The sequence below is a fragment of the Bifidobacterium reuteri DSM 23975 genome, assembly GCF_000741695.1.
GTDB lineage: Bacteria > Actinomycetota > Actinomycetes > Actinomycetales > Bifidobacteriaceae > Bifidobacterium > Bifidobacterium reuteri.
Genome location: NZ_JGZK01000013.1, coordinates 57,672 through 115,342, shown reverse-complemented (window position 1 = coordinate 115,342; position 57,671 = coordinate 57,672). Strand labels below are relative to the sequence as shown.

The window sequence follows — 57,671 nt, the reverse complement described above, 5'->3', positions numbered from 1 at the left end:
AATCACATTGGCCAGTCCCAGCGCCAACGGCCAGTGCAGCAGCATGCTGCCCAGCCAGACGAAATGGTCAGGCGAGGTCATCCAGTTGGCGTTTCCGTCGTAGTCGAGGATGAACACGCCTGATCCCATGATCAGCAGTGCCAGCAGCACAGCCAAGGAGACCATGCCTATCCAATGCGCACGGTTCCAGGTGAACCGTCGTTGCGATGTCGTGTTCATCTCAGGTTCCTTTCACGACGTTGTGCGGATTATCGGGATGATTCCATAATAGATTTGCTGAAAATCGTGGGATGATGGTTGTCATAGCGGCTATGACAACGCGAGGACGGAGCGGTTTCGCGCGGGCATCATAGATGGGACCGAGGAAGGGGATGACGGCATGGGGAACGGCATGGGAATCGTCGCCGATACGGGGGAGGAGAAGGCATCGGCACCCATCCGCATCGGGCTCGTGGACAATGACCCGTACGCGGTGAAGGTCCTGCAGACGATGATCGAACGCATGGCCTCCGACTTCCGAGTGGTCTGGACCTGTGATCTGGGCGCCGTGGCAATCAGCCGCTGTCTGAATCCGGCGAAACGGCCGGACGTGCTTGTCACCGACATGTCGATGGGCGATGTGTCCGGCACCGAGGTATGTCGGGCCATCCGCGCCAAAACACCGGAGGTCGGCCTGGTCGGTGTCACCTCGTACTCGCTTGCTTCGTTCCGTGACGAGGCCGTGCGTTGCGGGGCGCAGGCGCTGGTGGCCAAGACCGACCTTTCCGGCATCGCGCGTGGCATCCGTTGCGCGGCGCGGGGCATGCCGATGGATGGGGATGCAGAAGGGAACGGAGTCGGGCGCGGGGGAGCCGGATTCATGGACGCCATCAGTGCCCATATGCTGTTGGAGGATGCGGCTACGCCGTCCGCGGGGCGCTGTCCGCCAAGGAACGGGAGACCCTGCGCCTGTACGCAGAGGGGCTCACCACCAGGGAGATTGCGGTGCGCCTCGGCGTGAGCGCCGCGACCGTGGCCACTTTCGAACGCAGGGCGTGCGCCAAACTTGGCGCACGAAGCCGTGCGCACGCCATTTCCATATGTGTCAGACGGCACGAAATCTAGTGTCCTGCGTCTGGTCTGCGAAGGAGGAGCGGACAATGATTCGTGGATTATGGCGTCGCATCGCCGAAGCCGACGCGCGCGTGGGCAACGCGTGGCTGCTGACCGCCACGCTGCTCGTCGCCTTGGTCTGCGCGGTCGAAACGATGCGCTCGATCATGATCGACGGTTTGCCGGCAGCAGCGGGAGCACCGGCGTTCCTGCTTGTCGCGGCGACGGTGCTGATGTCCTTCCGCCCGGTCGAGGGCTGCCTGCTGACGACGATGCTGGTCGTGGTGATGACGTTCGGGGCATTGTGGGTACCGTCCGGCGCGCTGCTTGCGGTGATGCTGGCGATCGGCATTGCGGGATATGTCTTCGTATGGTTCGGTGCTCTCATATTGGCCGTGACCGTGATGGGCTGGGTGATCGGGCCGATCGGGGATGTGGCCGCTTCCGGACATTTTGGTGCCATCGCGCAGACCGTCGGTACGGTTCAGGCAGGGGCTGGTCGGCAGGTGATTCTCGGCGTCGTCACCATCGACGGGCCCATGCCGGTGATCGTGCTCGCCGTCGGCTGCCTGCTGGCCGGCGTGGCCGCGCGTTGGAACCATGAACGCGGCATGGCCCAAGCCGAATTGGAGCATCGCCGGCGTCGCGAGCGCGCGGCCCGGGACATCCACGACTACGTATCCAACGATCTGGCGTATCTGATTCTGCGGCTCGACAAGGATATTGCGGATGATTATAGCCCGTCCGTCGAGGAGCTGCAGGAATTGCGCAAGGTGGCCGTCGGCGCGTTGAATCGGACCCATCAGGTCATTGACGTGATGGAGGGGCGTGGGGATCCCGGCGGCGTAATCGGCGATGGTGGTGCATTTGACGGTGACGTTGACGACGAAGCTGGCGACGGTGCCATCGCCACCAATACGTCCGGCCCAAGGAGCCGGAGGATCGGCGTCGGCAATGTCACTTCCGGGGACCGGCTGGACCGGGGGCGAGCACGACGGAATAAGGATGGCGTTCCATCGGGCGTTTCCAGGTCGGTGCTCGACCCGTCCAGAGGAATGTCGGGACGGGTCGAGCAAATGGAGCAAATGGAGCAAACGGTCGTGCGGCGGGTGAGCAGCATTGCACGGAACGGCGACCGCCGGCTTGCGGAACTGGGATTCGACGGACGGACCATCATATCCACGGCCGATGTCGGACCGGTGACCGATATTAATGAGATCGATGCCGACAGCGGCGTCGCTGACGATTACGCCGATTACGCCGATTACGGCGGACTGCTTTCGGGATTATTGGAGGAAGTGTACGGCAACATCGCCAAACACGCCGATCCGGCGGGCGGATACGTGGTGACGGTCCGATTCGGTTCGGACGCCGTCCATGTCGCGTGTACTGACAGGCCGCGCGTACAGGAACCGGAGGAGCGTACCGATATCGCCACGGGCGGCACCGGGCTGGCCCGGTACGGAACGTTGCTGGAAGAGCGAAAAGGCGTCCTGCGCATTACTGCACAGGACGCCGAATGGACGCTATCCGTGGTGGTGCCGTATTAGTTCTCAGCCAACCGACTTTTGGGCGGTCTCCACGCCGAAGAATCCGACGATGAGCATCGAGGCGATGGCGATCACGCTGATGGAAACGAAAATGGATGTGGCGCCGAGGGTGACGAGCATCCAGCCGACCACCATAGGCATCAATACGTTGAGCAGCTTGGCGATGGCGTTGGCCACGCCCACGCAGCGGAAACGCACCTTGGTGGCGAACAGTTCAGGAGCATACACGGCCACCACGGAAGCCATGAGCACGTACAGGCACATCATGAGCAAGAAGCCCACGATGATCGCGCCCGTGGTGGAGGACTGGAAAGCGTAGAGCATACCGAACACGCCCGTGAACAGGAAGGCCGGCACGATTGTGCGCTTGCGGCCGATGCGGTCAATCAAGAGCGAGCCGATGAGGCAGCCTACCGGGGCGCCGAGCATCATCAGCGTGGACGTGGTCAGCGAGGAGGAAAGGTTGATGCCGCGCTTGACCAGAATCGTCGGCACCCAGGAGGTGAAGGCGTAGGAGCACACGTTGGTGGCGCTCACTGCCACGATGGCCACGAGCAGGCAGATGCCCAGCGAACGGCCGCCCGCGTTGCGTGTGGAGTCGGTGTTGGTCTTCGCGGCAGCAGCCTCCGGCTCCGAGCCGTTTGCCTCAAGCTGCTTGACGATGGCATCCGCCTCGTCATAGCGGCCATGCACGGCCAGCCAGCGCGGGGATTCGGGGATGTCGCGACGCAGCCACCAGATCACGGCAGCCACTACGCCGATGCCGACGAACAGCGGACGCCAGCTCCAGCGGGGGATGATGAAGGCACACAGCAGCATGGCGATCGGCACGCCGCAGTTGGCCACGAGCGAGACGATCGCACACCAATGGCCACGGCGGTTCATCGGCGCGAACTCATTGACCATGGCGAAGCCGGTCACGATCTCGGCGCCGAGGCCAAGGCCTGCGCCAAGGCGGCACAGCGAAAGGATGGCCATGTTCGGGGCGAACGCGCCCAGGAATGTGAAGCCGCCGAAGAGCAGCAGGTTGATCTGGTAGGCCACGCGACGACCCTTCAGGTCGCCGACGAAACCGGCGAGCAGCGAGCCGACCAGCAGGCCCAGGAAGCCTGCGGACATGAACGTGGAGTTCTGCGCCACGGTGGACCAGTGGGTGGACAGCGCACTGGAAGCCACGGCGCTGCCGATGTAGACGTCGATGCTGTCCATCAGCATTCCGGCCGCCACCAGTGCGACGATGCGATGGAACATCGGGGTTTCGTGGGCGCGATCCATGCGCGAGATGATTTCCTCTACCTTGGCCTGATCCACGGCACTGCGCCCCTGCGCAGTATCAGTCATCGTGGAATCGCCTGGAATCTGCTGTTCGGCAGCAGTCATGATGAATATCCTCTTCTGCATCCTGCCCGAATACGCCGTCATCAATTACAAACTGTGGCTATTGTCTGCGGCATGCAGACAATCGACGTCTTCGGGCGAACTCTTGATGCATGCCGTGCATGTTCCCCCTCCCATTGTGTGGGATGGACGACAGCCGTCGCTGCATCTTGAATCCATCGATGATGAGCGGTCGTTGTGAGACCACCCATGTGCGATAGGCAGTACTATAGGAGCGCCCGGCCGATTCTCCTCTGTGATGTCACAATGTGAACGACTACAGGGCCGAATGCTGACCGATGCGTCACCCAATAGCGTCCGGGATACTGCTTCAGGGCAAACAAAAACGGCGGCCCTTCATGAGCCGCCGCCAAGGGTGATGCTATGGATGACTGCGGGATGTCATCGCGTTATCATTGCTGTTGCTTGGACAGGATCTCGTCCACCAACCGAGGTTTTTCGGTGAGCTGCCCGGTAAAGCCGGGGCGGATGTCCATGTGCAGTATCAGGGAAGTGCGATAGCCTTGTTCGGCGAGCTTCTTGGCCGCCTCTCCGGCGACTTTCAGCACATCGTCGAGATTGCCCTCCACATTGGTGAACAGGGCATTGGTCTCCTGAGGCAGGCCGGACTCACGGATCACCTCAATCGCTTGGGAAACGTAGGGGGAGACCTCGGAGCCCACACCGGCCGCGGAGACTTGGATTGCCGCGACCGTATTCAGATACGGCTTTCCGGTGGCCGGGTCGATCGGTACTTCCTGCTTCACGGCGTTGCGGTCAACAACCATATTTGTCCTTTCTTGATGAGAAAGGCTTCTTCCGACATCTCTCATCCCTGATCGAGACGCCGGAAGAAGCCTTTCCGGAGATTCAGCGGTACTTCCAGAAGTGGTCCATCGGCCCGGAGCCATGACCCAGATCCAACTGGGCTTTCAGTGCGCCGGTCAGGTACTTCTTGGCGTGCTTGATGGCCTTGGGCAAAGGCTCGCCCTGCGCCAGATAGGCGGCGATGGCGGAGCTCAGCGTGCAGCCGGTGCCATGGGTGTTCGGATTGTCGATGCGCATGCCATCGAACCAGGTCACGGTGCCGTCCGTCTCGGCGAGCACGTCATTGGCGTCCTCGGTGCCATGGCCGCCTTTGACGAGCGCCGCGCAGCCGTACTGTTCGCTGATACGGCGGGCTGCGGTCTCCATATCCTCCTGATCGTGGATCAGGGTGTCGGTCAGGGCTTCTGCCTCGGGGATGTTCGGTGTGACCACAGTGGCCATGCCGAACAGGCGGCTGGTCAGAGCGGCGATGGCGTCATCGCTGATGAGCTTGGCGCCGGAAGTGGCGACCATCACCGGGTCGAGCACGATATTGGTCGCATGATGCGCGGTCAGACGATCTGCGATGACATTGATGATGTCCGCGGAGGAGACCATGCCGATTTTGACTGCGACGGGCGGGATATCCTCGAACACCATGTCAATCTGGTCGGCCAGAATCTCCGGCTTGGTGTCCTGGATGGAACGCACGCGGGTGGTGTTCTGCGCGGTGAGCGCGGTGATGGCGCTCATGCCGAACACTCCGCAGGCCAGCATGGTCTTGAGGTCGGCCTGCATACCGGCGCCGCCGGACGAGTCCGATCCCGAAATCGCAAGTACTGCCGGCAAAGTGGTGCTCATGTCGTCTCCTTATATGATCTTCGGTTATCTCACGAGCGTAGTGAGGCGGCTGTACGTTCGTGACGCTGCCGCAGGGCGCGGCGTGCTTGGGCGGAGCGCCTTTCAGATGTCCTTGGGGATGAGGCGGTCTCGCCAATAGTATTCGTCGTCATGCTCGTTGATCGGGCGGGCGACCCGGCAGGGGGTGCCGAAGGCGACTGAATCGGCGGGGATGTCGCGGGTCACCAGACTGCAGGCGCCGATGACCGAGTTGTCGCCGATGGTGACGCCCGGCAGCACGGTCACGTTCGCGCCGATCCACACATTGCGGCCGATATGGATGGGCTCGGAGAACTGCGCGACCCGTTCGCGCAGGTCGGGCCTGACTGGATGGCCGGTGGTGACGAGCGTGACGTTCGGGCCGATCATCGTATGATCGCCGATGAAGATTTCGCCGTCGTCCACCAAGGTGAGGTTGAAGTTCGCGTAGGTGTGGCTGCCCCAGTGGGTGCTCAGGCCCCAGTTGGCGTTGAAGGTCGGTTCGATCCACACGTCCTCGCCCATTTCGGCGAAGAACGTGCGCAACAGTCGCTCACGCCGTGGGTCGCTCGCCTTGAGCGCATTGATGTCGTGCAGCATGTCCCGCTGCTCCTGCTGGGCGGTGGACATGAGTTTCTCGTCCCAGAAATAGATTCCGGGTGAATGCATGATGTCGAGTGCCTCTTGCGATATGGCCATGTGCTCTCCTTTGCGCGCCGCCAATGTGTCAATGTGCCAATGTGAATGATGCAGCCGACGTGCATTGCGCCGACTGCATCATTCACACTACATCACACCGGCAATTCCATCATTGCGCGGGCTGGTAGAGCTTGGAGCCGCCTTCCTGGAACTTGCGGCTCATCTCGGCCATGCCGGCCTGGATGTCCTCGGCGCTCGCCGTGCCGGCAGGGGTGGCCGATGCGGCCGGCGTGGTCAGAGCGCCACGAGCCTCCTGGGCGGACGGGATCTTGCCGGCGAGGGTGTCCTGAACCAGCTTCTCCTGCGCCGCCGCGCCGCCGAACTGCTTGCGGATGTTCTGCGAGATGGCCATCGAGCAGAACTTCGGGCCGCACATCGAGCAGAAGTGCGCCATCTTGGCGGGCTCGGCGGGCAGCGTATCGTCGTGGAAGGCGATTGCGGTGTCCGGGTCGTAGCTCAGGTTGAACTGGTCGAGCCAGCGGAACTCGAAACGGGCCTTGGAGATGGCGAGATCGCGGTCCTGCGCGTGCGGGTGGTGCTTGGCGATGTCGGCCGCGTGGCAGGCGATCTTGTAGGCGATCACGCCCTGCTTCACATCGTCCTTGTTCGGCAGGCCGAGGTGCTCCTTCGGGGTCACGTAGCACAGCATGGCGGTGCCGTAGCGTCCGATTTCCGTGGCGCCGATGGCGGAGGTGATGTGGTCGTAGCCCGGCGCGGTGTCGGTGGTGAGCGGTCCCAAGGTGTAGAACGGTGCGTTCTTGCAGATCGCCTTCTCCATCTCGATGTTCATGCGCACGGTGTCGAACGGGATGTGGCCCGGTCCCTCGATCATCACCTGAACGTCCTTGTCCCACGCGCGCTGGGTGAGCTCGCCCAGCGTCATGAGTTCAGCGATCTGCGCGGCGTCGTTCGCGTCCGCGAGCGAGCCGGGGCGCAGGCCGTCGCCGAGGGAGAACGCCACGTCGTACTTGGCGAAGATGTCGCACAGCTCGTCGAAGTGGGTGTACAGGAAGCTCTCCTGATGATGCTGTAGGCACCATTCGGCCATGATCGAGCCGCCGCGCGAAACGATGCCGGTCACGCGGTTGGCGGTCAGCGGCACGAAGCGCAGTAGCACACCGGCATGGATGGTCATATAGTCCACGCCCTGCTCGCACTGCTCGATGACGGTGTCGCGGAACAGCTCCCAGCTGAGCTTGGAGGCATCGTCCTCGACCTTCTCGAGGGCCTGGTACATCGGCACGGTGCCGATCGGCACGGGGGAGTTGCGAAGGATCCACTCGCGGGTGGTGTGGATGTCGTTGCCGGTGGAGAGGTCCATCACGGTGTCGGCGCCCCACTTGGTGGCCCAGGTGAGCTTCTCCACCTCCTCGTCGATGGACGAGGTGACGGCCGAGTTGCCCATGTTGGCGTTGAGCTTGGTGAGGAAGGCGGATCCGATGATCATCGGCTCGGCTTCCGGGTGGTTGATGTTGCATGGCATGACCGCACGGCCGGCCGCCAGCTCGGAACGCACGAGCTCCACATTGCAGTTCTCGCGCTCGGCCACATACTTCATTTCAGGGGTTATGATGCCGTGGCGGGCATACCACATCTGGGTCACCGGGTGGTCCTTGGCGCGCATCGGCTGGTGCGTGCGGCCACGCCATTCCTTCGTGGCGCGGCCACGCTTGATGGCGCGCTTGCCGTCGTCCTCGAGGTTGCGGCGGCGGCCCTCGTATTCCTCGACGTCGCCGCGGTCCTTGATCCAGTCGAGGCGCAGGGGCTTCAGGCCCTCCTTCGGGTCGCACTTGGGGCCTTCGGTGTTGTAGTCGATGAACGGCGGGTTCGGGCCAACGCCGGGGGTGTCGGACAGCTTGATCTCGGTGTACGGCACCTCGAGGTCGTAAGAGCCGAACTGGTTTTCGAAATGCACCGGCTTGGTCTTGCGGATGTGCGCCTTGTCGCGCTGCTTGGAGCCGCGGGCGGCGATGTCCACGCGCTGCTGCTTGGCGAGCTTCTGCGCGGCCTTGGCCTCCTTGGCGTTGGTGAACTTCTTCTCGGTGGCCTCGGCACCTGCCGGGGCGGTGCCCTCCTGCGCGGCCTGCGTGTCGGCGGCCGGGGTGTGAGTCACGATGCGCTTGGCGTAGCCGTGCCTCTTCTCGCCGCGCACGGCCTTCCAACCCTCGACCATCGCGCGGGTGGCGGCCTCCGGGTCATCGGCGCCGGCGATGGCGGAGACGGCGAACCAGCCGGCGGCCTTGGTACCCGCCAGCATGGCCATGTCGGCCGCGGTCACACCGCCACCCACGACCACTGGGAAGTCGCAGGCCGCGCAGATGGTGTTGATCTGCTTGTCGTCAAGCGTCTTGCCGGAACCGTCGTTGCCGCCGACCGAAGCCTCGGGCTTGGTCTTGGAGACGTGCAGCGGGCCGGCGCCGATGTAGTCGATGCAGCCATCGGGCAGCTCGTTGATGAGCTTGACGAGGTTTTCGGTCTCGGCGGAAAGACCCACGATCGCCTCGTCGCCGAGCAGGGCGCGGGCCTCGCGCGGCTCCATGTCGGTCTGGCCGATGTGCACGCCGTCCACCTTGATGCCCTTGCGGCGGGCCTGCCAGACCACATCAGCGCGGTCGTCGATTACGAAGGCCACGGAGTCGGACTTGTTGTTGTCCTCGATGATCTGCGCGATGTCCTGGGCCATGGCGGTCAGTTCTGAGGCGTCCGCCTTCTTGGCGCGCAGTTGGATGAAGGTCGCGCCGCCGCGCAGGGCCTGATCGACCACGTCGGTGAGCGGGCGGCCCTTGCAATCCTCAGGGCCGACTACGAAGTACGCGGACAGGTCGAACGAGTCGCGCATGGAGGCGTATGGGTATTCGTTGTTCATTTGGTGTTCCTTGGTGTTGGGTTAATTAAGGAAGTCTTGTTGTGTATCCGGGGAAGAATGGCGTTTCTCGGCTCCCTCTGATGAGGAAGTCTTGGGCGTTCCGCGATCTCACGTTTCTCGGCTCCCTCTGATGAGGGAGCTGTCTCGCGTAGCGAGACTGAGGGAGAGACAATAGGTACGAGACCACACGGTTCATTGCGCCACAATCGCCGATGCCGCCACCTGCTCGGGCGTGAGATTCCACAGCGCATCCAGCAGATGCACTTGGAACGAGCCCGGTCCGTCGGCCTTGGCCTCGGCGATCTCGCCAGCACGGTTGTACAGCAGGGTTGCCGCAAGGGCTGCGGTCAACGGCTCGGCGACGGCCAGATACGTGGCGGTCACACCGCCCAACGAGCAGCCGGCGCCGGTGATCTTGGACATCAGCGCGCTGCCTCCCGGCAAGCGGTAGACATGCTCGCCGTCGGTCACGAGGTCCACCGCGCCCGAGACGGCCACGGCCGCCTTGCCGGCGGGAGCCGAGGCGGCGAGGAACCGGGCCAGTCGCTTCGCCGGTTCGACGGCGGCGTCCACCTCATCCACCGATTCGACGCCGGCGGGACGGGTTTCCGGATTGTTGCCGTTGGCCTGATTCAGCCCCCACATGTCGGCCAGCGCGATGATTTCGGAGGCGTTGCCGCGCACGATGGTCGGCGGCGTGGCGCGGAAGGCGCGCAGGATTTCGGTGCGCGTCCGTCCGATGCCCGCCGCCACCGGGTCCAGTACCCACGGGTGGGCGGACTTGTGGAAGGCGCGCGCGATCTGCGGCAGCGCATCAGCATAGAAGGGCAGCAACGTGCCCACGTTGATGTAATCGGCACCGGAGATGGAGGCCGTGTCGATGACATCGTCCGGCAGGAAGCTCATGGCCGCCGTGCCGCCGGCTGCGAGCTGCGCGTTGGCCACCAGATTGATGGTCACGAAGTTCGTGAACGACTGCGCCAGCGGCGTCTTGGCCTTCACATCCCGTACTGCCTGCGCGATGTCGTGGCGCAGCGAGGCGAACTCGTCGTCATGGTCGTGTACATGTGCATCATTTACTACACCATGTGCGCCGGTGCAACATGATGGGTGCGAATCATCGCTCATATCACTGCTCCCTACGATGGTCTTAACCAACAGGTTCTAAGGGTCAGGCCGTGGCCATTCTCAACCCGTGTCGCCACGGGTTCCCCTGCATTACGTTGCCGACGTTATGCTCCAACATGGACATATTTGTTACAAAATCGCACAGAAACGGCGAATCTGCCGCTTCAGGTCTGGCGAGTCGCAGCTCGGCATGGTATAAATCCGCGATCTCTTTGACGATGGACAGACCCAATCCGTTGCCGGGGCAGTTTTCCAATCGTGAGGCCGCGCCCCGGTGGAAGGGGACGAGCAAGTCGTTCAAGTCGCTGGAATCGGAGAGCAGGCCGGCATCGGGGAAATCACCGGGCTCGCTGGATTCACCGGATTCGCCGGAATCATGCGCGGCGTTGTCGCCGGTGATCCCATCGCTGACGGTCGTATCGCCGATGGTCTCGCCATCGGCACCCGTTTCTGTGCTGTTCTCCACCAACAGCTCCGCGTAGCCGTCCCCCGTGCTGCTGTCCGCAGTATCGCCACTCACCGTGCCGTCGTCCACTACGCCGCTCACCGTACGCACGATGACGGTGATATCCCCACATTCCACGTTATGCACCACCGCATTGCGCACGAGATTGCCGACCAGCAGCGTGAGCATCGTCTCGTCTGCCCGCACCCGCACCGACCGGTCGATGTCGGTGCGCACATTCAATCCACGAGCCTCGATCGCATCCCACGAGACGTCCAGCGCGTGTTCCGCCGCATCCCCGAGCGACGTTTCCGGCGGCTCCGCGTCGCCGTGATGCAACGCCATGTTCTGCACGCGCGACAGCGCCAACAGCCCCTCCACCAGATCGGCGGCGTTCCGGTCGGCGTCGAGCGCACGCCGCACCGCGGGCGCCACATCATCGGGGAAGCGGCCCTGACTCAGCGGCGCGTCCAGACTGGTCTCGATCACCGCGATCGGTGTGCGCAGCTCGTGCGACGCGTTCGCGATGAACTGCCGTTGCATGGCCGCCGCGCGCTCGATACGTTCCAGCATGGTGTTCACGTCCCCAGCCAGGTCGGTCACCTCGTCGGACCCCGCCAGCGTCACGCGCCCACCCGGTTCGGCAGGGTCGAGCCGCTGCATCTGCGCCCCCAGCGACGAGATGCGTCCGGCCAGCCGCCGCGAGATGAGCCACGCCATGATCATGGCCAGTATGGCGAACGCGGCGAACAGCGCCAGCGAGAACCACATGGCGCTCTGCATCAGGGGCTTGCGCATGTCCGCATCGCTGATCTCCATGATCGAGCCGGGCGTCATCGGCCCGCAGCCTACCGCGTGATCGGTGTAATAGCAGCCGGTGGTCGATACATAGAGCTCGCCGTTCTCGGGTGCAGGCAGCGTGGAGCCTTGTGCCACCTGATACAGCCGGTAGGATGACCGGTCGTAGATGCGACTGAAGAACATGGCCTGCAACGCCAGCGCGATTCCTAGGAACACCGCTACCAGCAGACCGATGGCCAGCGCGATCTTGCCTCGGAAGGTGCGGGGAACCAACCGCATACGCAGGCGGTGGCGCTCGCGATGCTCGTGACCGTGATGTTCGCTCATGGCAGCCGGTACCCTTTCCCGCGGGCCGATTCGATGGCCCCGCGTCCGCCGGCGTGCTCGATTTTCTGCCGCAGCGTGTAGATGACGGTTTTCGCTGCGCCCGTGCTGGCCGAACCGTTCGGCCAGACGGCGGCGATGAGCTCGTCGAGACCGACCCATCCGCCGTCCGCCTCGTCCAGATGCCACAGCACCGCGAATTCCTTGGCCGTCAGGTTCAGCGGGGTCTCATGCCAGTACGCGAGCCGACGTTCGCAATCGATCATGAGCGGGGAGGGTCCGGTTCCGGAGTCCGGACCGGGGCCGCCGCCGAAAGGCCCGCGATGGCGCGAATCGTGCCGCAGCAACGCGCGGATGCGGGCCGACAGCTCCCGGAAGGCGAACGGTTTGGTCAGATAGTCGTCCGCGCCGAGGTCCAGCCCCTCCACGCGGTCCTCGAGGCTGCTGGAGGCGGTGACCATGAGCACGCTCACGTCGATGCCCATCGAACGGATCGTCGTCATCACCGTGTCGCCGGACATGACGGGCAGATCGCGGTCGAGCAGCACCACGTCGATGTCCTCCCGGTGCGCGGCGAGCAACTCCAGCGCCTCGACGCCGGTCCCTGCCGTCCAAGTGCGGTACCCCTCATGCCGCAGCGCGTCGTCGAGCGAGGCGACCATGCCAGTGTTGTCCTCGACGATCAGTATCCCCGCCATCTCCCGCAGCCTCACGATCCGGTCATTCCCCGTGCCGGGTTCCCGCACTGATTGCCCCGATTGCCGATATGCCGACCTCTACCAGATGTACTCCACGGGGTCGTCGGTGCTGCTTGATGACCAGCCCTGCGCCGCCTTGCAGCCGTGCACGCGCGAGTCGTTGAAGTCGTAGCCGAGCTTGTCCTTTGCATCCGTAAAGCCCTCAGTCTGGAGCAGGGTCTGCCCGTCATTGAAGTCTTTGACCGTATAGCTCGCGGGCACCACACCCTCGCGTTTCATGCAGTCGACGACCGCCTCCTCCACATTCGCATAGAGATTCGGGTTGCCCTGCTGCTGCCCGTACAGCCTTTGCACATGATCGAATCGCAGATAGCAATCGGTGTAGGCGTCCTTCCATGCCTCCTCCTGGGCGTCGGTGCCCGGCATGTGGCTCATGATGTCCATCATGCCGTTCGGGAACCGTTCGAGCTTCGGCTCCTTGAATCCGCGGTCGATCATACAGGTCTTGTAGTCCGACCAGACCTTCTCATACGCGGCGGTGGAGACTCGCCCCTCCTTCTTGGCCTGCTCGAGGATGGGACGCTCGTAGTCGTCCACGTACGGATCGTTGAGCACCTCGTCGATGTATGCGGGCAGTGAACTTGCCAGACGTCCGTTCTCGTCCGCCTCATACAAGGTGGACGCCGGGCCCTGCTGTGCGGACGTATCACCGGTTCCGGCGGCGTTCGACGTCCCTGGCTTTCCGTCGCCGGAGATTCCCGGGACCGCGCATCCCGCGAGTCCCAAGGCCAGCGCCATCGTCAGCATCACGGTCGCGGCGATGCGCGGCCTTCCGTTCAACCATGCCATCGAAACCCCCTTGTTTGCGGGCGATTCGCGCCCCGCCAATCCAATCCGTATGTCCCATTCTAGGAAGCCGGTGTCTGACTTTCGCCTGACTTTGCGAGCATGCCGGTGGGACCATGGCAGTACCCGAAATGGCAGAGACGACGGGCGGGACGGCGAACCGGAAGGGGCTTCATCATGGCGAGACAAACGAGCCGAAACGACGGTGGCGGCAGTGGACTTGGCGGCGGCAGGCGGCGTGGGCGCGTCTCTGTCACTTGGCTGCTGCTAGCGGTCATCCTGACCGCGGCAATCAGCGTGGGAGCCTGCGCGTTCCTGCGGCCCGACCGGCATCCGGCGGTGCTGGCCCGCGCCGGCGAGATCACCAGCGCGCCCGTCGCCGCCCAGCAGTACGACGCGAAACGGCAGATCACCGTGGTTCCCACGGTATCCGCGCCGCGCAAGGTGCTCATCAACACCTCCGGCACGGTGACCGCTGACTATTCCGCCGGAGGCTTGCATTCCGGTGCGGCGGCGCTCGAGGTTGACGGCAGGCCCATCGTGGCGCTCGCCACCGCAAGTCCGCTCTACCGCGATCTCGCGCCCGGCGACGTGGGCGAGGACGTGCGTGCGCTCAACGCCGAACTGACGCGGCTCGGCTACAACGCCAATCCCGAATCCGACCAGTATTCCAGCCTCACCTACTGGGCGGTTGTCGCCCTGTTCGGCAACCTCGCCGTCCGTTCGGACGGCGCGTTGCCGCTCGCGGACGTGATCTGGCTGCCGCAGGACGGAGCCACGGCCTCCTCATGGCAGGCGGCGACCGGCGCGATGGTGGCCGCAGCATCGCCGATCGCCGAAATCCCCGGCGCCATCACCTCGCTTACCGTGAAGAACGGTACACCCAACGCCGCCGACCAGACGATCACCGTGTTCGGTGAGCAGGGTGTGCTCAAGGCCGGTGCCACGGTGATCGACGACCCTGAATTCTGCGCGCGCGTCACGGCTTCGCGGGATTTCCAGTGGGCGCAGCAGGGCGGCGATCTCAGTCAGGGTGTGGATGCCACGGTGGCGCTCGCCACGCCCGTGGACGTGCTGCGCGTGCCGGCCGCTGCCGTGTTCGGCGTCAAAGGGGACCGCGGATGCATCGCATCCGATGGCAGGACGATGCCGGTGACCATCATCGGTGCGGACCTCGGCGTGAGCTCATACAGCTGGGCGATGAGGGGACCGCGGCGGGCCGGCAGACGGGGGATGCCGCCGATGGGCAGACGGCCGAAGGCGAATCCGCGGGTGGTGTGGCGGTGCCGGAAAACGCTGAAACGCCGTCCCACGTCTCCCTCGGCAGTGCAATCGCAGGTGCGACATGTTCCTGATTCGTGGAAGTCGGCGTGGAAATTCGGCGACCGCGAAGTCGGCATCCACGGCTGGAGCGACATCTGTCGGGGCCGCATCCGTTGGGTTCACACCTGTTGGAACAGCAGCCGGGACTGCTGACGGCGGGTCGATGACCGGGACCGAGATGCTCGCCCCCGCCGCCGTACCGATGCGGGTGGTGGGGGAGGATCTCGCGCACCGATTCCCCGGCACCGACGTGCTGTTCGAACACCTGTCGTTCACGCTCGAGGCGGGGCGGACCGTGGCCATCTGCGGGCCATCCGGCTGCGGCAAATCCACGCTGCTGTCGATACTCGCGGGTTGGGAGAAGCCGTGGGCGGGCACTGTGGACCGCGGCGGCGTTCGACGGGTGGGCTGGGTGTTTCAGAATCCGTATGGCGTGGCCGAACGCACCGCACTCGATCATGTGGTCTTCCCACTGCTCGCACAGGGGTTGCGTCGCGCCGACGCGGAACCGCAGGCCTTGGAGGCGATGGGCCTGTTCGAGCTCGAATACGCCGCCGACCGTTCGTTCGCGGCACTTTCCGGCGGTGAGGCGCAGCGGCTCATGCTCGCCAGAGCCGTCTGCTCGAAGCCCGACATGCTGCTTGTGGACGAGCCGACCGCGCAGTTGGATACGCGCACCGCGCATAGCGTCAGTCATGTGCTCGGCAACCTCGCCGGCCACGGCATGATTGTGGTCGTTGCCACTCATGACCGCGACACGCGCGATGCCTGTCAACAGGTCATCGACCTCGCTGACTACGCGCCGGCCGATCCGGCGCCGGACGGTTCCGCGCTGAAAGGAGAGCGGCCATGAGACTGTCATCCATCATCTCCGAGGCGGTCTGCAACATCGCCTCCGGCGCCTCACGCACCATCCTCTGGTTCCTCGCGCTGGCCGTGGCGGGCACACTGTTCGGCGGTTTTGAGGCACTGACCATCATCGGGCAGGAGAACACCGCAGCGGCACGCATCGAGTCCGCCGCCGACGTGACCACCATCGTCAGCCCCGTCTTCGCCATCGACGGGGCCGCCTGCGACCGTCTCACCGAGGCCCAAGGAGGGCCCAGCGCATCCGGCGCCATGCGCGAGGGCGAGCAGATCACACCTCGTTCGACCCCTGGCCGCAGCATCGGCTCCTATGAGGTCACCGCCGGCATGATTCGGCTGCTCGCGTTGTCATCGGTGTCATCGGCATCAGCGGCGGCCAACGCCGGCCATGGCTCACTGTCCAGTTCCTCTCCCGCCTCTTCAGGCCAGACGTCCTCCTCCGCGAATCAGCCAGCCGCCGACGCGAGCGGCATATGGGTTTCCACTGCGCTCGCCCACGATTTCGGCTGGGCCAAGGGAAGCCTGCTGGAGACCGATCATGGTGACATCCCCGTCGCCGGCGTCTTCCACTGGCCCAACGACGGGCGCGACACCCGCTTCGTGTACGCGCTCATCGTGCCGGTATCCAGCAGCGCCAAGCCATTCGCCGAATGCTGGGCGAAGCAGTGGCCGCAGACCGAAGTGCTCGACCTGCTGCTCAACGAGACCGCCATATCCGGCGTGGCTGACGCCAATACACTGCCCGGCGTCACCCAGCTCAACAAAAGCCACGACCGACGATACAGCGCCGCCAGCCTCTATGAGACGCGCATGACCCGCGTACTGCCCGTCGCGGCGCTCGCCGTCGGCGTCGTCATCGGTATCGCCGCCGTGCGCCGCCGCCGACTCGAATACGCCGGCGCGCTGCACTGCGGGCAGCGCAAAGAGGCTCAACTGCTGACCGCGTTGTGCGAGATGCTGATCACGTCCGGGGCCGCCACCGCTGTGACCCTGCCTCTGCTCGCCGCGCTGTGTTGGCGACTCTCCCCGTCCGACCCCGCGGCGGTGTTCCTCGCGGCGGTGCGTTCTCCTGCGACCATGCTCTCCGGCGCCCTCGTTGCCACCGCGCTGGCCGTGCTCGCCGTCCGCGAATCCTGCCTCTTCCGCCTGTTCAAGGCACGGTAGCATACCGCCGAATGTGGCGCGTGCCAGGTCTCGACCCGACTCCGCCGGTCCTTACTCGAAACATCCCACCGAATCCGGCGAGGGACGAGTACCATGAAGACGTTTGCATGAGCCGTACGTTTTCGGGAGGAACACCATGACCGACCAGTCCGCCGCCGCAGTCGACGTCGCACATCTCAAGGATTATTCGCGTGCGTTCAACGCCGACCGCGCCAACCTCGTGGCCGCCAACGCCGCAGTCTCCACCGGCGTGCTCGCCGCCGCCACTGACTACCGGGGCCTGAGGAGCCTGCCGCGCGACTTCTCCATCGAGCTCAAGCAGGGTTCGATTACCAATCAGGAACGTTCCGGTCGCTGCTGGATGTTCGCCTCGCTCAATACGCTGCGCTACGAACTCATGCACCGTTGGAACCTTGAGGACTTCGAATTCTCCGAGACCTACCTGTTCTTCTGGGATGCCATCGAGAAGTCGAACACTTATCTCGAGCATGTGCTGGATACGCTGGACGAACCCACCGACTCCCGCATCTTCGAGGTCATCAACGACGGGCCGTCCGACGATGGCGGCTGGTGGCAGATGTTCGCCGCGCTGGTGAACAAGTACGGCCTCGTACCGAAGTCCGCCTATCCGGAATCCGCGAACTCCCGCGATTCGGACGCCTTCAAGCAGTACCTCAACACCAAGCTGCGCGAATTCGCCGCCGGCCTGCGTCGCAGCCATGAGGCTGGCGCGTCGACGGAGACCCTGCGCGAAACCAAGCGCGAGGACATGGCCACCGTCTACCGCATCTGCGCAATCGCGCTTGGCGAGCCGCCCGCCACATTCGACTTCCTGGCCCGGGTCAAGGACGACGATGACAAGGATGATGCCAAGAACGATGGCGCCAAGGCCGCCAACGATGCCAAGGGCGACGGCAAAGACTATGGCAGCAAGGCGGCTGACACCAAGGCCAAGCCGGAATCCGGCAAGGATGAGCGCCGGCAGATCCGTGAGACCGGCATCACCCCGCTCGAGTTCTACCGTAAGTACGTGCCGGTGGACGTCAATGACTTCGTCACCATCTCCAACGCCCCGATGAAGCGCACGCCATTCGGCAAGCGCTACCGCATCCTCTACACGGCGAATGTCATCGAGGCGGGCGATATGGAATTCGTCAACGTGCCGCTCGACGTGTTCAAGAAGGCGGCCATCGACCAGCTCAGCGCCGGCCATCCCATCTGGTTCGCCTGCGACTGCATGCAGTTCTCTTTGAGGGGCGAAGGCGTCTTCGATTGCGACACCGTGCGCGTGGACCAGCTCTTTGGCACCGAATTCACGTTCGACAAGGCCGACGGCCTCGAATACGGCGACAGTCCAAGCAACCACGCCATGACCTTCACCGGCGTGAACCTCGACGCCGACGGTCGTCCTGACCGTTGGAAGATCGAGAACAGCTGGGGCAAGGACAACGGCAAGGATGGCTACTACGTGGCCTCGGACGCGTGGTTCGACCAGTACGTCACCGAGCTCATCATCCGCAAGGATATGCTCGACCAAGCCACCCTCGACCTCACCAAGGCCGAACCCGTCGAACTCGAGCCCTGGCAGCCTCTGACCCGCCGCTGCCGCTGATTGGTGCGATTCGGCTACTATCTCAGGGTGAAGACCGACATGCTTTCGACTTGGCATGTGGCTACCCTCTCTAGGGCTGCACCAAGTGATTGTAGGGAAGTATCTCCAAGACGAATGATGGGCGATCTGCCTGCATCAAACTGCTGTTGTAGGGGAGTGCCGCTATTCTGAAGCGGTTGTAATCAAGTCCCCAAACCGTTCAAACCAGAAGGTGCATTGTGGCTCAATCCAAACTCGATGAAGTCGTATCCCTCGCGAAGCGTCGCGGCTTCGTGTTCCCCGCCGGCGAGATCTACGGCGGCACTCGTTCCGCTTGGGATTACGGTCCGCTCGGCGTCGCGCTGAAGGACAATATCAAGCGCGAATGGTGGCGTTCGATGGTCGTCACCCGTCCTGACGTGGTCGGTGTCGACACCTCCATCATCCTGCCTCCCGAGGTGTGGGTGGCCTCCGGTCATGTGAGCGTGTTCAACGACCCGCTCGTCGAGTGCCTCAGCTGCCACAAGCGCAACCGCGCTGACAAACTCGAGGAGTCCTACGCGGAGAAGCACGGCGACAAGCTGCCGGAGAACGGCATGAAGGACATCGTCTGCCCGAACTGCGGCACCCGTGGCGAATGGACCGAACCGCGCGACTTCAACATGATGCTGCGCACGCACCTCGGCCCTGTCGAGGACGAGAACTCGCTGCACTACCTGCGTCCGGAGACCGCCCAGGGCATCTTCGTGGACTTCAAGAACGTGATGACCTCGTCACGCTCCAAGCCGCCGTTCGGCATCGCCAACATGGGCAAGTCCTTCCGTAACGAGATCACGCCCGGCAACTTCATCTTCCGCACCCGTGAGTTCGAGCAGATGGAGATGGAGTTCTTCGTCAAGCCCGGCACCGACGAGGAATGGCATCAGTACTGGATCGACGCCCGCACCCAGTGGTATCTGGATCTCGGCGTCAAGCCCGAGAACCTGCGCCACTACGAACACCCGAAGGAGAAGCTGGCCCATTACTCCAAGAGGACCGTGGACATCGAATACAAGTTCGGCTTCCAGGGTTCCGATTGGGGCGAGCTCGAAGGTGTCGCCAACCGCACCGACTTCGACCTTTCCGCGCATGCCAAGCACTCCGGCGAGGACCTGAGCTACTTCAACCAGGCCACCGGTGAGAAGTACATCCCGTACGTCATCGAGCCGGCCGCCGGCCTGACCCGCTCCCTCATGTGCTTCCTCGTGGACGCCTACGATGTGGACGAGGCCCCGAACACCAAGGGTGGCGTAGACAAGCGCACCGTGCTGCGACTCGACCCGCGCCTGTCCCCGATCAAGGCCGCCGTGCTGCCGCTCTCCAAGAAGCCCGAACTGCAGGAGGTGGCCCAGAACCTGGCCGCCGATCTGCGCTTCAACGAATGGATGATCGATTACGACGAGTCCGGCGCCATCGGCCGTCGCTACCGTCGTCAGGACGAGATCGGCACCCCGCTGTGCATCACCGTGGACTTCGATACCCTCGAGGACCACGCCGTGACCATCCGCGAACGCGACACCATGGCCCAGGAACGCGTCTCCCTGGACAAGGTCGCGGACTATGTGGCCGCGCGCATCAGCGAAAAGCGCACGCGTGTGCCGCTCAAGCCCGTCGAAATGGGTGGAGAGCCTTGGCCGGCATCCGGCATCCAGGAAGCCGGCGGCCTGTACTGAGCCAGGCCTGTATTGTATAGTGGCTCCCCTCGATAAAAGGGGAGCCCCTGTTGTTTGTACGAGGAAACACATGGCAGACTCCAAATCTGAGACCGTGCTTACCGAGCGTCACGAGACCGACAACCTCGACCCGCGTACGGATGCCTCGGCACGACCGGATTCTCCGGTGCATATATCACCGGTACAGCTGGGAAACATCACCGTGCCCACGCCGGTCGTGCTTTCGCCGATGGCTGGCGTCACCAATTGGCCCTTCCGTGTCATCTGCGAGGAATACGGTCCGGATGGGCTGTATGTGGCCGAGATGATCACTGCGCGCGCTTTGGTGGCCCGCAACCCCAAGGCGCTGCGTCTGTGCCATTTCGCACCCACCGAGAAGATTCGCTCGTTGCAGCTGTATGGTGTGAATCCCTCCATCACCGAGCAGGCCGCCAGAATCGTGGTCGATGAAGGCATGGCGGATCACGTCGACCTGAATTTCGGGTGTCCGGTGCCCAAGGTCACCAGGCGTGGAGGCGGCTCGGCGCTGCCGTGGAAGACGGATATCTTCACCGAGCTCGTCTCCCGTGTGGTCTCGGTATGCGAGCCTGCCGGCATACCGGTTACCGCCAAAATCCGCGTAGGCATCGACCATGAGCATGAGACCTTCCTGCAGGCAGGCCATATCGCTCAGGAAGAGGGCTGCAAAGCGGTGACGTTGCATGCCCGCACCACCGCCGAATACTATGGCGGTCATTCGGATTGGTCGCGCATTGGCGAGCTCAAAGAACATCTCGATATCCCCGTATTCGGCAATGGTGATATCTGGGGCGCGGATGATGCTCTGGAAATGGTCCGTGAAACCGGTTGCGATGGCGTGGCCATCGGCCGCGGATGCCAGGGGCGGCCGTGGCTGTTCGCCAATATCAAGAACGCCTTCCAAGGAAATCCGGAGCGTATAGATCCAAATCTCGGGGAAGTCTGTCGGGTGATTCACCGCCATGCCGAACTGCTGATCCAGTTCTATGATGGCGACGAAATGATGGCGGTGCATGACCTACGTAAACATATCGCCTGGTATCTCAAGGGATTCCCGGTCGGCGGATCCACGCGAAAGGCGTTTATGGAATGCGAATCCCTCGCCGATGTGGATCGGGAGATCTCCCGACTCGATCCGGCGATTGAATACCCCCCGAGGGTATTGGACAAGCCGAGAGGCCGAGTGCGTTTCGCCAAGAAGGTTCATCTGCCATATGGCTGGCTGGAATCACGTACCACCACCCATGAGGAGCGTGAAAACCTTTTCGGCGACGATCCCATGGATGCAAGCTATTGACGGCTGTTGATACAGAAAAAATAATGCACAACACGCACTTTTCCATGTGCGAATTCCCTCCACGAGTAGAGTCGGTGCGCTACTCTTGGGTGTAACCGTGAAGTGACAGGAGCCAAACGTGAGCGAGATCGCCCAGACTGAGTTCAACGACAAGACCAATATCAAGGTCGTCGGCGTAGGCGGAGCCGGCGGCAATGCCGTTAACCGTATGATCGCCGAAGGATTGCAGAACGTTGAATTCGTAGCGATAAACACCGATGCGAAGGATCTGCTGCGATCCGACGCCGATGTCAAGATCTCCCTGTCCGACAAGTCCAGCCGTGGTCTGGGTGCCGGTGCCGATCCGGAGCGTGGCGCGAAGGCCGCCCAGGATCACCAGTCTGATATCGAGGAATCCCTCAAGGGCGCCGATATGGTGTTCGTCACCTGCGGTGAGGGCGGCGGCACTGGTACCGGTGCAAGCCCCATTGTGGCTCGTGCGGCTCATCAGCAGGGTGCGTTGACCATCGCGGTGGTCACCCGCCCGTTCAGTTTCGAAGGTCCGCAGCGTTCCGCGTCCGCCGACTACGGCATTGAGAATCTTCGCAAGGAAGTCGATGCCCTCATCGTCATCCCCAACGATCGTCTGCTTGAATTGTCCGATCGTTCCATCGGCATCATCGAGGCGTTCAAGACCGCCGATACCGCATTGCTTGCGGGTGTGCAGGGCATCACGGACCTGATTTCCATGAACTCCTACATTCACGTCGACTTCTCCGATGTGAACTCCATCCTGCGCGGTGCGGGCACAGCATTGTTCGGCATCGGTTCGGCGCGGGGCGAGGATCGTGCCACCCAGGCCGCCGAAATCGCCATCAGCTCACCGCTCCTTGAGGAGAGCATTGAGGGTGCTCATGGCGCGCTGATCAACATCGCCGGTCCGACCGACCTGAAGTTGCAGGAGGCCTCGGCCGCCACCGAGCTGGTGCGCAAGGCCATCCATCCCGAGGCCCAGATCATTTGGGGTCTGGCCCTGGACGACGCCTACGGCGACGAAGTGCGCGTCACGGTGATCGCCGCAGGATTCGATCATGTATCCACTCAGGACGACGCCGATCAGGCGGCTGTGGCTCCGGTGGTGCCGGCCCAGTCCACCCGTCCTGCGCCCTCTTCGGCTGCTTCGCAGGCTCCTGCCCAGCAGGCGGCATCCGCCCAGCAGACCACACGGCCGGCGTTCGCGCCTGCCACCGGCGACTCCGCTTCGCTGCCTTTTGATGATCCGACCTCGGAACATCCGACCATCTCCCTGAACGATCCTGCGGGTGACCTCGACATCCCGGACTTCCTGCGCTGAAAGGACTGATCCATGGCTGGGTTCATGAAGAATGCGATGTCCTATCTGGGCATGAGCGACGTTGCCGATGACGATGACGATTTCGTCGAGGAGGAAGAGCAGAAGCCTCAGCCGAAGCCGACGTTCGATTCCGACCATACGGTGACGCCAATGACCCAAGCGGCACCCACGGCAAGTCAGCCTTCATCGAAGACCACGCCTTTCCAAGGCAGCGGAAGGGTGAATCGAATCACTACGATTCACCCCAAGTCCTATGAGGATGCACAACTGGTCGGACGAGCACTGCGGGACGGGGTGCCGGTGGTGCTGAATCTTACCGGCGTATCCGAAGCCGTGGCGTACCGCATCGTCGATTTTTCCGCCGGCGTGGTGTTCGGTGTACGCGGTTCGCTCGAACGCGTCACTCCTCGCGTGTTCCTACTCAGTCCGGCACAGGTCAACATCAAGGTGGAGGAGCCGGCCAATCCGGCCTCTGCACGGGATTTGTTCTCTGATTGATCCGTTCGGTCGTACTGATCGATCGGAATCCGGAATGACAAGCAGGTCAATTAGGCGCTCCTGCAGTCTTCTTCAAGTGGCCGACTCCTCAACGGGAGCCGGCCACTGTGCATGAAGTCCCCATTGAGCTCCCAGCAAACTTTTCACTCGGTCTTGTTAGCCTTGCCTCATGTTGTCCTTTACTTTTGCTCTGATCGGCCGCATCCTGGGATGGCTGATCAACGCGTATATCACGGTGCTGTTCGTCCGCATGATCCTGGACTGGGTGGCCATACTGGCCCGCAATTGGTATCCGCGAGGCATCGTCGCACAGCTCATCAATCTCGTGTACACTATCACCGAGCCGCCGCTGCGCTGGCTTCGCCAATACATCAGACCATTGCCGCTGGGTGCGATCAGCTTGGATATGAGTTTTCTCGTCCTCTATTTCGCGCTGGTGATACTGGAGAGTGTTGTATACATGGTCTTTTAGGCCATGATGCAAGGCGTATATGGCGCATATGAGTTGTATTTGCAGCTTTTATTGAGGCCGATACGGCATGTCGCACCTAGAAAATCGTCGCTAAGCCCCATGAATCGATGGGGTCGTGATAGCATCAATACTTGATACCAACGTAAGCGAGGGCAAAGCCCCAAAGCGAGGTGCAATATTTATGGCTCTGTTGACGCCGAAGGATATTAGGGAGCATACCTTCCAGACCGTGCGATTCAAGGAAGGCTACGATGTCGACGAGGTTGACGACTTCCTCGATCAGGTCACGGAGACCGTTGAGGCTCTGGGTCGTCAGGCAGTGGCCGGCGGACAGGCCACTCAGGCTCTGGGCCCCGATGTAACCAAACTGAACGCCAAGATTTCCGAGCTGACCGGTCAGGTGCAGCAGCTGCAAGCAGAGAATGCGCAGCTGAAGAATGCCGCCCAGGGTCCTCAGGCTTCTGCAGAGGGCGAGAAGGCCACTCAGCTGGCTGCGGCGAAGCTCAGCGAGGCCGAGGAATCGAATCGTGCTCTCGCGGCACAGAACGATCAGCTCAAGGGTCAGGTCGACCAGCTGAACGCCCAGATCGATCAGCTTACCGCTCAGGCAGCTCAGGCTTCCGGCAACCAGGAAGCCGTCGGCCAGCAGATCGCCGCCATCCAGAAGGAACGCGACCAGTTCCGCGCCGCCAACGAGGAACTGTCCCGCAAGCTGGCCGAAGCCCAGCAGCAAGGCGGCGTGGCGCAGCAGCAGGCTGCCCAGATTCAGGAACTGTCCCGTCAGCTCGAAGAGGCCAAGCAGCGTGAGAACCAGCTGCGTTCGCAGGTCTCCAAGGTCGAGCCGAGCACGGAAACCGGCTCCCTCCAGAAGATCGCCGGTGCCGCATCCCTGCCGGGCAGCGAGCCCGAGCGCGCCACCGCAATGCTGACTCTGGCCATGCAGCTGCACGATCAGTACGTGGAGAAAGGCAAGACCAAGGCCAAGGAAATCACCGAAGCCAGCCAGGCCAAGTACAACGACCTGGTCACCAAGGCCAACACGTATTCCGATCGCACCCGTTCCGAAGCAGACGCCTACCGCGACCGTGTGCATTCCGATGCTGACGTCTACTCCAAGAACACACGTTCCGATGCTGACGCCTACTCTGAGAAGACTCGTCAGGACGCTGACAACTACTCCAAGACCCAGCACACCGATGCCGATGAGTATGAGGCCGAGGTGCAGCGTCGCGCATCCGAGTACGACAAGCAGACCCGTTCCGCCGCGGACACGTATGCGCAGCAGGTTCGCGACAACCTGCAGCACCAGTCCAAGGTCATCGAGGGCAACATCCAGAGCCTCAAGCAGTTCGAGACCGAGTACCGTGCACGTCTGACCGAGTTCCTCGGCCAGCTCGCCGCCCAGGTGTCCGAATCGAATAACTACGAAGACCAGACCTCATCCAAGGCCAACTGAGTCGTAGGCAGGGTATAGTCATATGACGAACCAACAGGGACGGCTGCGCATGCGCGTGGCCGTCTTTGCATGTGTATCGGCAGCCGCGTTGATTGTCGATCAGCTGACCAAAGCATGGGCATTGGCGGCATTATCCAGCGGTCAGACCATCCGTGTGATTCCGGGTCTGTTGTCGCTGACGTTGGTGCACAATCCTGGTGCCTCACTCGGTATGGGGTCAAACGCCACGTGGATTATCTCATTGCTGGCTATCGTGGCTTCGTGCGCGTTGTTGTATTTCGGTGTACGTTCAGTGTCACTGAAATGGACCGTGTCCTTGTCCCTTGCCTTCGCCGGCGCGTTCGGCAACCTCATCGACCGTGTGATGTATGCGGATGGGTTCCTCAATGGCAAGGTCGTGGATTTCCTGAACTATGGATGGTCCGTCGGGAACGTGGCGGACATCTATCTCGTTGCGGCAGGTGTGGCCATCGTGGTGCTGATTCTGCTCAACGAGCCGTTCTCCACCGCAGATGCGGATGAAGCTCACGCCAACAACGCCGAATCCGATGGAACAAAGGTGGACGCCGAGTAATGAATCGCATGATTCCTGCTCCCGACGCTCTCATCGGCAAACGATTCGATATCGCCGTGGCCAAGATGCTCGGCATATCACGGTCCAAAGCAGCTGATCTGATTGATTCCGGACAGGCGCGTGTGCTCGGCCGTGACGTGGCGCGATCCAGTACCTTGACGGCGGGGGAGACCGTCGAATTCGATCTGGAGGAAGAGCATCAGGAACCCGAGCCCATCGCCAATGATATGGCTGTGGTGTACGAAGACGACGACATCGTGGTGGTCGACAAGCCGGTGGGTGTGGCTGCCCATGCCTCAATCGGATGGACCGGGCCCACGGTGCTGGGGTCATTGCGCGATCGCGGTGTGCATATCACTTCGCTTGGCGCGGCAGGACGCGAAGGCATCGTGTCCCGTCTTGATGTGGGCACTTCCGGGCTGATGCTTGTGTGCAAGTCCGATCTGGCCTATACGGAAATGCGCCGCCAGTTCGCCGAGCATGAGGTGAAGAAGACCTATCATGCCTTGGTTCAGGGGTCTTTGAAACAGAACAAGGCCACCATCGAGGCGCCAATCGGCAGAGCCAAGGTGTCGGACTTCCGATTCTGCGTTACGCCCGCCGGCAAACCGGCCGTGACACACTGGGATGTGCTTGAGCGGTTCGGCCACGAGGCCACGCTGGTCTCCGTGAATCTTGAGACCGGTCGCACCCATCAGATTCGCGTGCATTTCTCCTCGATCGGGCATCCTCTGTGCGGCGACCCGATGTACGGCGCCAATCCCGTGCTCTCCGAGGCGCTCAGCCTCGATCGTCAGTGGCTGCACGCCATGAAACTCGAGTTCCGGCATCCGCGCACCCATGTGTGGACTACCGTCGAATCCCATTACCCGGCTGATCTGGCGCAGGCACTCGAAACCATGCGTGCCCGCCACGCCGAGCAGCCTGCAGCCGTCGCTGTGGCGGACACCGGCTCGCCTGATACGTCGGTCGCGCTGTCCGATTCGGCTGGTGTGCCCGGTTCAGACGTTATAACCGAATCGGGCGTTGTGCCCGGCTTGGATGGTGTGTTGCCCACCCCGGCCGTTGCCGGAGCCGAACCGACGCCCGACGTCTCCCCCGTCGCCAGTTCTCGTCGACTGACCTGCAGAGACGATGTGACGCCCCGCCCTCTCTTGTGATGATTCATGGAAGACGCGCGGGGCGTGGGTATCATCGGCGCTCCGGATGCTACTTGCATCAACTTCTTCGTCATGCGTCCTGGTAGGGTGCTCCGACTTGAAGCTAAACGGTGTTGACACGGCTTGTCGAGCCAGATCAAGGTATGTGGTGTGGTTCCAGCTTTCCGGGTTATCCACATTCGCGCGTGGAATCAGGTCATATCCGTAACTGACAAGGCTTTAATGCGTGGAGTCCCTTTCTTCCGCAGGCATTTTGTGTCCTTCAGATAGCCCGCGCAGGTGGATTGTGCTCACTTACAGGTACGTTAAGGGATGTAACTATGTATAAACCACCTGCACCAATCGCAACCACACCTGTTTGACCTGCAACACAACGTCCCGCTGGTAATTATTAAGACCATTGATATCGTCTATTAGGAAAGGCCTAAAACTTCATGAGACTTGGAATAAGTGATGTATTGAGAAAAGTAGGTATCGACTTAAACGAGGTCATGCTTATGAAGCATGAGCACAATCAGGCGGAGAAATATCGGTTATTAAAGATGATCGATGACTACACCCGTGTACAAGAAGATCGGCCTATATCTCGGAATCGTCCTTACTGGATGGTGTTTACTGCGGAGAATGGCAATAGAGCTAGATTTTATGCTTTATATCACAATAATAGGCGTCATCTGCTTCAGCCTGGGATGCTCCCGGATGGATATCCCTCGGAAGGGGCTCGATGCGGTCAGGATTATCAGTATGATCTTGAGTCGGTTTGATGTCTTTAATTGGTATTAACTTGCTATAACCCTAATCATAGGGCCAAGGCTCTGGATGCTGTTTGTATGAAAGACGAGCTGGGTGCTTAGGGCTTCCATTCTTATTGGTTCCCAAACATTCGACGGGATGGCCGATAATCGCCATTACCTTATTGACTCGATTGGGTTGTGCGTTATTGCCCCACGCGACAATGATTCTAATGCCTGTTGATGCCATAGTTGCCAGTATTTCATCATTCTGAGGTCCGACGGGAAATCCCTTAGCTTTAAGTTCTTTGGGATATGTTGTTCGGTATGCGTATAGGTTGTACATGCTGACCGATCCGTATCCCCATCGTTTGGCATATTCGACACAGTGTTCTACGGTGCGGTCATCGATATTCGAATCCGCAGTTGATGGATTGAGCAGAATGAATGCGATGGATGGTAGAGCTTCATCCCATACGCGGCTGAGTTCATAACGGTAATTGCCGTCTTCGCTGATTTGCGCCGATGATCGGATATATGTATCGGACATCACTAAGAAGAGTCTCCTGTTTAGCGTGTGCTTTATGCATGCGAATGGTTCTTATTGTAGCTGGACGGTGACAATGACGGTGTTGCCTTCGTTGCCGAGGGTTGCAGTGCTGCCGGTTTGTGATTCGGTTGTATCTGCTAGTTTCCTCCGGGAAGACTGGTTGCATATTCTTGGGGTGGATGCTGCTTGAATGATTCATAATTATCGCTCTGTCTCTGATATGCCCTTTATGTATCTCCTAATCGTATGTGTTGAAAAACAAAGAGATAGATATCTACCGTTCTGATGTCCCATAACGGTTGAGAAGCGTATGGCCGGCTCGGAGCAATTCACTGCGTAGGGACTGGGGTTCGAGCACCGTGATATGGACCCCGCTGTTGGTGTACTGCAGGGCCCAGAAGGCCGTGGCCCATTGCGGTGCCTTGATGACCACCTCGTAGACGTTCTTCTCTATTTGCGTCACTTTCGCGTCATTGAACCAATCGAATACGGGCTCCAATCCTCCCTCGACGCGTAAACGTATGGGGACTGCCTCACCATCGATGGGATAGGGGCGTTCGTTCATGAAGGCCGCGATGTCTATGGGATTTCCTGCATCGTCGGTGAAGCTATCGAACGTACGTTGAATAGAGTGGTTGACGTCTTCTACCCGGAGATTCCGGATACGCTCAACATGAAGATATGACAGGTCGTCATAGGGTTGCAGATGGCAGATGAGATAGTATTTCTCATTCTTGTATCGAAGATTGTAGGGGTCGGCGGTATATTCCTTCGGCTTGCCTGCTGCGTCGATGCGGGGGATCAGTTCCCCGTTGACGTCATAAGTGCAATAGTGGAAGTGTATCTGGCGCTCATGAGCTATGGCGTCGTTGAGTTGCTCCACATTGCTCAAGAATTCCCGATTGTAGTGAGGCGGAGTGAGCAGGGTACCAAGACCGTCAAGTTGCCCGGAGCGGCCCGCGAAGGCGTACACCTTGGCAATGAGGTCCCTGAGATATTCGCCGTCCGAACGAGATAATGCGGCTCCATCCGCAAGCAATCTCATCTGGGCGGTATCGAATATGGATTCGATATACCAGCCGGTCTTTGTGTCGATGCTTTGCGCGTTGATGAGATCCTTCCGCTCCAGCTTTCCGACTTTTCGACCGAACGGTTCGATTGCCGCTAGGGTGTGCAGATGACCTCGGACGGTCTTCTCGGTTACTCCCAGTTGCCTGCTGATCCATACGGCCGAGACCCCATGCTCCCGATCGGTGTGCGCGTCAAGCAGCTCAAGAATCTCCACGACGATTTCAGCCGTGGAAGGTGCGCTTTTCATTGATCCATACATACACTCCACCTCTCAGAAGTCCATTCTCCAAGCCTTCCATGGCGACTTTCTTGAGCGCCATTATAAGTTGGCGGACGGCAGGTGAAGTCTCATAGCTTCTCAACGGGGTGGGGCGAGGCGATGCCGACAATGCCGATGTCCTCATCATGTTCGAGCTGCACATAATCGGATATTTCGTCAACAAAAGGATTGACAAACAGTAGATATGTACTGTTCTTCTCGTCGAGATGTGATGATCGGCATACGATACATTTTCCGGAAAGGACATTAATGACGAGCGGTGATGGTTTCGTGCATCTGCATGTGCACAGTTCATTCTCGATGATTGACGGGGGTTCATCCATCAGCGAATTGGTCCAGACGGCAGTGGACATGGGGCAGCCCGCTATCGGATTAACCGATCACGGTGTGGTGAACGGACTGTTCGACTTCTGGAAGACCTGCCGACAGACAGGGATACAGCCGGTACTCGGATTGGAGGCATACGTCACCCCCGAAACTGATCGGCGTGATACGTCACCAGTCTCATGGGATCCGACTCCGCGCCGGCGTCGGAATCCCGATGATGTCGGAGGGAATGGAAGGTTCACCCATCTGAGTTTGTGGGCGGAAACGGACGAAGGGCTGGGAAACATGTTCTCGATGTCATCCGCCGCGAATCTTGAAGGCAGAGTCGGACGATATCCACGAATGGATCGTGAACTGTTGTCACGGTATGCCGCAGGCCTGATCTGCGGCTCTGGTTGTCCGTCGGGGGCGATTCAGACGAGATTGCGGCTGGGGCAATTCGACGACGCCCTCCGTATGGCAGGCGATCTTCAGGACATCTTCGGACGGGGGAGTTTCTTCGTTGAAATCATGGATCACGGACTGGAGATGGAACGGCGGGTGCGGTCCGGTCTGCTTGAAATTGCCCGCAAACTCGATGCTCCCATAGTGGCGACCGCAGACGTGCATTATGCGAGTCCTGCGGCCCGGATAGCTCAGGAGATGCGCATGTGCATCGAATACGGTGACAGTTGGAACAATCCATCTCGATTCCGACTTGCCGGAGAAAGGTATCACCTACTGTCCGGACATGAGATGAGAAGTCTGTTCGCGGACATTCCTGAGGCATGTGACAATACGTTGCTTATCGCCGAACGATGCCGGGCCGGTTTTCATCCTCAAGCTGAAGGTTCGTTGATGCCGACCCATAATTATGGTCCGGAAGAATCTGCAGCCAGTGCTCTACGTCGGATGGTCGAGGCCGGGGTGGACCGTCTGCATGGTGCGATGACCGATGATATCAGGAAACGTATGGAGCAGGAACTGTACGCACTCGGACTTGTGCATGCGGAGGAGTATCTGCTGGCGGTCGCGGACATGAAGCAACAACTTGAGGAATCGGGTTACGTGTTCGCCGACAGTGAAGGAAGAGCAAGGGCCAGTCTCGTGTGCCATGCATTGGGCATCACTCAAACGAACCCGATGGAGCTTGGCATGTCGGCGGGCCGTTTCATCAATGGGAGGAATCCGAAATTCCCTGTGGTGACGCTGCGCGGCGAATCGGGGATAGCCCCGCTCGCGTTGAAGGTGATGCGCGAACGATACGGGGAGGAGGGCCATGTGGCACCCACAGTGGAGTACGTGAAGTACGGGTTGGCGAAAGCCATCAGAGCGGTGTCCGGCGCACTCGGACAACAGCATGATGTATCCTCCGGTGCGGAGGCAATCGGCGACTGGATGCACGATGAACGACTCAGGGATGTAGAGGATCGCATAGCACAATTCCCGCAGAGGCGATTCGTCCGTGAAGGGTCCATCGTGCTCAGTGCCCGCCCTCTGTCGGAATTCACATCCCTCATCCAACAAGTGGATGGAACCGTTGCCGTCGCATTCGATTCGCACACATGTACGGAACTGGGGCTGCCGAGAGTGAACATCTTGGGATCCACTGCTTTAGCGCGCAGCAAGAATAAACGACAGTTCGACACCTTATTTTGATCCGCAAAAGCATTGCCCGCTGACGCATATTGTTCCTGCGCGGGGAATCAGGACATATCCATAGCCGACAAGACTCTAAGGTATGGTTGACCTCATGGCTGAAACCGGGAACTTCGTACATCTGCATAATCACACGCACTATTCGCTGCTGGACGGTGCCTCGAAGATTCCCGCATTGGCGAAGCGCGTCGCCGAGTTGGGCATGCCGGCCGTCGCCATCACCGACCATGGCAACATGCATGGCGCCTACGAGATGTACACCAACTGCGTGTCCAATGGAGTCAAGCCGATCATCGGCATCGAGGCGTATGTCACGCCGGAAACCGCTCGTCAGGACAAGTCGCGCGTGCACTGGGGCACGGAAGCCCAGCGCCGCGATGACGTCTCTGGCGGCGGTCTGATTACTCATATGACGATGTGGGCCGAAAATGACGAGGGTCTGGTCAATCTGATCAAAGCCAGTTCCGAGGCGAACCTTGAAGGTCGCGTCCAACGCTATCCGCGTATGGACAAGGAGGTGCTCTCCACCTACTCCAAGGGTGTAATCGCGTCCTCCGGCTGCCCCTCGGGCATAATCCAGACTCGTCTGCGACTGGGACAGTTCGATGAGGCGCTGCGTGCGGCAGGTGAGATGCAGGACATCTTCGGCAGGGATAATTTCTTTATCGAGTTGATGGATCATGGCCTGAAGATCGAGACGCAGGTGACCCGGGACCTGCTCGACATCGCGAAGAGGCTGAACGCACCGCTGCTGGCCACCAACGATTCGCATTACGTGCATGCCGAAGACGCGGGTGCACAGGACGCCATGCTGTGCATCAACTCCGGTTCACGATTGGATGACCCCGACCGATTCAAATTCGACGGTACGGGTTATTACATCAAGACGGCGGAGGAGATGCGCGAGCTGTTCAAGGAATTCCCGGAAGCATGCGACAATACGCTGCGCATCGCGGAACGCTGCAACGTGATGTTCGACGATCACGAGGACGGCGCGTTCATGCCACGCTTCGAATGCCCGGAAGGCTGGGATGAGACCAGCCTGTTCTTGAAGAAGGTGGAGGAAGGCCTCGAAAAGCGGTATGACGGCCATCCGCCGCTGGAGGTGCTCAAACAGGCCGACTATGAGTGCGGCGTGATTTGCCAGATGCAGTTCTGCGGCTACTTCCTCGTCGTGGCCGACTACATCCAGTGGGCCAAGGACCACGGCATCATGGTGGGGCCGGGCCGTGGTTCGGCGGCAGGCGCCATGGTGGCCTACGCGATGGGCATCACCGAGTTGGATCCGTTGCAGCACGGTCTGATTTTCGAGAGGTTCCTGAACCCGGAGCGCGTCTCCCTGCCGGATATCGACGTGGACTTCGACCCGGAGGGGCGCGCCCGCGTGATCGAGTACTGCGGTGAGAAGTACGGCACCGACAAGGTGGCGCAGTGCGTGATCTACGGCACCATCAAGACCAAGCAGGCGTTGAAGGACTCCGCCCGCATCATGGGCTACGAATTCTCGGTGGGCGAGAAAGTCACCAAGGCGCTGCCTCCTGCCGCGACCGGCGGCAAGGACATCAGCCTGCACGACATCTTCGATCCCACGGCGAAACGGTACGCCGAGGCCCGCGAGTTCCGCGAGATGTACGAGTCCGACCCGGATGCGCGGCGCATCACCGACGAGGCGAAGGGCATCGAGGGCCTGATCCGCCAGACCGGCGTGCATGCGTGCGCGACGATCATGGGCAGCGCGCCGATCACGGACACGTCGCCCCTGCTGGAGCGCACCGACGGCACCATCACCACCACGTTCGAGTACCATACGTGCGAGACGCTGGGTCTGGTGAAGATGGACTTCCTGGGCCTGTCCAACTTGACGGTGATCCATGACACGTTGAGGAACATCGAGGCGAACGGCAAGCCTGCCATTGATTACACGAAGATCCCACTGGACGACAAGGAAACCTACCAGCTTCTTTCGCGAGGCGACACGCTGGGCGTGTTCCAGCTTGATTCCGACGGCATGCGCTCGTTGCTCAAGACCCTGCGGCCTGACAATTTCAACGACATCTCCGCATTGATTGCCCTGTACCGTCCGGGCCCGATGTCGATGGATTCGCACACCAACTACGCCAAGCGCAAGAACGGTCTGCAGAAGATCACGCCTATTCATCCCGAGCTTGAGGAACCGCTCAAGCAGGTGCTCGATGAGACGTACGGCCTGATCATCTACCAGGAGCAGGTGCAGTCAGCCGCGCGTATCCTGGCCGGCTACTCCCTCGGCAAGGCCGACGTGCTGCGCCGAGCGATGGGCAAGAAGAAGCCGGAGGTGCTGGCCAAGGAGAAGGTACCGTTCTTCGCCGGCATGAAGGAACACGGCTACTCCGAGGAAGCCGCCAACGCGGTATGGGACATTCTGGTCCCGTTCTCCGGATACGCGTTCAACAAGGCGCATTCCGCCGCCTACGGTCTGATTTCGTATTGGACCGCGTATCTCAAGACCCATTATCCGGTCGAGTTCATGGCCGCCCTCCTGCAGGGCGCGGCCACCAACAAGGACAAGACCGCCCTCTATCTGGGCGAGGCTCGTCGCATGGGCATCCAGGTGCTCTCCCCGGACGTCAATGAATCGGTATACGAGTATTCCGCAGTCGGCGACGTCGTGCGATTCGGCCTCGGTGCAATCCGCAACGTGGGAGAGAAGGCGGTGGCCGATATCATCGCCGAACGTGAAGGCCCGCGCGGCAGGTTCGTGAACTTCATGGATTTCATCCGTCGAGTGCCGTTGACCGCGCTGAACAAGCGCCTGGTCGAATCCCTGATCAAAGCCGGCGCTTTCGACTCCATCGACCCGAATCGTCGGGCGTTGTTCACGGTGCATGAAGCGGCCATCGATTCGGTGGTGAGCCTGAAACGCAAGCAGGCGGAAGGCCAGTTCGACCTGTTCGCCGACACCGAGGACGGGGGAGCGGAGGCCATGGGTGATGCCTCCGTCACGGTGCCGGACGTCGAGGAATGGGACAAGAAGACCAAACTCAACTTCGAACGCGAGATGCTCGGCCTGTACGTGTCCGACCACCCGCTCTCTGGCATGCAGTCGATATTGGCGTCCCTGCGCGAGATGTCCATCGCGCATCTCATCGACCGCGCCAAAACCATGCCCGACGGCCAGCAGGTCACCCTCGCCGGCCTCGTGACCGGCGTTGATCGGCGTGTCTCCAAGAAAGGCAACCCCTGGGCCATCGTGACCATCGAGGACATGGAAAGCTCGATTCAATGCATGTTCTTCGGCAAGGTATATGAGGCAGCGGCTTCGGAACTTGCCGTCGACGCCGTGGTGCAGATTCGCGGCCAGGTCGAACTTCGTGACGAAACGGTGTCACTGAGAGCTACGGAAATGCAGGTGCCGACTTTGGAGGCCGAGGATGAGCGCCCCCTGTTGATCACATTGCCGATTGCGGCTTTGGAGCGTGATCGCATGTCGCGTCTCGGTCAGGTGCTCGCCAGCCATCCCGGTTATAGCGAAGTGCATCTTGCAATCATGGACGATAAGGGCAATGCTCGAGTGCTGACGTTCGGTGATCGATTCCGTGTGAAACGAGATACCTCTCTGTTCGCGGAGATTAAGATTCTGTTCGGTCCGAGCTGTTTGCCTGCCGCCTGAGGGTAAGTTGCGGGTACTACTGATCTGTCTCGCAATTGTCTAAGTGGCATTGGACCCTGCGTTGCCGTGAAACAAACAGAGGTGGTACTTCGGCCCCCTCTGATGAGGGGGCTGTCAGCGAAGCTGACTGGGGGAGAGACAGAAGATGCAGTGCTCAATTATTAGCAAAACAAGCCACTACCATATAGAACTGTGGACGATGCAGAACAGCACGGTGCGGAGCACGAAGAGCAACGCTGGATAGCGGAAACCTTGGGACGGTTATCTCATTCGAAGTTTCGCGCCAAGTTCATATTGAGCGACAAGGACCGCGCCTATGCGCGCGACAAGGGCAAGGTGGTCATCAATCGCCATGCACATGAGATGCTGCGCGACCGGGTCGGTGCGGCAGAGCCGAAGAACGACGGCAGACAGACGCCATGGCGCGGCCATCCGGTATTCACCGCGCAGCATGCCACGGCCACCTGCTGCCGTGGGTGCATCGAGAAGTGGCATCGCATTCCTCAAGGACGCACATTGACCGACGACGAGGTGGACCGTCTCGCCGACCTCGTCATGGCATGGATTGAACGCGACCTCGTGAATCACCCCGTCCATCCGGTTCACGATGCCCAACCCGTCCATTCCGCTCACCCGCTCCGTTAGTCGAGGACAAGCCGAAAGCGAATGACGAAATAGGCGTGGGCAAGGGCGGCAGCGGAGCACCGCAGGAGTAGCATGAAGGCGGAAATCCGTTTCCATAGCGAAAGGATCGTCATGAGCGAACAGCAACTGGTTTCCCCCGAACTGACGTTGAACGACAAGGCGCATTCTGTGATTCCCCAGATCGGATTCGGTACATTCCAGATTCCTCCCGAGGATACCCAGCGGGCGGTCGAGGAGGCACTGGAGATCGGATACCGCCACATCGACACCGCCGCCGCCTATTACAACGAGGAGCAGGTGGGCGATGCGCTCAAGGCCACTGGCATGGCCGGCAAAGTATGGGTGACCACCAAGCTGCGCAACTGCGATCAAGGCTACGACTCCGCCATGGTGGCGTTCGAGGAATCCCGCCGCAAACTGAAGGTGGATGTCGTCGACATGTATCTGATTCACTGGCCCTTCCCCGCAGCCGGTTTCTACAAGGAGACATGGCGAGCGTTGCTCAGACTGCGCGATGAAGGCGTGATTCGGGTGCCGGGTGTCAGCAATTTCCTGCCTGAGCATCTGCGCGGCATTATCGAGGATTCCGGCGAGGCGCCCGCGGTCAACCAGCTTGAGGTGCATCCGCGTTATTCCCAGCCGGGCAATCTCAAGTACTGCAAGGCTCATGGCATTGTCACCGAGGCATACAGCCCACTGGGCCACGGCAAGGACATCGAATCTGCTCCTGTGATTGCGTCTGCCAAGGCACATGGCGTCACGCCGGCGCAGGTGGTGTTGCGTTGGCATACCCAGGAGGGCCGTATCGTCATTCCGAAGTCCAAGCATGTGGATCGCATGAAGATGAATCTGGCCAGTGCCGCTTTTGACCTGACTGATGCCGAGCTCGCAGCCATCGACGCGCTTGATGATCCGCATGCCAACGTCAGCGCCAACCCGGCCACGTTCACGCACTCCCAGTCATGGGCCGACCAGCACGTGCGCGGCAACATCTGATCCATTGACTCCCCTCGTATCAGGGGAGTTTTCTGAAATCCCACACAACGCCGACAGTTGCCTATAGCGAATCGGCAAATAATGCGACAATATGTCTATACAAGAAGTTGACGGAATGTCAACACACTCTCCAAAGGAGGAGCATCATGTACTACTCGAACGGCAATTATGAAGCGTTCGCCCGTCCGAAGAAGCCTGCCGGAGTCGATCGGAAATCCGCCTACATCATCGGGACAGGTCTTGCCGCACTATCTGCGGCGTGCTATCTGGTGCGCGACGGTCAGATGCCAGGTGACCACATCCATATCTTCGAAAAGGATTCGGTACCCGGCGGTGCCTGCGATGGTGCCGAGATCCCCGGCCTCGGCTACGTGATGCGCGGCGGTCGTGAGATGGACAACCATTTCGAGGTGATGTGGGATCTGTTCCGATCCATCCCCTCCATCGAGACCGAAGGCATCTCCGTGCTGGACGAGTACTACTGGCTCAACAAGGAGGATCCGAACTACTCCCTATGCCGAGCCACCAAGGATCTCGGCAAGGACGCCGGCACCAACGGCAAGTTCGGGCTGTCCGACAAGGCCTCGCAAGAGATCATGAAACTGTTCTTCACGCCTGACGAGGAATTGTATGACAAGCCGATCACCGATTTCTTCGACGACGAGGTGCTGAACTCCAACTTCTGGATGTACTGGCGCACGATGTTCGCTTTCGAGAACTGGCACTCTGCGCTCGAGATGAAGCTGTACATCAAGCGCTACATTCATCACATCGGCGGTCTGCCGGACTTCTCCGCACTGCGTTTCACCCGCTACAACCAGTACGAGTCGATGATTCTGCCGATGGTCAAGTACTTGGAAAGCCATGGCGTGCAATTCCACTACAACACCAAGGTCGATAACGTCGAATTCGCCATCGGCGGCGGAGATGGGCCGAAGCGTGAGCATACCGGCGTCGGTCAGGACACGATTCTGAAGATCCAGGCGACTTCCGGTGTCTTCAAGCGCAATCCGTACTCCAGCCCCACCAAGAAACTCGCCGTACGCATCGACCTTGATCATGAGGGCGAGAAGTCATCGATCGATCTGACCGAGAACGATTACGTATTCATCACCAACGGCGGTTGCGTGGAGAACTCCACCATGGGCTCGCAGCACTCGCCAGCCGCTTGGAATCCGGACCTGAAGCCCGGCGGTGGCTGGGATATGTGGCGCAATATCGCGCGTCAGGATCCCAGCTTCGGTCATCCCGACAAGTTCTGCTCCGATCCGCAGGCCACCAAATGGATGAGCGCCACCGTCACCACGCTTGACGGGGAGATTCCGCCGTATATCAAGCGCATCTGCAAACGCGACCCCTTCACCGGTCATGTGGTGACGGGCGGCATCGTCACCGTCACCGACTCCAACTGGTTGATGAGCTGGACGCTCAACCGTCAGCAGCAGTTCCGTGACCAGCCCAAGGACCAGCTGTGCGTGTGGGTGTACGGCCTGTTCCCCGACAAGCCCGGCAACTACATCAAGAAGCCGATGACCGAATGCACGGGTGAGGAGATCTGCGAAGAGTGGCTCTACCACATGGGTGTGCCGACCGACAAGATCGAGGCGCTTGCCAAGAGCCACGCCAACACCGTACCGGTCATGATGCCGTACATCACAGCGTTCTTCATGCCACGTGCCGCCGGTGATCGTCCGGACGTGGTGCCGGATGGCGCCGTGAACTTCGCGTTCCTCGGTCAGTTCGCCGAAACCCCACGCGACACGATCTTTACTACCGAGTATTCGATGCGCACCGGCATGGAGGCGGTGTATACCCTGCTCGATGTCGATCGCGGTGTGCCGGAGGTGTGGGGCAGTGTCTATGACGTGCGCAACCTGCTGAACGCCACGGTCAAACTGCGTGATGGCAAGCCGGTGGCCGATATGAAACTCAACTTCATCGAAAAGGCTGTGCTCGGCAAGGTGCTGAAGAAGCTCGACGGCACCGACATCGTCACCCTGCTACGCGAGTATCACGTCATCTGACCATCCCTGGGCGGCAATCGGTTTTCTCCGGTTGCCGCCTTTTTCGTGGTCTGTGCTGCAACGATTCTGCCGTGTTTTGCTCGTGCATCGGTCGATTGGCGTGAGTGTGACACAATCGTTGTTGTTGCTCGTGGGTTTGCGTGTGGGTGAATTGTTGGGGAACACGCCGGTGGGGAGTGGTTGTTGGGTGGTTTTCGGTTGTTTGCGGCGGTATATTGGCGGTGTCGGGGGTCGAAAACGTTGTTTTCGACACGCCGGGGGAACGCAGTCGTTTCAACGGTTCTGGCGTGGTTCTCGCATGCCGGTTTGCGTTTGTTCTTGTGTTCGTGTAAGTTATCTACTCGCTGCCGCTGAGCGGTTCGGGTTTCCTCCTGATGGTTGGTTTCCGGATCGGTTTGTGTGTGGTGGTGGTTTGAGAACTCAAGAGCGTGTTTGTACTACTTTTTAGAGTCGTTTTTTGATTGCCAGTCCGTTCCGAGCCTGCCGGGGTTTTCTCTGGTGGGTCCTTGGTTGGTTGAATCGGGGCGGGGTTTTTCGTGCGGACTTCTTTTCCTTATTAAGAAGTCGCGTCAATTTTTGTTTGGGAGTCTGTTTTTGGATTCCTTCGCATTGGTTTTTTGTGGAGGGTTCGATTCTGGCTCAGGATGAACGCTGGCGGCGTGCTTAACACATGCAAGTCGAACGGGATCCCTGGTTTCGGCCGGGGTGAGAGTGGCGAACGGGTGAGTAATGCGTGACCAACCTGCCCCATGCTCCGGAATAGCTCCTGGAAACGGGTGGTAATGCCGGATGCTCCGATGGGCCGCATGGCTTGTCGGGAAATGCTTTCGTGGCATGGGATGGGGTCGCGTCCTATCAGCTTGACGGCGGGGTGACGGCCCACCGTGGCTTTGACGGGTAGCCGGCCTGAGAGGGCGACCGGCCACATTGGGACTGAGATACGGCCCAGACTCCTACGGGAGGCAGCAGTGGGGAATATTGCACAATGGGCGCAAGCCTGATGCAGCGACGCCGCGTGCGGGATGGAGGCCTTCGGGTTGTAAACCGCTTTTATCAGGGAGCAAGGCTTTTGTTGAGTGTACCTGGTGAATAAGCGCCGGCTAACTACGTGCCAGCAGCCGCGGTAATACGTAGGGCGCAAGCGTTATCCGGATTTATTGGGCGTAAAGGGCTCGTAGGCGGTTCGTCGCGTCCGGTGTGAAAGTCCATCGCTTAACGGTGGATCCGCGCCGGGTACGGGCGGGCTTGAGTGCGGTAGGGGAGACTGGAATTCCCGGTGTAACGGTGGAATGTGTAGATATCGGGAGGAACACCAATGGCGAAGGCAGGTCTCTGGGCCGTTACTGACGCTGAGGAGCGAAAGCGTGGGGAGCGAACAGGATTAGATACCCTGGTAGTCCACGCCGTAAACGGTGGATGCTGGATGTGGGGCGCGTTCCACGCGTTCCGTGTCGGAGCCAACGCGTTAAGCATCCCGCCTGGGGAGTACGGCCGCAAGGCTAAAACTCAAAGAAATTGACGGGGGCCCGCACAAGCGGCGGAGCATGCGGATTAATTCGATGCAACGCGAAGAACCTTACCTGGGCTTGACATGTTCCCGACGACGGCAGAGATGTCGTTTCCCTTCGGGGCGGGTTCACAGGTGGTGCATGGTCGTCGTCAGCTCGTGTCGTGAGATGTTGGGTTAAGTCCCGCAACGAGCGCAACCCTCGCCCCGTGTTGCCAGCGCGTTATGGTGGGAACTCACGGGGGACCGCCGGGGTTAACTCGGAGGAAGGTGGGGATGACGTCAGATCATCATGCCCCTTACGTCCAGGGCTTCACGCATGCTACAATGGCCGGTACAGCGGGATGCGACACGGTGACGTGGAGCGGATCCCTGAAAACCGGTCTCAGTTCGGATCGGAGCCTGCAACCCGGCTCCGTGAAGGCGGAGTCGCTAGTAATCGCGGATCAGCAACGCCGCGGTGAATGCGTTCCCGGGCCTTGTACACACCGCCCGTCAAGTCATGAAAGTGGGCAGCACCCGAAGCCGGTGGCCTAACCCGTATGGGGGGGGGAGCCGTCTAAGGTGAGGCTCGTGATTGGGACTAAGTCGTAACAAGGTAGCCGTACCGGAAGGTGCGGCTGGATCACCTCCTTTCTACGGAGATTTCAGGCTTCTGTTTGGGAGCCGTTGTTTCGCCCCTTGTGGCCGGGATGCTCCCGGTCGTGCGGGGGGTTGCTGGTGTGGAAGAGATCGGATTCGGCTCGCCTGTGTGCCTGTCGTGGGCGTGTGGGGGTGGTATGGGCGCGTTCTTGGGTTCCCGGGCCGCCACGCCGGGTGTTTTGCCTGGTGCGGGTGCCCTGCCCCGCGGGGGCCGGTTTGCGTGATTGGTTTCGCGTGTGCCGGTTTGCGTGGGTGCGGTGGTGGTTTGAGAACTGGAGAGTGGACGCGAGCGAGCATCCGGGTGTGTCCCGGGTGTCTCGTTGTTGATTTCGTTCGGACTCCAAACTTGTTTTGGTGTTCGTTTGCGATCGTTTTGTGATCTGATGTTGTCGATGATTTGTCGTCTGGCATTGTGTCGTTGCTTGCGGGCCGTGTGGCTTGCAAGGGCGTGTGGTGGATGCCTTGGCAGACAGGACCGATGAAGGACGTGTGGGGCCGCGATAGGCCTCGGGGAGCCGCCGACAGGGCTTTGATCCGAGGATTTCCGAATGGGGGAACCCGCCAGCCGTCATGGGCTGGCACCGGCTTGGCCGGGGGGTACGCAGGGAAGTGAAACATCTCAGTACCTGCAGGAGAGGACACTCCGTGAGTAGTGGCGAGCGAAAGCGGATCAGGCTAAACCGTGTGCGTGTGATACCCGTCGGGGGTTGCGTGTGCGGTGTTGTGGGAGCGTGTGCGCCGGTCCCGACGGGCCGGCCGGCGGTGAGAAATCCATGTGCTAGGGGAACCGGGTTGGATACCGGGCCGTAGAGGGTGATGGCCCCGTACCCGAATGCGCGTGGACCGTCGATCGTGTTTTCCCGAGTAGCGCGGGTCCCGTGGAACCCCGTGTGAATCCGCCCCGACCGTGGGGCAAGCCTAAGTATTCCTGTCTGACCGATAGCGTACTAGTACCGTGAGGGAAAGGTGAAAAGCACCCCGGGAGGGGAGTGAAAGAGTTCCTGAAACCGTGCGCCTACGATCCGTCGGAGCCTCTTTGATGGGGTGACGGCGTGCCTATCGAAAAATGAGTCTGCGAGTCAGTGGCGGGTGGCGAGCGTAAGCCGTGTGGTGTACGCGTAGCGAAGGCGAGTCTCAAAAGGCGTTGAGTCGCCCGTCCTGGACCCGAAGCGGGATGATCTAGCCCTGGGCAGGTTGAAGCGCGGGTAAGACCGTGTGGAGGACCGGACCCACCTGGGTTGAAAACCGGGGGGATGACCTGGGGCTAGGGGTGAAAGGCCAATCAAATTCCGTGATAGCTGGTTCTCTCCGAAATGCATTTGGGTGCAGCGTCGGGTGAGTGCTTGCGGGGGGTAGAGCTACTGGATGCTTGAGGGCCCGTACTGGGTACCGACAGCAACCAAACTCCGAATACCCGTCAAGTGTATCCCGGCGGTGAGTCGGCGGGGGATAAGCTCCGTCGTCGAGAGGGAGACAGCCCAGACCGTCGTCTAAGGTCCCCAAGCGCGTGCTAAGTGGGAAAGGATGTGGAGTCGCATAGACAGCCAGGAGGTTGGCTCAGAAGCAGCCATCCTTGAAAGAGTGCGTAACAGCTCACTGGTCTAGTGGTTCCGCGCCGACAATGTAGCGGGGCTCAAGCACGCCACCGAAGACGCGGCAATGGTTTAGGCCATTGGGTAGGAGAGCGTCCCCCGAGGGGCGAAGCGGCGGCGTGAGCCTGCCGTGGACTTCGGGGGAGTGAGAATGCAGACATGAGTAGCGAGAGGCGGGTGAAGATCCCGTCCGCCGGATGACCAAGGGTTCCAGGGCCACGTTCATCGTCCCTGGGTGAGTCGGGTCCTAAGGCGAGGCCGACAGGCGTAGTCGAATGGATGAACGGGTTGATATTCCCGTACCGGCTTGCGACCGAACAGACCGAGGCCGTGAGTACTAACCTCCGGCCGGTCCCCATCCGTCCTTCGGGACGGTGGCGGGTCCGGTCGCCGGGACCGTAACGGTAGTAGGTGAGCGCAGGAGTGACACGGAAGGGCAGCCGGCCCGGGAGGTGGTTTTCCCGGGCCAAGCACGCGGCCCGTCCCCCAGGCAAATCCGGGGGGCGTATGGGTGAGGTGCGATGGGACGCGCGTTGAGCGTGGATCCGGTGGTCCCGGCCGTCGAGAAAAGCTTCGGCGTGAGGGCGCATGCCGCCCGTACCCCAAACCGACACTGGTGGTCAGGTAGAGAATACCAAGGCGATCGAGCGAATCCTGGTCAAGGAACTCGGCAAATCACTCCCGTTCCTTCGGTTCAAGGGAGGCCCCCGATGGTGAAAGGACTTGCTCCTGGAGCTTTTGGGGGTGGCACAGACCAGGGGGTAGCGACTGTTTACCAAAAACACAGGTGCATGCGAAGGCGCAAGCCGCTGTATATGCACTGACGCCTGCCCGGTGCCGGAAGGTTAAGAGGATCCGTCATCCCTTCGGGGGGCAGCGGTGAATTCAAGCCCCGGTAAACGGCGGTGGTAACTATAACCATCCTAAGGTAGCGAAATTCCTTGTCGGGTAAGTTCCGACCTGCACGAATGGCGTAACGACTTCCCCACTGTCTCGACCAGGAGCTCGGCGAAATTGCAGTACGAGTAAAGATGCTCGTTAAGCGCAGAAGGACGAAAAGACCCCGGGACCTTTACTATACCTTGGTATTGGCATTCGGTGTGGATTGTGTAGCATAGGCGGGAGACCGTGAGGCGTGGTCGCCAGACCACGCGGAGTCGCAAGGTGAAATACCGCTCTGTTCGCATTGGATGTCTCACCACGACACGTGATCCGTGTCTGGGACAGTGCCTGGCGGGTAGTTTAACTGGGGCGGTTGCCTCCCAAAGAGTAACGGAGGCGCCCAAAGGTCACCTCAGCCCGGTTGGCAATCGGGTGGCGAGTGCAAGTGCACAAGGTGGCTTGACTGCGAGACTGACGGGTCGAGCAGGGACGAAAGTCGGGACTAGTGATCCGGTGCCGGTGTACGGACGCGGCATCGCTCAACGGATAAAAGGTACCCCGGGGATAACAGGCTGATCATTCCCAAGAGTCCATATCGACGGGATGGTTTGGCACCTCGATGTCGGCTCGTCGCATCCTGGGGCTGGAGCAGGTCCCAAGGGTTCGGCTGTTCGCCGATTAAAGCGGCACGCGAGCTGGGTTCAGAACGTCGTGAGACAGTTTGGTCTCTATCCTCTGCGCTCGTTGGAATGTTGAGGAGGCCTGCCCATAGTACGAGAGGACCTGGGTGGACGAACCTCTGGTATGCCGGTTGTCGCGCCAGCGGCACGGCCGGTTGGCCACGTTCGGAAGGGATAACCGCTGAAAGCATCTAAGCGGGAAGCCTGCTCCAAGATAAGCATTCCTACAGCCCCATCGTGGGCTGGTGACCCCCCATGCAGAACACGTGGTCGATAGGCCGGACGTGGAAGCCCCGCGAGGGGTGGAGCCGACCGGTACTAACGGGGGAACGCCACACATCATCCCAACCAACGGGTTGGGGCACCGTACTGCGACGGCATGATGCGGACGACAGGGAGACGACACGGATCCCAAGCGCATCGCACGAAACAACAGAACATCCTCGCGTCCATCCTCCGGTTCCCAGGCCGCCACCATGCCGGCGGGAACACGGTTCCCGACCGTACAACTGATTCTTGCGGCGGCCATGGCCCAGGTGAGACGCCCGGTCCCATTCCGAACCCGGAAGCTAAGGCCTGGCACGGCGATGGTACTGCACCCGACAGGGTGTGGGAGAGTAGCACGCCGCCGCATTAACACTTACAAAGCCCCGATACCCACACGGTACCAGGGCTTTCCCTTTATCCAGCCCCTCCGGCGACAGCCGGGTGAGGGAGAGGCACACGACACAGTCATCTTTGGAATGAGGTCAGCTGAGACCGGCGACACGGCCCAGCGCAATGGCGCACGACAGTACGAACGCTTCACGCGGATCGGTGGCATCCCAGCCGGTGGACTCCGCTGCGCGCTTCAAGCGGTAGCGAATCGTATTCGGATGCACATTCAGCTCCTTGGCCGTCGTCTCCAGTGACCCGCCATATTTGAGGAACGTCGATACCGTCACCATCGTCGAGTTATCGGTACTCGCGTTGGCCAGACTGCCGTACACGGCCTCTACTAATACCTTGCGCGCATCCTGATCACCGATAAGCGCACGTTCCGGCAGCGCATCGTCGTTGCGCAACGGACGTGGCAGCTGATGCACGGCAGCCGCCAACGCTGGCGCAGCCTTCAGACAATACAGCGATGAGCGTATCGAGCGCATGGCGCCGGAAGTGCCGCGTAGCTGAGGTCCCAATGCCAAAGGGCGAGCATCGTCATATGCGGAGGCGACCGTATTGCAGATAAGCTCCGGAGTGGCCGCTCCAACCGGGGTAATGAGCGCGACGACTACCGTTCTGTCCTGTGCCTCGTTCTTATCATGATCTGCGGTGCCGAGCGTATCGTCACCGTCGTCGGCAATGCTCTGTGCAAGATCTGCTTCATCATTGATTGACAGCACGCCAAGGGTATGGGTCGCCGTGAGACAGTCACCGCCAAAATCGGACACGATTTTTTCTATGGACGCGCGAGTCCGTGCCGCGGAGCGTGCCGGATACCCGGCAATGGCATAGCATGGAAAACCGCCTTCGTACCCAAGCACATTGAACAGCGACGTCACCCGTTGGTCGGCGAGCTCGTCGAACAGGCATTCAAACAGCACAACCCGAATGCGATCCACTGCCGTACCATCAGTGTCATTGGATACATCAGCAGATAATAGATCGAGGAAATTCGAAGGCATAGGTAACAGTCTAATATCTTGTCCCTGCATTCTGGTTTACCTCAGCCGCTAGTGGTCTATCTTGTATGTTGCCGTGAAGCAGACAGCTGTGTTTTTGGCCCCTCTGAAGAGGGACTGGCGGCGAAGCCGACTGGGGAGAGACAGGAGATGCAGCGTTCAATTATTAGTGACGCAAAGCCGTCAGATTCCTCTCGCAGCCGGTTGAACTGGGTGAAGGGGAGCAGTTCAGTGCTGGGTGTGCTGGCGTTCGCTCAGCGACTCACGCCAATAAGAAAGGGCCACGAACCCGAACACGAATGCCACGGGCAGCATATGGCGCTCGAAGTTGTTGGCCGGCGCAGTGATCATCACGCCCATCAGCAGCAGCAGCGGAATATGCGTCATCAGCGTCAGCCAGCGACGGCGAATCACCTCGGCCGCTCCGATGAGCAGGGTCAGCACCACGTAGAAGTTGCCGTGCGTGAACCAGCCCAATACCGGTATCGAGCCCCAGGCAGTGGCGAATCCAGCCACCTTCTCACGCCAATCATGATGGTACGACTTGATCCACGTGGAATGCTTCTGCACATAATCGCTGTTGATGTAATACCCCATGGATACGTATGGCTGATCGGTGACGTTGAAGTAGCCGAAGCATTTGGCCAACAGCGCATCAAGCGCGATGACAGGATTGTCCATGACGATATCGAGCCATGCTTTGTTGAACTTCTCCATGTCTTCAGGCGTGACTGTACGCCATTTGTAGCTGACCTTCTTGGCTTGGATGCCGGACGATTTCACCGGATCGGCATCCTGCTGGAAGTACGCGTCCGCCATCTGGTCCTGATTGAACACCGGAGACAGGTTCTTGGCGGCGTCCGCCGAAATGCCGTCGGGATTACGCTGCGCCACGCGGGCGATCATCTGCAGCTGCACGCCTCGGCTTTCGATGGGGTCGCCTCCAATGATGACATGCGATTGGATGGCGAGGACGATGCCGCCATGAATCAGCACAGTGGGGATGAGCAACGCCGCTACATACGTGCTCCAGCGGCGGCGGTCGGCGATAAGGGCCAGTACGAATTGCAGGGCGATGATATACCACGCGTATTTGGCGGAAATCAGCATCACGCAGCTGGACAGTATCAATGCGATAAGGCTATGGCGGGGCAGCCGGATCGGGGCAGACGGCGAGTGCGCTGGTGCCACGTGCGATTCGTCGGCGCTGTTGTTGTCTTTGGTGTCGCTGATGGCTTCGTCGGCGTTGCCAGCTGCGGCGCTAACACTGGTCTTCGCAATGCTGTGTAGTCTGCCGCCGCGGCGCCGTCCTGCAGGACGCCAGGTCTGCGCCAGCTCATACCAGACGCCAAACCACCAGACGAATGCGAATGCGAACAATGGGGACTTGGTCAGCGAGATGGTCGAGAACACGGCTAACGGGCAGACCATGAAGAACAGTAGTATCAGCACACGGGCCAATCCACCTGCGTATTGGGGAGTTGTGGATGGTGTTATGGATGGAGTTTCGGATGGCTGTGGGCCTTCGTCCGGGCCTTCGTCTGTGCTCTCATCGAGGTCCTCATTCGTGGCCGAGGAGCGGGCGTCGGTTCGCATCCACGGACGATTCAGGAACCGGTGGGCGGTGGAAGCGCAGCAGAACACGGCGAACAGCATCTGCAATGCCGCGAGCACCACGATGCCTGCGTCATTCGAACCGGTGACATAGCGTGAGAATGCGGCCGTGGCGCCGTATATGAGGGTCAGCGCGATATTGTGCTGGTCAGTGAGGTACGTGGGGTCGGACGGCCACATGTAGTGCGCGGTGGGGTAGATGTCCATCGGGACGAACGAGAAGAAGCCGATATATGGCTGTTTCAACCCGGTCCATTGATTCCAGGCCCAACTGAATTCGCGGATCTGCGAGCGGATGTCGGCGCCGAACGCGGCCAGCAGGGTGGTGGGCACCCATAACCATCCGATGAAGAACACCAGAGCGAGCTTCCAGAACCGGTTCGTGCCCCGCACAATCCACCGGTCCAGAACCGCCATCGCATACATGATGGCGCGGCCTGCGACCGGCAGTATGGCGCGTATCCGCGAGGCATGGGCCGTGGCAGATTCAGTAGAGCCATTCGCGTCGGATCGGCGGTCGCCGGGGTTCGTGCTGGTTGGGATTGTGCTGTCAGTGGCGTCATGGGCGGGAACCGCATTATCGGCGACTGCGCTGGTGACTTCGCGGCCGCTGAATAGACCGCACACGGTGCGCTGGACGCGGCAGAGCCATTGATGCAGCGGCTTGGGCAGCATATGGCCCAGGGCAGCAAAGCGCACCAGCGCCACGACGATGCCGAGATACACGATGAACGAGCCCGCGAAAATGGCAGTATTGGTCCAATTCCAATGCGCGATGGTGCCGTTGTCGAAATCCCAATACAGCGGTCCTACAGCAGTGCACAGCGCCAGCCACAGGCATGCCGATACGGCCAATGTCCAACGCGCGGCGGAACCGATGCGTGCGAGTCGTGGATGGGCAGGGCCTGTCGTGTCTGGCTGTAGGGATACTGGTCGGGTCATGGTTGCAATGGTAGCCGGTAATGCCAACGGATGGGGATAGGTTGTGAGCCTGCTCACCTGTGAGCGTTCACACGTCGCCAAGAGTCGTTTTTCCTTGGAAATACGCCGATTTCAGGCAGTGTATCGCTCGTTTTCAGGCGAAGAATACGGTAACGTGTTGCCCATGATACATACACTGTCTATTGCACAACCTCGGTTGCCTCGAACCGAGGCGGTGGCGGATCGGGTCATCAGTGTCGATGAGACCGACTCCACCAACGCGCTTGCCGCGTCAATGATCACTGATGGCTCATTGACGCTGCCCTCGCATACGGCACACGGCCTCGCGGTCGTCGTGGTTGCAGCCGACAGCCAGGTTGCCGGACACGGCCGCAACGGGCATACCTGGATCAGCCAGCCGGGCAGCTGCTCGACGATATCGTATGTGGTGCGAGTGCCGCGTGCGGTCGCACTGGATGAGACCATCAACGGTTGGCTGCAGATGATCGCGGGCCTGGCCACCCTGGATGCGCTGAACGGGATGATCGAGGCGTCGGGGGCCTCGATGATCGATGCCGAACACTTCCTGGAGCTGAAGTGGCCCAACGACGTGTACTGCCACGGTCTGAAGCTTGGCGGACTGCTGTCGCAGGTGGTCATGTTGCCACCGTCCGGCAGCGCGCAGCCTGACTCGCCCGGTCGTGATGACGATGTGGCGTTGGTGATCGGCGTCGGCCTGAATCTGGCGTTGCCGCCTACGCTACTGCCCACATCGCAGTCGACCTCCCTGCAGTTGCATGCCAATGGCCTGCCGCCGTTCACCACGATGCGCGACGCCATCGCCGCGCGCGAGGTGACTGGTTTGCGCGAACGGCTGACGGCGTTCATCGCCGACCCGCAAGGTGCCATTGCGGCCCTGCACGAGGAGATGCGCGCCGTGTGCTGGGCGAGAGGTCGCACCGTGGAAGCCCACTTCACCGATGGAACCGCGCTCGCCGGCACCGCAGTCGGTTTGGACAATGACGCTTCACTGATTCTGCGCACAGCAGATGGGGTGGAGCATACTGTGCACACTGCGGATGTCGGTGTGCTGTAAGGTGTCACCGGCGTCAATGCTGCACCGGTGATGAAAAGAAACAGAGAGAATGGTTTGGGCCACGGGCGAATTACCCGTGGCCAAACCATATCAATAGGGCGTGTTGCAGCAAGTCATTGCCGCAGCATCATCAGCGTCCGAGCTTGCTCAGCCCGGCAGCGGCCAGCGCCGCCACGACGGCCTTGACGGCGTCGCCGGCGATGAAGCCCATCGAGGCGAGCGTCACGGCAAGCGCCGGCGCGCCGGTCAGGGCGGACTGCACGGTGATGCCGAACGCATACACCACCACAACGCCTCCGATGATGGCGGCCAGCATGTAGCGGCCTGCGGTCAGTGCGGCGGCACTGAAGGACGACGTATCAGCCTTGCCGCGCAGCAGGGCGATGGCTACGGCACCGGGCAGGAAGCCCAGGATGAAGCCCGCGCTCGGACCGACCAGAGCCATCGTGGATGCACCGCCGGCGAACACCGGCAGACCGGCGGCGCCGGCCGCGATGTACAGCGCCAGTGCTGATCCGGCCTGTCTCCACGTCAGCATCAGCCCGGCGAGCATCACCACGAACGTCTGCAGCGTGATCGGAACAGGAGTGCCTGGAACCGGGATCTCACCGGCTGCGGCGGACAGCCAGAGCAGTACGGCGAACAGCACCGGCTTCCATGAGACGGCTGCGATGCGGCGTGCGACGGTGGATGCGGAGGCGGACGGCGCCGCGGTAGGTGTGGTTTGCATGATTGAATCCCCTTTGGTGGTGTGGCGCGGGCACCGGCGTATTCGGAGCCTTCCCCAACTTCGAAAGCCATCGTACGGTTGTTCGCTTTCGTGCGGTTTCGTATCAAAGTACAAAAAACCGAGCGCTTCTTTGTCGGGCATTGACGAAACCGTTGTTATCGTCAACTGGCGGACACTGTTGGTGCCATGGCCACAAACGTTGCAATTCCGCGGAAAATCAGCGGCGTATCGTCCGGTTACGTAACCGGAACCTACGCGGCCGTTTGTTGCCGCCCTACAAAACAGGATGATCGCTTTTGTGCGGACGGCGATTGCCTGGGCCTGACGGCAAGGGGAAAATCTGTCAATATGACTCAAAGTGTCAACAAACTACTGATCGCGAACCGAGGGGAAATCGCGCTTCGCGTGGTGCGTACGGCGAAGGAGATGGGGATCTCCACGGTGGCCGTGTACGCCGAGCAGGATCGCAACAGCCGATATGTGAGCATGGCGGATGAGGCCTATCTGCTTTCGGGGGATACCTACAAGGACACCTATCTGAACGAGGACCTGCTCATCGACATCCTCCACCGCACAGGGGCGAACGCTGTGCATCCCGGATACGGATTCCTCTCCGAAGTGCCGAGCTTCGCATCCAAAGTCGAAGAGGCCGGGGCGATCTGGGTGGGGCCGCATCACACCGCGCTGGTCGATCTCGGCGACAAGATCACCGCGCGCCGCGTGGCGTTGCGCGCCAAGGTGCCGCCGGTGCCGGGCCTGTCCGAACCGGTGACCGATGTGCGCACACTGCTCGATTTCGCACACACCCACGGCTATCCGATCATGATGAAACGCACCGATGGCGGCGGCGGCCACGGCATCACCGTGGTCCATGACGACGAGGAGCTGCGGCGCTTCTACATGAACCATGACGCGTTGCAGGGCGGCGATCTCAAGGAATACTTCATCGAGAAGTTCGTGGACAAGGCCCGCCACGTGGAGACCCAGTCCGGACGCGACTCCCACGGCAACTTCACCGTGTACTCCACGCGCGACTGCTCGCTGCAGCGGCGCAACCAGAAACTGGTGGAGGAGGCGCCGGCCCCCTTCCTGAGCGAGGAAACGGTGGCCACGCTGGAGGAATACTCCCGCAGGCTGTTCACCACCGTGGGCTATGTGGGTCTGGGTACCTGCGAGTTCATGGTGACGCCCAACGGCAAGGTCTACTTCCTGGAAGTCAATCCCCGACTGCAGGTCGAGCATACGGTCTCCGAAGAGGTCAGCGGCCTCGACCTGGTGCGCGAACAGCTGGTGATCGCCGACGGCGGCGAGCTCACCCGCGCCCCCGAACCGCGTGGCCACAGCTTCGAGCTGCGCATCACCAGTGAGGACCCCGCCACCAACCTGACACCCGGTTCCGGCACCCTCGAGAAGATCCAATGGCCCGCTGGCCCCGGCGTACGCATCGACACCGGCGTGGAACAGGGCGACACCATCTCACCGAAGTTCGACTCGATGATGGGCAAGGTGATCGTCACCGCGCAGAACCGCGCCGACGCCGTGGCCCGCGTGCGCCGCGTGCTTGACGAACTGGTGATCGAAGGCGTGCCCACGCCGATTTCCCTGTACAAGGAGATCTTCCGTAACGACGATTTCACCGCCGAGCATGGCCATCCGTTCTCGGTGACCACCAAATGGCTGGAGCGCACGTATCTGAACCGCACGCCCGCCTCCGCCGCATCCGGCCAGCCGGCGTCGCTGGCCGGCGCCCCGGCTGCGGCCGTGCCGGACAGGTCCAAGTCCGAGACCTTCGTCATCGAGATGAACAACCGCCGCGTCACGCTCACCGTGCCGATGGACATCGTGGAGAGCCTCACCGGTTCGGCCCGCGCCCGCAACGCCAAGCGCCCCACGCAGCCGCTGCGCGGCGCGGGACTGCATAACGTCGGCTCTGGAGCTGCGGCAGCCAACGACGGCGCCAAGTCCGGCATCATCGCCTCCCCGATGCAGGCGGTGGTCACGCGCATCAACGTGTCCGAAGGGCAGCAGGTGGCCAAGGGCGACCTGCTGGTGGTGCTCGAATCGATGAAGATGGAGAACTATGTGTACGCTCCGGCCGCAGGCGAGGTGAAGAAGATCTTCGTGAGCCCCGCCGACGGCGTGGAGGCGGGCGACACGTTGGTCACGCTGGACGTGAACGCCGGCAAGGCCAAGGCCGCTGCGGCTGCGCCGGGGTCTCTCCCTCAGTCGGCTGCGCCGACAGCTCCCTCGTCAGAGGGAGCCGATAAGGCAGCGGATTCCAAGAAGGAGGCCGCCAAATGACCGACATCATGGATTCGCCGGCGGTGAAGGCCGCGCAGGCCGCAGCAATGGCTGCCGGGGCCGGGGCTGCGACTGGCAACGTCGGCGTGGGGGATGCCGCCGGAGCCGTCGCGGCGTCCGTGGCCCAGTCGTCCGGCCACCAGCCGTTGCGCGCCGCCGTGATCAAGGCCGCGGAACTGGCCCGTGCGGCCGAAGAGCGCGCCCGGGACAAGCAGCACGCCAAAGGCAAGAAGACCGCGCGTGAACGCTTGGATCTGCTGTTCGACACCGGCACGTTCGAGGAGATCGGCCGATTCCAGGGCGGCAATATCGCCGGCGGCAACGCAGGGGCCGCCGTCATCACCGGCTTCGGTTTGGTATACGGCCGCAAGGTCGCCGTCTACGCACAGGACTTCTCCGTCAAGGGCGGCACCTTGGGCACTGCGGAAGGCCAGAAGATCTGCAGGCTCATGGATATGGCCATCGAGCTCAAAGTGCCGATCGTGGCCATCGTGGATTCCGGCGGCGCGCGCATCCAGGAAGGCGTGGCGGCGTTGAGCCAATACGGCCGCATCTTCCGCAAGACCTGCGAAGCCAGCGGATTCGTGCCGCAGCTGAGCCTGATCCTCGGACCGTGCGCAGGCGGCGCCGTCTACTGCCCTGCACTGACCGACCTCATCATCATGACCCGCGAGAACTCGAACATGTTCGTCACCGGCCCGGACGTGGTCAAGGCAGCCACCGGCGAGACCATCTCGATGGCCGATCTGGGCGGTGGGGAAGTGCATAACAAGGTATCCGGCGTGGCCCACTACCTCGGCGAGGACGAATCCGACGCCATCGACTACGCGCGCACCGTGCTCGCCTACTTGCCGTCCAACTCGGACGGCAAGCCGCCCGTCTACGCCTACGCGGCAACCCGCGCCGAACGCGATACCGCGAAACGGCTGGCCACCATCGTGCCCGCCAACGAACGTCAGCCTTACGACATGCTCGACGTGATCCGCTGCATCGTCGACTACGGCGAGTTCGTGCAAGTGCAGGAGCTCTTCGGCGCCTCGGCGGTGGTCGGATTCGCCTGCATGGAAGGCAGGCCGGTGGGCATCGTGGCGAACCAGCCGAATGTGAGGGCCGGCATCCTCGACGTCGATTCGTCCGAAAAGGTGGCCCGGTTCGTGCGTCTGTGCGATGCCTTCAACCTGCCCGTGATCACGCTCGTCGATGTGCCCGGATACAAGCCCGGTTCCGATCAGGAGCACGCCGGCATCATCCGCCGTGGCGCCAAGGTGATCTACGCCTACGCCAACGCGCAGGTGCCGCTGGTGACCGTGGTGCTGCGCAAGGCGTTCGGCGGCGCGTACATCGTGATGGGCTCCAAGGCGATCGGCGCGGATCTGAACTTCGCCTGGCCCAGCTCCCAGATAGCGGTACTCGGCGCGGCCGGTGCGGTGAACATCATCCACCGTCACGATCTGGCCAAGGCCAAGGCTGCCGGGCAGGACGTGGAGGCGCTTAGAGCCAAATACATCAAGGACTACGAGACCAGCACGGTCAACGCGAACCTTTCGCTCGAAATCGGGCAGATCGACGCGATGATCGACCCCGAACAGACCCGTGAGGTGATCATCGAATCACTGAACACACTCGCCACCAAGCGCCGCGTACGCCATACCACCAAACACCACGGCAACCAGCCGCTGTGACCCCGGCGATTAGCTTGGCAGACCGAACTACCGAACGTACCCAACAGAACAAATCCATCCAACCAACGCAACAGTCCTACGCAACAATCACAGATAGGAACACCATGACCACCTTCTTCCTCAACCGCTTGGCCTCCGAGCCGCATGCGCTCGCCTTCGCCGGACAGTCCACCCCGTGGCCGGTCGCGCTCGCCGACCAGACCACTGATCCCAGCCTCGCCGAGGCGCTGCACAACCATGCCGCAGCCGCCCATCGTCTGCTGGCACCGGTCGCGGCAGACCTGCTCGCCACCACCGGCCGCCCGGTCGACCTGTTCGGCTTCACCCCGAACCCGGCCCGCCTCGGCGCTGCCGCAGACGCCACCGTATCCGTGGAAGGCATCGCGCTGACCCAGCTTGGTGCACTGCTCGACCTTGAACACCTCGGGTACGCTCTTTCCGAAGCCAAGCCGGTCGCCGTTCTGGGACATTCCCAGGGTGTGCTCGCCGTGCACATGAGCCGTGCCATCGAGGAGGCCGGCTCCGTCGCGGCCGCATCGGACGCGCTGAACGAGATTCTGGCGACCGCCGCCCTGATCGGCGCCGCCGGCACGCGTCGCGTCCGCGAACTCGGCCTCAACGCCAGGTACGGCGACGCCACCCCGATGCTTTCGGTCAAAGGCGCGGACAAGGCCCAGGTCGAGACGCTGATCGATCGCGTCCGCGAATCCGGCCGCGCCCGTGGCCCGATCTCCATCGCCGTCACCAATTCCAGCAACCATTACGTACTGTCCGGCTACCCCGAGGACCTGTCCGCATTCGCCCTCGAAACCGAGCGCGAACACAAGCATCAGGCCAAGCTGCGCGAGCAGAAGCTGCGCGGCGGCACCGTGTTCGACCCGACCCTCGAATACCTCGACGTCACCCTGCCGTTCCACTCCCCGCTGATGAACGAGGCGGTCGAGCAGGCCGTGGACTGGGCCGCATCCAGCGGCTTCGACCAGGACCGCACCCGCGCGCTCGCCGAGGAAGTGCTGGTCAACCATGTGGATTGGAACGCGCGCGTCAAGCACCTGCTGGACGTCGCCGAGGACCCGGCCAAGCTCTGGATCGTCGATCTGGGGCCGGGCAACACCGTGGGCAAGCTGATCGGCAACGTGGTCGAAGGCACTGGCGTCGGCGTGGTCGAAGCCACCACTCTGGCCGAGCGCGCGGGGCTGTCCACATTGGAGGGCGAACCGGAGCGCACCCAGAATTGGAAGACCTTCGCACCGCACGTGGTCAGCACGCCGGCCGGCGACAAGCTGGTCACCAAGTTCTCCCGTCTCACCGGCAAGCCGCCGGTACTGCTGCCGGGCATGACACCCACCACCGTCGACCCCGAGATCGTGGCCGCAGCCGCCAACGCCGGCTACTGGGCCGAACTCGCCGGCGGCGGTCAGGTGACCGCCGAGGTGTTCGACCGCCATGTGGCCGCACTGGAGAAGGAGCTCGAGGAAGGCCGCACCGTCGAATTCAACGCGATGTTCATGGACCGCTACCTGTGGAACCTGCAGTTCGGCTCCTCGCGCATCGTGCCCAAGAAGCGCGCATCCGGTGCCCCGTTCGATGGCGTGGTCGTGTCCGCCGGCATCCCGGAGCTCGACGAAGCCGTGGCGCTGATCAAGTCCCTGCACGCCGACGGCCTGCCGTATGTGAGCTTCAAGCCGGGCACCGTCGACCAGATCCGTCAGGTCGTGCACATCGCCAAGGCCGTGGCCCCCGCCGTCATCATGATCCAGGTGGAAGGCGGCGAGGCCGGCGGCCACCACAGCTGGGAGGCATTGGACGACCTGCTGTCCGCCACCTACGCCGACGTGCGCGCCTGCGACAACCTCGTGTTGATCGCCGGCGGCGGCATCGGCACCCCCGAACGTGCCGCCGACTACATCTCCGGCCAGTGGTCGCGCGCCTACGGTCTGCCCGACATGCCGGTGGACGGCGTGATGGTCGGCACCGCGGCGATGACCGCCAAGGAAGCCCACACCAGCCCTGAGGTCAAGCAGCTGCTGGTCAAGACCGCCGGCATCCCGGCCGACGCCAAGTCCGACGACGTGTTCGCCCCGCAGGCCGCCCACTGGGTGCCGTCCGGCAAGTCGGTCGGCGGCGTGTCCTCCGGCCTGAGCCACCTGCACGCCGACATCTACGAGCTCGAGAACGATTCCGCCGAATGCTGCCGACTGCTGGTGCGCGTGATGAAGCACCCCGAGGAGCTGGACTCCCGCCGCAAGGAGATCATCGAGGCGCTGAACAAGACCGCCAAGCCCTACTTCGGCGATCTTGCCTCCATGACCTATCTCGAATGGGCGCAGCGTTTCGCCGAACTCGCCTTCCCTTGGGTCGATCCGACCTATGTCGATCGCTTCCAGCACCTGCTGCAGCGTATCGAAGCCCGTGTGAGCGGCACTGATTCCGGCGCATTCGCCTCCCGCATCTTCGCCGCCGAGGGGACTTCCGCCGAAGCCGCCGCTGCCGCCGGTCTGCTGACCCGCAGCGACATCGCCGCCGATCCGGCACCGGCGCTGGCCAAGCTCGCCGAAGCGTATCCGCAGGCAGCCGAACTCAAGATCGTGCCCGCGGACGTGGCCTGGTTCCCGGTACTCGTGCGCGAATACCCCAAGCCGATGCCGTTCGTGCCGGTCATCGACCACGACCTGCTGCGCTGGTGGGGCCAAGACCAGCTCTGGCAGTCCGAGGACTCCCGGTATTCCGCCGATTCCGTGCGCGCCATCCCCGGACCGATCTCCGTGGGCGGCATCACCACCGTGGACGAGCCGATCGCCGACATCCTCGGCCGGTTCGAGAACGCGGCCATCGACCGTGTGAAGGTGGCCGAAAAGGACGAGGAATCCGAGGAGACCGGAACCGAGGCCCTGCAGGCCTCCGATGCGCCCGAAGCAATCGCCTCGGGCAAGTCCAAGAAAAACAAGAAGGGCAAAGGCAAGGGGAAGGACAAGGCCAAGAACCTCGCCGAATCCACTGTCTCCGATGATGCGGCCGCCGAGTCCGAACAGCTGTTCGCCGCATTGGGCGAGGCTTCGGATGCCGAAGACTTCATCCGCAAGTCCCCGAACATCTCCTGGGTCGGCCACATCACCGACAATCCCGCATACGGCACTGCCTTGGGTGATAAGAACTATGAGATCACCGCAGTGGATGCGTCGAACGGCAAGTACGACCTCGACATCCATCTCGACACCTACTGGGACAACGACCCGGACGGCGGCACCTCCAAGCACGCCGTGCGCGACATCGTCATCCCGCTGGTCGTGGACGGCACCGAACCCGGCCGTGTGCCGGTGGTCGACCGCGAGCGTCTTATCCCGGACGTGTACGCGATGCTCGCCGCAACGGCAGGCATCGGCAACACCGCCATCACCGGAGACAAGCTCGTCGCGATGCCTGAGATTGTGGCGGCCGAGGGCAGGCCGTTTGGCGAAGCGCACGCCACCTACAC

38 protein-coding genes, 3 rRNA genes, 2 pseudogenes and 1 riboswitch (2 of these 44 cut by a window edge) are annotated in these 57,671 nt (G+C 61.4%); of the genes and pseudogenes, 28 read left to right on the top strand and 15 right to left on the bottom strand.

Annotated elements, in window-relative coordinates:
- Positions 1-219, bottom strand: the beginning of a protein-coding gene (locus BREU_RS09210; RefSeq protein WP_044090347.1) for a hypothetical protein. 747 nt of this gene lie to the left of the window's left edge; the window shows 219 of its 966 coding nt (coding positions 1-219); the start codon lies at positions 217-219; its stop codon lies beyond the left edge, outside the window.
- A gap of 160 nt (positions 220-379) precedes the next feature.
- Between BREU_RS09210 and BREU_RS09205 the strand changes: the two genes are divergently transcribed.
- The 3 genes from BREU_RS09205 to BREU_RS09200 are packed head-to-tail and all read left to right on the top strand — an operon-like array spanning position 380 to position 2,642.
- Positions 380-1,000 carry a response regulator gene (locus tag BREU_RS09205; protein ID WP_238567050.1) on the top strand — a complete coding sequence of 207 codons (621 nt, stop codon included), beginning with the start codon at positions 380-382 and terminating at the stop codon, positions 998-1,000.
- Complete coding sequence (locus BREU_RS12455) at positions 919-1,104, top strand: response regulator transcription factor (protein ID WP_238567053.1); 186 nt, start codon at positions 919-921, stop codon at positions 1,102-1,104. Before BREU_RS09205 ends, BREU_RS12455 begins: the two co-directional genes overlap by 82 nt.
- Positions 1,105-1,139: 35 nt before the next feature.
- A complete protein-coding gene (locus tag BREU_RS09200) occupies positions 1,140-2,642 on the top strand; it encodes a hypothetical protein (RefSeq protein WP_052382106.1) in 1,503 nt (500 codons plus the stop codon).
- A 3-nt stretch (positions 2,643-2,645) separates the two neighbouring features.
- Here BREU_RS09200 and BREU_RS09195 read toward each other — a convergent pair whose 3' ends face one another.
- A complete protein-coding gene (locus BREU_RS09195) occupies positions 2,646-4,022 on the bottom strand; it encodes an MFS transporter (RefSeq protein WP_044090346.1) in 1,377 nt (458 codons plus the stop codon).
- On the opposite strand from BREU_RS09195, the gene BREU_RS09190 reads away from it, so the two are divergent.
- Positions 4,021-4,221: a hypothetical protein gene (locus tag BREU_RS09190; protein ID WP_044090345.1), complete on the top strand. Its 201-nt coding sequence runs from the start codon at positions 4,021-4,023 to the stop codon at positions 4,219-4,221. The genes BREU_RS09195 and BREU_RS09190 overlap by 2 nt on opposite strands.
- A gap of 211 nt (positions 4,222-4,432) precedes the next feature.
- Here the strand turns inward: BREU_RS09190 and BREU_RS09185 are convergent, their stop codons facing one another.
- The 8 genes and pseudogenes from BREU_RS09185 to BREU_RS09150 form a co-directional block, all read right to left on the bottom strand.
- On the bottom strand, positions 4,433-4,807 hold the full coding sequence (locus BREU_RS09185; RefSeq protein WP_044090344.1) for a thiamine-binding protein: 375 nt from the start codon (positions 4,805-4,807) through the stop codon (positions 4,433-4,435).
- An 82-nt stretch (positions 4,808-4,889) separates the two neighbouring features.
- Positions 4,890-5,687: a bifunctional hydroxymethylpyrimidine kinase/phosphomethylpyrimidine kinase gene (thiD, locus tag BREU_RS09180; protein ID WP_044095927.1), complete on the bottom strand. Its 798-nt coding sequence runs from the start codon at positions 5,685-5,687 to the stop codon at positions 4,890-4,892.
- A gap of 102 nt (positions 5,688-5,789) precedes the next feature.
- Positions 5,790-6,404: a sugar O-acetyltransferase gene (locus BREU_RS09175; protein WP_044090342.1), complete on the bottom strand. Its 615-nt coding sequence runs from the start codon at positions 6,402-6,404 to the stop codon at positions 5,790-5,792.
- A 109-nt stretch (positions 6,405-6,513) separates the two neighbouring features.
- On the bottom strand, positions 6,514-9,270 hold the full coding sequence (gene thiC / locus BREU_RS09170; RefSeq protein ID WP_044090340.1) for a phosphomethylpyrimidine synthase ThiC: 2,757 nt from the start codon (positions 9,268-9,270) through the stop codon (positions 6,514-6,516).
- A gap of 192 nt (positions 9,271-9,462) precedes the next feature.
- Complete coding sequence (gene thiM / locus BREU_RS09165; protein WP_081886660.1) at positions 9,463-10,398, bottom strand: hydroxyethylthiazole kinase; 936 nt, start codon at positions 10,396-10,398, stop codon at positions 9,463-9,465.
- Positions 10,390-10,495, bottom strand: a riboswitch (TPP riboswitch). Its footprint overlaps the gene before it by 9 nt.
- A 135-nt stretch (positions 10,496-10,630) precedes the next feature.
- A pseudogene (locus BREU_RS12690) lies at positions 10,631-11,386 on the bottom strand (sensor histidine kinase); the annotation flags it as partial.
- A 581-nt stretch (positions 11,387-11,967) separates the two neighbouring features.
- Positions 11,968-12,666 carry a response regulator transcription factor gene (locus BREU_RS09155; protein WP_044090339.1) on the bottom strand — a complete coding sequence of 233 codons (699 nt, stop codon included), beginning with the start codon at positions 12,664-12,666 and terminating at the stop codon, positions 11,968-11,970.
- A gap of 78 nt (positions 12,667-12,744) precedes the next feature.
- Positions 12,745-13,515, bottom strand: a complete 771-nt coding sequence (locus BREU_RS09150) for a hypothetical protein (RefSeq protein WP_044090337.1) — start codon at positions 13,513-13,515, stop codon at positions 12,745-12,747.
- A gap of 174 nt (positions 13,516-13,689) precedes the next feature.
- Here BREU_RS09150 and BREU_RS09145 point away from each other — a divergent pair, with 174 nt between their 5' ends.
- The 12 genes and pseudogenes from BREU_RS09145 to BREU_RS09090 form a co-directional block, all read left to right on the top strand.
- Positions 13,690-14,988, top strand: a complete 1,299-nt coding sequence (locus BREU_RS09145; RefSeq protein ID WP_052382104.1) for a peptidoglycan-binding domain-containing protein — start codon at positions 13,690-13,692, stop codon at positions 14,986-14,988.
- A 10-nt stretch (positions 14,989-14,998) separates the two neighbouring features.
- Positions 14,999-15,688 (top strand): ABC transporter ATP-binding protein, encoded by a 690-nt coding sequence (locus BREU_RS09140; RefSeq protein WP_044090336.1) that lies wholly within the window; start codon positions 14,999-15,001, stop codon positions 15,686-15,688.
- Positions 15,685-16,866 carry a hypothetical protein gene (locus BREU_RS09135; protein ID WP_044090335.1) on the top strand — a complete coding sequence of 394 codons (1,182 nt, stop codon included), beginning with the start codon at positions 15,685-15,687 and terminating at the stop codon, positions 16,864-16,866. Before BREU_RS09140 ends, BREU_RS09135 begins: the two co-directional genes overlap by 4 nt.
- A gap of 136 nt (positions 16,867-17,002) precedes the next feature.
- Positions 17,003-18,478, top strand: coding sequence for a C1 family peptidase (locus BREU_RS09130; protein ID WP_044090334.1), 1,476 nt, complete (start codon positions 17,003-17,005; stop codon positions 18,476-18,478).
- A 218-nt stretch (positions 18,479-18,696) separates the two neighbouring features.
- Positions 18,697-20,169: a glycine--tRNA ligase gene (locus BREU_RS09125; protein WP_044090331.1), complete on the top strand. Its 1,473-nt coding sequence runs from the start codon at positions 18,697-18,699 to the stop codon at positions 20,167-20,169.
- Between the two features lie 70 nt (positions 20,170-20,239).
- Positions 20,240-21,484 (top strand): tRNA dihydrouridine synthase DusB, encoded by a 1,245-nt coding sequence (dusB, locus tag BREU_RS09120; RefSeq protein ID WP_081886659.1) that lies wholly within the window; start codon positions 20,240-20,242, stop codon positions 21,482-21,484.
- Positions 21,485-21,602: 118 nt separating this feature from the next.
- Entirely contained in the window at positions 21,603-22,817 is a 1,215-nt protein-coding gene (ftsZ, locus tag BREU_RS09115; protein WP_044090330.1) for a cell division protein FtsZ, read from the top strand.
- Between the two features lie 12 nt (positions 22,818-22,829).
- Complete coding sequence (locus BREU_RS09110) at positions 22,830-23,315, top strand: cell division protein SepF (RefSeq protein ID WP_044090329.1); 486 nt, start codon at positions 22,830-22,832, stop codon at positions 23,313-23,315.
- A gap of 169 nt (positions 23,316-23,484) precedes the next feature.
- Entirely contained in the window at positions 23,485-23,787 is a 303-nt protein-coding gene (locus BREU_RS09105) for a YggT family protein (RefSeq protein ID WP_044090328.1), read from the top strand.
- A gap of 181 nt (positions 23,788-23,968) precedes the next feature.
- A complete protein-coding gene (locus BREU_RS09100) occupies positions 23,969-25,243 on the top strand; it encodes a DivIVA domain-containing protein (RefSeq protein ID WP_044090326.1) in 1,275 nt (424 codons plus the stop codon).
- A 22-nt stretch (positions 25,244-25,265) separates the two neighbouring features.
- Positions 25,266-25,817: a signal peptidase II gene (locus tag BREU_RS09095; protein WP_044090325.1), complete on the top strand. Its 552-nt coding sequence runs from the start codon at positions 25,266-25,268 to the stop codon at positions 25,815-25,817.
- Positions 25,817-26,737: pseudogene (locus tag BREU_RS09090) on the top strand (RluA family pseudouridine synthase); the annotation flags it as partial. The gene BREU_RS09095 and the pseudogene BREU_RS09090, both read left to right, overlap by 1 nt.
- A 1,035-nt stretch (positions 26,738-27,772) precedes the next feature.
- Here BREU_RS09090 and BREU_RS11705 read toward each other — a convergent pair.
- Positions 27,773-28,258: a DUF1643 domain-containing protein gene (locus BREU_RS11705; RefSeq protein ID WP_081886658.1), complete on the bottom strand. Its 486-nt coding sequence runs from the start codon at positions 28,256-28,258 to the stop codon at positions 27,773-27,775.
- Positions 28,259-28,532: 274 nt separating this feature from the next.
- Entirely contained in the window at positions 28,533-29,576 is a 1,044-nt protein-coding gene (locus tag BREU_RS09080) for a helix-turn-helix transcriptional regulator (protein WP_238567048.1), read from the bottom strand.
- A 282-nt stretch (positions 29,577-29,858) separates the two neighbouring features.
- Between BREU_RS09080 and BREU_RS09075 the strand changes: the two genes are divergently transcribed.
- The 8 genes from BREU_RS09075 to rrf all read left to right on the top strand — a co-directional run bounded on the left by BREU_RS09075 (position 29,859) and on the right by rrf (position 44,825).
- Positions 29,859-31,574, top strand: coding sequence for a PHP domain-containing protein (locus tag BREU_RS09075; protein WP_052382103.1), 1,716 nt, complete (start codon positions 29,859-29,861; stop codon positions 31,572-31,574).
- A 94-nt stretch (positions 31,575-31,668) separates the two neighbouring features.
- The gene (gene dnaE / locus BREU_RS09070; protein WP_044090320.1) at positions 31,669-35,223 is read left to right on the top strand and encodes a DNA polymerase III subunit alpha; all 3,555 of its coding nucleotides are present in this window, start codon (positions 31,669-31,671) and stop codon (positions 35,221-35,223) included.
- A 192-nt stretch (positions 35,224-35,415) separates the two neighbouring features.
- Positions 35,416-35,868 carry a DUF4186 domain-containing protein gene (locus tag BREU_RS09065; RefSeq protein WP_044090319.1) on the top strand — a complete coding sequence of 151 codons (453 nt, stop codon included), beginning with the start codon at positions 35,416-35,418 and terminating at the stop codon, positions 35,866-35,868.
- Between the two features lie 111 nt (positions 35,869-35,979).
- Positions 35,980-36,864, top strand: a complete 885-nt coding sequence (locus tag BREU_RS09060; RefSeq protein ID WP_044090353.1) for an aldo/keto reductase — start codon at positions 35,980-35,982, stop codon at positions 36,862-36,864.
- A gap of 146 nt (positions 36,865-37,010) precedes the next feature.
- Entirely contained in the window at positions 37,011-38,888 is a 1,878-nt protein-coding gene (locus BREU_RS09055) for an oleate hydratase (protein ID WP_044090317.1), read from the top strand.
- Positions 38,889-39,504: 616 nt separating this feature from the next.
- Positions 39,505-41,031 (top strand): 16S ribosomal RNA (locus tag BREU_RS09050).
- Positions 41,032-41,467: 436 nt separating this feature from the next.
- Positions 41,468-44,532: ribosomal RNA gene (locus BREU_RS09045) — 23S ribosomal RNA — on the top strand.
- 176 nt (positions 44,533-44,708) lie between these two features.
- Positions 44,709-44,825 (top strand): 5S ribosomal RNA (gene rrf, locus BREU_RS09040).
- Together the 16S, 23S and 5S rRNA genes form the textbook arrangement of a ribosomal RNA operon.
- Before the next feature lie 115 nt (positions 44,826-44,940).
- Here the strand turns inward: rrf and BREU_RS09035 are convergent.
- Positions 44,941-45,855 (bottom strand): PucR family transcriptional regulator, encoded by a 915-nt coding sequence (locus BREU_RS09035; protein ID WP_044090453.1) that lies wholly within the window; start codon positions 45,853-45,855, stop codon positions 44,941-44,943.
- A 225-nt stretch (positions 45,856-46,080) separates the two neighbouring features.
- Entirely contained in the window at positions 46,081-48,408 is a 2,328-nt protein-coding gene (locus tag BREU_RS12445; RefSeq protein WP_044090455.1) for a DUF6020 family protein, read from the bottom strand.
- Positions 48,409-48,571: 163 nt separating this feature from the next.
- On the opposite strand from BREU_RS12445, the gene BREU_RS09025 reads away from it, so the two are divergent.
- Positions 48,572-49,483, top strand: a complete 912-nt coding sequence (locus tag BREU_RS09025; RefSeq protein WP_044090457.1) for a biotin--[acetyl-CoA-carboxylase] ligase — start codon at positions 48,572-48,574, stop codon at positions 49,481-49,483.
- Positions 49,484-49,613: 130 nt separating this feature from the next.
- On the opposite strand, the gene BREU_RS09020 is transcribed toward BREU_RS09025, so the two are convergent.
- On the bottom strand, positions 49,614-50,213 hold the full coding sequence (locus tag BREU_RS09020) for a biotin transporter BioY (RefSeq protein WP_044090460.1): 600 nt from the start codon (positions 50,211-50,213) through the stop codon (positions 49,614-49,616).
- A gap of 348 nt (positions 50,214-50,561) precedes the next feature.
- On the opposite strand from BREU_RS09020, the gene BREU_RS09015 reads away from it, so the two are divergent.
- The 3 genes from BREU_RS09015 to BREU_RS09005 form a co-directional block, all read left to right on the top strand.
- Positions 50,562-52,514, top strand: coding sequence for an ATP-binding protein (locus BREU_RS09015; protein ID WP_044090462.1), 1,953 nt, complete (start codon positions 50,562-50,564; stop codon positions 52,512-52,514).
- A gap of 47 nt (positions 52,515-52,561) precedes the next feature.
- On the top strand, positions 52,562-54,196 hold the full coding sequence (locus BREU_RS09010; protein ID WP_414133024.1) for an acyl-CoA carboxylase subunit beta: 1,635 nt from the start codon (positions 52,562-52,564) through the stop codon (positions 54,194-54,196).
- Positions 54,197-54,300: 104 nt separating this feature from the next.
- Positions 54,301-57,671: the beginning of a type I polyketide synthase gene (locus BREU_RS09005; RefSeq protein ID WP_044090465.1), read on the top strand. 6,433 nt of this gene lie beyond the right edge of the window; only the first 3,371 of its 9,804 coding nucleotides appear in the window; the start codon lies at positions 54,301-54,303; the stop codon falls past the right edge of the window.

Coding starts and splice junctions, on each gene's coding strand:
- BREU_RS09205 (WP_238567050.1), top strand. CDS start 380: ATGGGGAACGGCATGGGAATCGTCGCCGATACGGGGGAGGAGAAGGCA.
- BREU_RS09200 (WP_052382106.1), top strand. CDS start 1,140: ATGATTCGTGGATTATGGCGTCGCATCGCCGAAGCCGACGCGCGCGTG.
- BREU_RS09190 (WP_044090345.1), top strand. CDS start 4,021: ATGATGAATATCCTCTTCTGCATCCTGCCCGAATACGCCGTCATCAAT.
- BREU_RS09195 (WP_044090346.1), bottom strand. CDS start 4,022: ATGACTGCTGCCGAACAGCAGATTCCAGGCGATTCCACGATGACTGAT.
- BREU_RS09185 (WP_044090344.1), bottom strand. CDS start 4,807: ATGGTTGTTGACCGCAACGCCGTGAAGCAGGAAGTACCGATCGACCCG.
- thiD (WP_044095927.1), bottom strand. CDS start 5,687: ATGAGCACCACTTTGCCGGCAGTACTTGCGATTTCGGGATCGGACTCG.
- BREU_RS09175 (WP_044090342.1), bottom strand. CDS start 6,404: ATGGCCATATCGCAAGAGGCACTCGACATCATGCATTCACCCGGAATC.
- thiC (WP_044090340.1), bottom strand. CDS start 9,270: ATGAACAACGAATACCCATACGCCTCCATGCGCGACTCGTTCGACCTG.
- thiM (WP_081886660.1), bottom strand. CDS start 10,398: ATGAGCGATGATTCGCACCCATCATGTTGCACCGGCGCACATGGTGTA.
- BREU_RS09155 (WP_044090339.1), bottom strand. CDS start 12,666: ATGGCGGGGATACTGATCGTCGAGGACAACACTGGCATGGTCGCCTCG.
- BREU_RS09150 (WP_044090337.1), bottom strand. CDS start 13,515: ATGGCATGGTTGAACGGAAGGCCGCGCATCGCCGCGACCGTGATGCTG.
- BREU_RS09145 (WP_052382104.1), top strand. CDS start 13,690: ATGGCGAGACAAACGAGCCGAAACGACGGTGGCGGCAGTGGACTTGGC.
- BREU_RS09140 (WP_044090336.1), top strand. CDS start 14,999: ATGACCGGGACCGAGATGCTCGCCCCCGCCGCCGTACCGATGCGGGTG.
- BREU_RS09135 (WP_044090335.1), top strand. CDS start 15,685: ATGAGACTGTCATCCATCATCTCCGAGGCGGTCTGCAACATCGCCTCC.
- BREU_RS09130 (WP_044090334.1), top strand. CDS start 17,003: ATGACCGACCAGTCCGCCGCCGCAGTCGACGTCGCACATCTCAAGGAT.
- dusB (WP_081886659.1), top strand. CDS start 20,240: ATGGCAGACTCCAAATCTGAGACCGTGCTTACCGAGCGTCACGAGACC.
- BREU_RS09110 (WP_044090329.1), top strand. CDS start 22,830: ATGGCTGGGTTCATGAAGAATGCGATGTCCTATCTGGGCATGAGCGAC.
- BREU_RS09105 (WP_044090328.1), top strand. CDS start 23,485: ATGTTGTCCTTTACTTTTGCTCTGATCGGCCGCATCCTGGGATGGCTG.
- BREU_RS09100 (WP_044090326.1), top strand. CDS start 23,969: ATGGCTCTGTTGACGCCGAAGGATATTAGGGAGCATACCTTCCAGACC.
- BREU_RS09095 (WP_044090325.1), top strand. CDS start 25,266: ATGACGAACCAACAGGGACGGCTGCGCATGCGCGTGGCCGTCTTTGCA.
- BREU_RS11705 (WP_081886658.1), bottom strand. CDS start 28,258: ATGTCCGATACATATATCCGATCATCGGCGCAAATCAGCGAAGACGGC.
- BREU_RS09080 (WP_238567048.1), bottom strand. CDS start 29,576: ATGAAAAGCGCACCTTCCACGGCTGAAATCGTCGTGGAGATTCTTGAG.
- BREU_RS09075 (WP_052382103.1), top strand. CDS start 29,859: ATGACGAGCGGTGATGGTTTCGTGCATCTGCATGTGCACAGTTCATTC.
- dnaE (WP_044090320.1), top strand. CDS start 31,669: ATGGCTGAAACCGGGAACTTCGTACATCTGCATAATCACACGCACTAT.
- BREU_RS09060 (WP_044090353.1), top strand. CDS start 35,980: ATGAGCGAACAGCAACTGGTTTCCCCCGAACTGACGTTGAACGACAAG.
- BREU_RS09055 (WP_044090317.1), top strand. CDS start 37,011: ATGTACTACTCGAACGGCAATTATGAAGCGTTCGCCCGTCCGAAGAAG.
- BREU_RS09035 (WP_044090453.1), bottom strand. CDS start 45,855: ATGCCTTCGAATTTCCTCGATCTATTATCTGCTGATGTATCCAATGAC.
- BREU_RS12445 (WP_044090455.1), bottom strand. CDS start 48,408: ATGACCCGACCAGTATCCCTACAGCCAGACACGACAGGCCCTGCCCAT.
- BREU_RS09025 (WP_044090457.1), top strand. CDS start 48,572: ATGATACATACACTGTCTATTGCACAACCTCGGTTGCCTCGAACCGAG.
- BREU_RS09020 (WP_044090460.1), bottom strand. CDS start 50,213: ATGCAAACCACACCTACCGCGGCGCCGTCCGCCTCCGCATCCACCGTC.
- BREU_RS09015 (WP_044090462.1), top strand. CDS start 50,562: ATGACTCAAAGTGTCAACAAACTACTGATCGCGAACCGAGGGGAAATC.
- BREU_RS09010 (WP_414133024.1), top strand. CDS start 52,562: ATGGCTGCCGGGGCCGGGGCTGCGACTGGCAACGTCGGCGTGGGGGAT.